Annotated in this window: 52 protein-coding genes and 2 pseudogenes (1 of these 54 only partly in view); 36 read left to right on the forward strand and 18 right to left on the reverse strand. The window is 68.4% G+C overall.

Annotated features, from left to right (window positions below; translation table 11 throughout):
- Positions 1–278: 278 nt before the first annotated feature.
- The 8 genes from VQ042_RS00005 (at position 279) to VQ042_RS00040 (ending at position 6,872) form a co-directional block, all read left to right on the forward strand.
- Positions 279–893 carry a 50S ribosomal protein L21 gene (locus VQ042_RS00005; RefSeq protein WP_331814273.1) on the forward strand — a complete coding sequence of 205 codons (615 nt, stop codon included), beginning with the start codon at positions 279–281 and terminating at the stop codon, positions 891–893.
- Positions 894–941: 48 nt separating this feature from the next.
- Positions 942–1,211, forward strand: coding sequence for a 50S ribosomal protein L27 (rpmA, locus tag VQ042_RS00010; RefSeq protein WP_331814275.1), 270 nt, complete (start codon positions 942–944; stop codon positions 1,209–1,211).
- Positions 1,212–1,339: 128 nt separating this feature from the next.
- The gene (locus VQ042_RS00015; RefSeq protein ID WP_331814277.1) at positions 1,340–1,906 is read left to right on the forward strand and encodes a GNAT family N-acetyltransferase; all 567 of its coding nucleotides are present in this window, start codon (positions 1,340–1,342) and stop codon (positions 1,904–1,906) included.
- Positions 1,903–2,496, forward strand: a complete 594-nt coding sequence (locus VQ042_RS00020; protein ID WP_331814278.1) for a DUF3833 family protein — start codon at positions 1,903–1,905, stop codon at positions 2,494–2,496. The genes VQ042_RS00015 and VQ042_RS00020 overlap by 4 nt, the downstream gene beginning before the upstream one ends.
- A 138-nt stretch (positions 2,497–2,634) precedes the next feature.
- Complete coding sequence (gene obgE / locus VQ042_RS00025; RefSeq protein WP_331814280.1) at positions 2,635–3,720, forward strand: GTPase ObgE; 1,086 nt, start codon at positions 2,635–2,637, stop codon at positions 3,718–3,720.
- The gene (gene proB, locus VQ042_RS00030) at positions 3,720–4,874 is read left to right on the forward strand and encodes a glutamate 5-kinase (RefSeq protein WP_331814281.1); all 1,155 of its coding nucleotides are present in this window, start codon (positions 3,720–3,722) and stop codon (positions 4,872–4,874) included. The genes obgE and proB overlap by 1 nt, the downstream gene beginning before the upstream one ends.
- A gap of 73 nt (positions 4,875–4,947) precedes the next feature.
- The gene (locus VQ042_RS00035) at positions 4,948–6,228 is read left to right on the forward strand and encodes a glutamate-5-semialdehyde dehydrogenase (protein WP_331814283.1); all 1,281 of its coding nucleotides are present in this window, start codon (positions 4,948–4,950) and stop codon (positions 6,226–6,228) included.
- 56 nt (positions 6,229–6,284) lie between these two features.
- Positions 6,285–6,872, forward strand: a complete 588-nt coding sequence (locus tag VQ042_RS00040; protein ID WP_331814534.1) for a nicotinate-nucleotide adenylyltransferase — start codon at positions 6,285–6,287, stop codon at positions 6,870–6,872.
- A gap of 39 nt (positions 6,873–6,911) precedes the next feature.
- Here VQ042_RS00040 and VQ042_RS00045 read toward each other — a convergent pair whose 3' ends face one another.
- Complete coding sequence (locus tag VQ042_RS00045; protein WP_331814284.1) at positions 6,912–8,339, reverse strand: MATE family efflux transporter; 1,428 nt, start codon at positions 8,337–8,339, stop codon at positions 6,912–6,914.
- A 275-nt stretch (positions 8,340–8,614) separates the two neighbouring features.
- On the opposite strand from VQ042_RS00045, the gene VQ042_RS00050 reads away from it, so the two are divergent.
- The 6 genes from VQ042_RS00050 to VQ042_RS00075 all read left to right on the forward strand — a co-directional run bounded on the left by VQ042_RS00050 (position 8,615) and on the right by VQ042_RS00075 (position 14,776).
- The gene (locus VQ042_RS00050) at positions 8,615–9,472 is read left to right on the forward strand and encodes a DMT family transporter (RefSeq protein WP_331814285.1); all 858 of its coding nucleotides are present in this window, start codon (positions 8,615–8,617) and stop codon (positions 9,470–9,472) included.
- Positions 9,473–9,554: 82 nt separating this feature from the next.
- On the forward strand, positions 9,555–10,256 hold the full coding sequence (locus VQ042_RS00055; protein WP_331814287.1) for a GntR family transcriptional regulator: 702 nt from the start codon (positions 9,555–9,557) through the stop codon (positions 10,254–10,256).
- Positions 10,257–10,433: 177 nt separating this feature from the next.
- The gene (locus tag VQ042_RS00060; protein WP_331814288.1) at positions 10,434–11,624 is read left to right on the forward strand and encodes a CaiB/BaiF CoA transferase family protein; all 1,191 of its coding nucleotides are present in this window, start codon (positions 10,434–10,436) and stop codon (positions 11,622–11,624) included.
- A 173-nt stretch (positions 11,625–11,797) separates the two neighbouring features.
- Positions 11,798–13,096, forward strand: a complete 1,299-nt coding sequence (locus VQ042_RS00065; RefSeq protein WP_331814289.1) for a TRAP transporter large permease — start codon at positions 11,798–11,800, stop codon at positions 13,094–13,096.
- A 22-nt stretch (positions 13,097–13,118) separates the two neighbouring features.
- The gene (locus VQ042_RS00070) at positions 13,119–14,156 is read left to right on the forward strand and encodes a TRAP transporter substrate-binding protein (RefSeq protein ID WP_331814290.1); all 1,038 of its coding nucleotides are present in this window, start codon (positions 13,119–13,121) and stop codon (positions 14,154–14,156) included.
- Between the two features lie 110 nt (positions 14,157–14,266).
- The gene (locus VQ042_RS00075; RefSeq protein WP_331814291.1) at positions 14,267–14,776 is read left to right on the forward strand and encodes a TRAP transporter small permease; all 510 of its coding nucleotides are present in this window, start codon (positions 14,267–14,269) and stop codon (positions 14,774–14,776) included.
- Between the two features lie 40 nt (positions 14,777–14,816).
- Here the strand turns inward: VQ042_RS00075 and VQ042_RS00080 are convergent, their stop codons facing one another.
- From VQ042_RS00080 to VQ042_RS00105, 6 genes and pseudogenes are all read right to left on the reverse strand, one after another.
- Positions 14,817–15,923 carry a DSD1 family PLP-dependent enzyme gene (locus tag VQ042_RS00080; protein ID WP_331814293.1) on the reverse strand — a complete coding sequence of 369 codons (1,107 nt, stop codon included), beginning with the start codon at positions 15,921–15,923 and terminating at the stop codon, positions 14,817–14,819.
- A gap of 70 nt (positions 15,924–15,993) precedes the next feature.
- The gene (locus VQ042_RS00085; protein WP_331814294.1) at positions 15,994–17,049 is read right to left on the reverse strand and encodes an L-idonate 5-dehydrogenase; all 1,056 of its coding nucleotides are present in this window, start codon (positions 17,047–17,049) and stop codon (positions 15,994–15,996) included.
- 22 nt (positions 17,050–17,071) lie between these two features.
- On the reverse strand, positions 17,072–17,842 hold the full coding sequence (locus VQ042_RS00090; protein WP_331814295.1) for an SDR family oxidoreductase: 771 nt from the start codon (positions 17,840–17,842) through the stop codon (positions 17,072–17,074).
- A 12-nt stretch (positions 17,843–17,854) separates the two neighbouring features.
- Entirely contained in the window at positions 17,855–19,054 is a 1,200-nt protein-coding gene (locus VQ042_RS00095) for a mandelate racemase/muconate lactonizing enzyme family protein (RefSeq protein WP_331814296.1), read from the reverse strand.
- Between the two features lie 98 nt (positions 19,055–19,152).
- The gene (locus tag VQ042_RS00100) at positions 19,153–19,575 is read right to left on the reverse strand and encodes an aconitase X swivel domain-containing protein (RefSeq protein ID WP_331814297.1); all 423 of its coding nucleotides are present in this window, start codon (positions 19,573–19,575) and stop codon (positions 19,153–19,155) included.
- Positions 19,572–20,827 (reverse strand): annotated as a pseudogene (locus VQ042_RS00105) (aconitase X). Before VQ042_RS00105 ends, VQ042_RS00100 begins: the two are co-directional and overlap by 4 nt.
- Before the next feature lie 179 nt (positions 20,828–21,006).
- Between VQ042_RS00105 and VQ042_RS00110 the strand changes: the two are divergent.
- Positions 21,007–21,270: a DUF2312 domain-containing protein gene (locus VQ042_RS00110; RefSeq protein ID WP_024350256.1), complete on the forward strand. Its 264-nt coding sequence runs from the start codon at positions 21,007–21,009 to the stop codon at positions 21,268–21,270.
- 87 nt (positions 21,271–21,357) lie between these two features.
- Here VQ042_RS00110 and VQ042_RS00115 read toward each other — a convergent pair whose 3' ends face one another.
- Positions 21,358–21,756 carry a (R)-mandelonitrile lyase gene (locus VQ042_RS00115; protein WP_331814300.1) on the reverse strand — a complete coding sequence of 133 codons (399 nt, stop codon included), beginning with the start codon at positions 21,754–21,756 and terminating at the stop codon, positions 21,358–21,360.
- Between the two features lie 351 nt (positions 21,757–22,107).
- On the opposite strand from VQ042_RS00115, the gene VQ042_RS00120 reads away from it, so the two are divergent.
- The gene (locus VQ042_RS00120) at positions 22,108–23,973 is read left to right on the forward strand and encodes a vWA domain-containing protein (RefSeq protein ID WP_331814301.1); all 1,866 of its coding nucleotides are present in this window, start codon (positions 22,108–22,110) and stop codon (positions 23,971–23,973) included.
- A gap of 98 nt (positions 23,974–24,071) precedes the next feature.
- Positions 24,072–24,605, forward strand: coding sequence for a hypothetical protein (locus VQ042_RS00125; protein ID WP_331814302.1), 534 nt, complete (start codon positions 24,072–24,074; stop codon positions 24,603–24,605).
- A 40-nt stretch (positions 24,606–24,645) separates the two neighbouring features.
- Here VQ042_RS00125 and mobB read toward each other — a convergent pair whose 3' ends face one another.
- Entirely contained in the window at positions 24,646–25,152 is a 507-nt protein-coding gene (gene mobB / locus VQ042_RS00130; protein WP_331814536.1) for a molybdopterin-guanine dinucleotide biosynthesis protein B, read from the reverse strand.
- A 164-nt stretch (positions 25,153–25,316) separates the two neighbouring features.
- On the opposite strand from mobB, the pseudogene VQ042_RS00135 reads away from it, so the two are divergent.
- Positions 25,317–26,157, forward strand: a pseudogene (locus VQ042_RS00135) (substrate-binding domain-containing protein).
- 47 nt (positions 26,158–26,204) lie between these two features.
- Here the strand turns inward: VQ042_RS00135 and VQ042_RS00140 are convergent.
- The 3 genes from VQ042_RS00140 to VQ042_RS00150 form a co-directional block, all read right to left on the reverse strand.
- A complete protein-coding gene (locus VQ042_RS00140; protein WP_331814539.1) occupies positions 26,205–26,990 on the reverse strand; it encodes a substrate-binding domain-containing protein in 786 nt (261 codons plus the stop codon).
- A gap of 65 nt (positions 26,991–27,055) precedes the next feature.
- Entirely contained in the window at positions 27,056–27,850 is a 795-nt protein-coding gene (locus VQ042_RS00145; protein ID WP_331814303.1) for an ATP-binding cassette domain-containing protein, read from the reverse strand.
- Positions 27,843–28,550, reverse strand: a complete 708-nt coding sequence (locus VQ042_RS00150; protein WP_331814304.1) for an ABC transporter permease — start codon at positions 28,548–28,550, stop codon at positions 27,843–27,845. The genes VQ042_RS00145 and VQ042_RS00150 overlap by 8 nt, the downstream gene beginning before the upstream one ends.
- Positions 28,551–28,818: 268 nt before the next feature.
- Between VQ042_RS00150 and VQ042_RS00155 the strand changes: the two genes are divergently transcribed.
- The 11 genes from VQ042_RS00155 (at position 28,819) to VQ042_RS00205 (ending at position 38,691) form a co-directional block, all read left to right on the forward strand.
- A complete protein-coding gene (locus VQ042_RS00155; RefSeq protein WP_331814305.1) occupies positions 28,819–29,424 on the forward strand; it encodes a TorD/DmsD family molecular chaperone in 606 nt (201 codons plus the stop codon).
- A gap of 78 nt (positions 29,425–29,502) precedes the next feature.
- A complete protein-coding gene (locus tag VQ042_RS00160; protein WP_331814306.1) occupies positions 29,503–29,712 on the forward strand; it encodes a twin-arginine translocation signal domain-containing protein in 210 nt (69 codons plus the stop codon).
- A gap of 57 nt (positions 29,713–29,769) precedes the next feature.
- Positions 29,770–32,760 carry a formate dehydrogenase subunit alpha gene (locus VQ042_RS00165; protein WP_331814307.1) on the forward strand — a complete coding sequence of 997 codons (2,991 nt, stop codon included), beginning with the start codon at positions 29,770–29,772 and terminating at the stop codon, positions 32,758–32,760.
- A 15-nt stretch (positions 32,761–32,775) separates the two neighbouring features.
- Entirely contained in the window at positions 32,776–33,372 is a 597-nt protein-coding gene (gene fdh3B, locus VQ042_RS00170; protein WP_009210417.1) for a formate dehydrogenase FDH3 subunit beta, read from the forward strand.
- A gap of 136 nt (positions 33,373–33,508) precedes the next feature.
- Positions 33,509–34,687, forward strand: coding sequence for a formate dehydrogenase subunit gamma (locus VQ042_RS00175; protein ID WP_331814310.1), 1,179 nt, complete (start codon positions 33,509–33,511; stop codon positions 34,685–34,687).
- A 22-nt stretch (positions 34,688–34,709) separates the two neighbouring features.
- Entirely contained in the window at positions 34,710–36,113 is a 1,404-nt protein-coding gene (locus VQ042_RS00180; RefSeq protein ID WP_331814311.1) for a cytochrome C, read from the forward strand.
- Positions 36,110–36,238 carry a hypothetical protein gene (locus tag VQ042_RS00185; protein WP_331814312.1) on the forward strand — a complete coding sequence of 43 codons (129 nt, stop codon included), beginning with the start codon at positions 36,110–36,112 and terminating at the stop codon, positions 36,236–36,238. Before VQ042_RS00180 ends, VQ042_RS00185 begins: the two co-directional genes overlap by 4 nt.
- A 135-nt stretch (positions 36,239–36,373) precedes the next feature.
- Positions 36,374–36,565: a DUF6494 family protein gene (locus VQ042_RS00190; protein WP_331814314.1), complete on the forward strand. Its 192-nt coding sequence runs from the start codon at positions 36,374–36,376 to the stop codon at positions 36,563–36,565.
- The gene (locus VQ042_RS00195; protein ID WP_331814316.1) at positions 36,562–37,329 is read left to right on the forward strand and encodes a biotin/lipoate--protein ligase family protein; all 768 of its coding nucleotides are present in this window, start codon (positions 36,562–36,564) and stop codon (positions 37,327–37,329) included. Before VQ042_RS00190 ends, VQ042_RS00195 begins: the two co-directional genes overlap by 4 nt.
- Positions 37,329–38,378: a DUF6352 family protein gene (locus VQ042_RS00200; RefSeq protein ID WP_331814318.1), complete on the forward strand. Its 1,050-nt coding sequence runs from the start codon at positions 37,329–37,331 to the stop codon at positions 38,376–38,378. The genes VQ042_RS00195 and VQ042_RS00200 overlap by 1 nt, the downstream gene beginning before the upstream one ends.
- Before the next feature lie 13 nt (positions 38,379–38,391).
- Complete coding sequence (locus VQ042_RS00205) at positions 38,392–38,691, forward strand: hypothetical protein (protein WP_331814320.1); 300 nt, start codon at positions 38,392–38,394, stop codon at positions 38,689–38,691.
- A 59-nt stretch (positions 38,692–38,750) separates the two neighbouring features.
- Here the strand turns inward: VQ042_RS00205 and VQ042_RS00210 are convergent, their stop codons facing one another.
- Positions 38,751–40,793: a 4Fe-4S binding protein gene (locus VQ042_RS00210; RefSeq protein WP_331814322.1), complete on the reverse strand. Its 2,043-nt coding sequence runs from the start codon at positions 40,791–40,793 to the stop codon at positions 38,751–38,753.
- Between the two features lie 89 nt (positions 40,794–40,882).
- On the opposite strand from VQ042_RS00210, the gene VQ042_RS00215 reads away from it, so the two are divergent.
- Positions 40,883–41,431, forward strand: coding sequence for a DUF3305 domain-containing protein (locus VQ042_RS00215; RefSeq protein ID WP_442879997.1), 549 nt, complete (start codon positions 40,883–40,885; stop codon positions 41,429–41,431).
- Positions 41,424–42,155 (forward strand): DUF3306 domain-containing protein, encoded by a 732-nt coding sequence (locus VQ042_RS00220; protein WP_331814326.1) that lies wholly within the window; start codon positions 41,424–41,426, stop codon positions 42,153–42,155. Before VQ042_RS00215 ends, VQ042_RS00220 begins: the two co-directional genes overlap by 8 nt.
- Positions 42,156–42,167: 12 nt before the next feature.
- Here the strand turns inward: VQ042_RS00220 and VQ042_RS00225 are convergent, their stop codons facing one another.
- Complete coding sequence (locus VQ042_RS00225; RefSeq protein WP_331814327.1) at positions 42,168–42,386, reverse strand: DUF3144 domain-containing protein; 219 nt, start codon at positions 42,384–42,386, stop codon at positions 42,168–42,170.
- A 193-nt stretch (positions 42,387–42,579) separates the two neighbouring features.
- Between VQ042_RS00225 and VQ042_RS00230 the strand changes: the two genes are divergently transcribed.
- Positions 42,580–43,743: an Mrp/NBP35 family ATP-binding protein gene (locus VQ042_RS00230; protein ID WP_331814329.1), complete on the forward strand. Its 1,164-nt coding sequence runs from the start codon at positions 42,580–42,582 to the stop codon at positions 43,741–43,743.
- A 49-nt stretch (positions 43,744–43,792) separates the two neighbouring features.
- Here VQ042_RS00230 and VQ042_RS00235 read toward each other — a convergent pair whose 3' ends face one another.
- Positions 43,793–45,049 carry a molybdopterin molybdotransferase MoeA gene (locus VQ042_RS00235; RefSeq protein WP_331814330.1) on the reverse strand — a complete coding sequence of 419 codons (1,257 nt, stop codon included), beginning with the start codon at positions 45,047–45,049 and terminating at the stop codon, positions 43,793–43,795.
- A gap of 157 nt (positions 45,050–45,206) precedes the next feature.
- On the opposite strand from VQ042_RS00235, the gene VQ042_RS00240 reads away from it, so the two are divergent.
- The gene (locus tag VQ042_RS00240) at positions 45,207–46,100 is read left to right on the forward strand and encodes a formate dehydrogenase accessory sulfurtransferase FdhD (RefSeq protein WP_331814331.1); all 894 of its coding nucleotides are present in this window, start codon (positions 45,207–45,209) and stop codon (positions 46,098–46,100) included.
- Positions 46,090–46,719 carry a molybdenum cofactor guanylyltransferase MobA gene (gene mobA, locus VQ042_RS00245; RefSeq protein WP_331814332.1) on the forward strand — a complete coding sequence of 210 codons (630 nt, stop codon included), beginning with the start codon at positions 46,090–46,092 and terminating at the stop codon, positions 46,717–46,719. The genes VQ042_RS00240 and mobA overlap by 11 nt, the downstream gene beginning before the upstream one ends.
- A 3-nt stretch (positions 46,720–46,722) precedes the next feature.
- Here mobA and VQ042_RS00250 read toward each other — a convergent pair whose 3' ends face one another.
- Positions 46,723–48,684, reverse strand: coding sequence for a molybdopterin biosynthesis protein (locus VQ042_RS00250; protein ID WP_331814333.1), 1,962 nt, complete (start codon positions 48,682–48,684; stop codon positions 46,723–46,725).
- Positions 48,681–49,805, reverse strand: coding sequence for a molybdopterin-binding protein (locus VQ042_RS00255; protein ID WP_331814334.1), 1,125 nt, complete (start codon positions 49,803–49,805; stop codon positions 48,681–48,683). The genes VQ042_RS00250 and VQ042_RS00255 overlap by 4 nt, the downstream gene beginning before the upstream one ends.
- Before the next feature lie 347 nt (positions 49,806–50,152).
- Between VQ042_RS00255 and putA the strand changes: the two genes are divergently transcribed.
- Positions 50,153–53,815: a bifunctional proline dehydrogenase/L-glutamate gamma-semialdehyde dehydrogenase PutA gene (putA, locus tag VQ042_RS00260; RefSeq protein WP_331814335.1), complete on the forward strand. Its 3,663-nt coding sequence runs from the start codon at positions 50,153–50,155 to the stop codon at positions 53,813–53,815.
- A 122-nt stretch (positions 53,816–53,937) separates the two neighbouring features.
- The gene (locus VQ042_RS00265) at positions 53,938–55,257 is read left to right on the forward strand and encodes an amidase (RefSeq protein ID WP_331814337.1); all 1,320 of its coding nucleotides are present in this window, start codon (positions 53,938–53,940) and stop codon (positions 55,255–55,257) included.
- Between the two features lie 39 nt (positions 55,258–55,296).
- On the opposite strand, the gene VQ042_RS00270 is transcribed toward VQ042_RS00265, so the two are convergent.
- Positions 55,297–56,301, reverse strand: the 3' portion of a protein-coding gene (locus VQ042_RS00270; protein ID WP_331814339.1) for an amidohydrolase. 162 nt of this gene lie beyond the right edge of the window; the window shows 1,005 of its 1,167 coding nt (coding positions 163–1,167); its start codon lies off the right edge, out of view — the gene reads right to left on this strand; its stop codon occupies positions 55,297–55,299.

Consider the following 56,301-nt stretch of genomic DNA (forward strand, 5'->3'; position numbering starts at 1 on the left):
ACCGCCTCGTCGGACACAGCCATTCCCGCAATCTCCCAATCGAATCAATTGGGAACCCACAGATTCAGTACTTGCACCAAATGTCACGCGCCAACTCACCCGATTGCCCTGCGGTGGTGAGACTTGACCTTGGCCGGCCTTGCCGCTAGTCACACAAACGCAATTCTGGGCGTGGCATGGCCGCGCCTGTTTGTTTTCGCCCTTATCAGTAACCGACTGACAAGAAGACGGCCCGGGTCCCGCGTGGCACGAGAGCCGATCGAACGAACGGAGATAAAATGTTCGCAGTCATCAAGACCGGTGGCAAGCAGTACCGCGTTGTCGCCAACGACAAGTTCACCATCGAGCGTCTCCCCGGCGAAGCCGGTGATCTCGTGACCTTCAACGAGGTGCTGATGGTCGGCTCGACCATCGGTGCACCCTTCGTCCAGGGCGCAGCCGTGACGGCCGAGATCGTCGAGCAGACCCGCGGCAAGAAGGTGATCTCCTTCAAGAAGCGTCGCCGCCAGAACTCCAAGCGCACGCGCGGCCATCGCCAGGACCTGACGATGATCCGCATCGCCGAGATCCTGACCGACGGCAAGGCACCGTCCGCGACGACGCCGAAGCCGGCCAAGGTCGCCGCGCCCAAGCCGGCCGCCGAAACGACCGACGCCACCCCGGACACGCCGATGTTCTCGGCACCGGCGGGCGGCGAGCAGGACAAGCTGACGAAGATCAAGGGCATCGGCCCGGTCGCCGAGAAGCAGCTCAACGAGCAGGGCATCACCACCTATGCCCAGATCGCGGCTCTCTCGGACGAGGACGTCGCCCGCATCGACGCGAACATGCCGTTCAGCGCCGCGCAGATCGAAGACTGGCGCGCCCAGGCCGGCGAACTGGCGAAGCAGTAATTCCGGGGCCATATCCCCCGCGAGCCCTGACAGGCAAGGAGACCTACGATGGCACATAAGAAAGCAGGCGGCTCTTCGCGCAACGGTCGCGATTCGGAGTCCAAGCGCCTCGGCGTGAAGAAGTTCGGCGGCGAGTCCGTCATTCCGGGCAACATCCTGATCCGTCAGCGCGGCACGCGCTGGCATCCGGGTGCCAATGTCGGCATGGGCAAGGACCATACCCTCTTCGCCAAGACCGAAGGCAACGTGGCTTTTCAGCACAAGGCGAACGGACGCACCTACGTGGCCGTGATGCCGAAGGCCGAAGCCGCCGAGTGACCGGAGCTTCAGAGCGCCGGCGTTCCACCGACCCGGCACTCTGAACCCTCCGAACGATCGGACCTTCAGAGCACGACAGGGGAGATGGACCGCCATCTCCCCTTTTCGCGTCTGGAAGGAACGATGCGATGTTTGAGGATATCACCGCCGAGCGGGACGGCGAGACGATCGAGACCCGCCGGCTGCATCTGGGGCCGCTGACCATGGGCGACGCCGGCGCGCTGGCAAAGCTGATCAACGACCGCGAGATCGCGCGGATGCTGGCCCGGGTGCCGCATCCCTACGCGCTGGCAGACGCCCGCGCCTACATCCGCGACCATGCACCCGAGACGGTCTTCGCCCTGTCCCTGAGGACCGAGCGGACGCTCATCGGCTGTTGCAGCCTGAAGCCCTTTGGTGCGCCGGGGCGGTTCAATCTCGGCTACTGGATCGGTCGCAGCTTCTGGGGACAGGGATTTGCCACAGAGGCGGCACAGACTGTCATCGACTACGGCTTCGTTGCGCTGAAGGCCGAGGCGATCGATGTGGACTGCCGGGTCGTCAACGAGGCGTCGCGGCGAGTGATCCGCAAATGCGGGTTCCATTTCATCGGCAGCGGCATGATCGACACGATCAGTTCCGGGCGAGTGGCCAGCGAGCACTTCGTCATGGACCGGCGCTGCTGGAACTCGCTGAAGGCGTGGGGACGCGCATGATGGGCATCGGGTTCCTCCACCGCAGGACCGCCGGTGCCGCGGCCGGCGCGATGCTGCTGGCGGGTCTTGCCGCCTGCGGCGAGGATCCTGCCGTCCCGTCGCCAGCATCCGTCGTGGACGGCCTGTCGCTGGAGGCATTCTTTGCGGGGCAGTCCTATTCGAAGGGCACCGTGACGACGGCGCTGTTCTTCACCGAGGACTTTTCCGCACGGTTCGAAGGCAAGCGCAAGGACGGCCGCCTGCTCCTCGACGAGCATTTCAGCTTCGCGGACGGCGACCGGCTGCAGCGCTGGAATCTCGGCGAAACCGGCCCCGGCCTCTACACCGGCGAGGTTCAGACCGAACTCGACGGGGGTGCGCTCTCGCCACCGGTCGCCGTCACGGGCCACATCACGCCGAATGGTGCGGTGCTTGCCTATGACGGTTTCGCCCCGGGTGGCGGCGAGACGCGGCTGCAGTTTCGCCACCGCATGACGCGGCAGTCCGACGGGACGGTCGCCAACCACGTGACGGTGTCCAAGTTCGGCGTGCCGCTGGCGACGTCGGACGTGGTCTTCGTCAAGGACAAGGCCGCCCTCGACAGGGACTGACACGGCGGCGGCATGGGCCGCGTGACCGTCGCAGCATCCGGATCGCCCGCCAACCGCGGCGGTCCGTTCACAACCATCGACCGGCCCGCTAGAAGGGGCGGTCCGCCATACCGACCGCATGCTCAGGAGAGCACACTCATGAAATTCCTCGATCAGGCCAAGGTCTATGTCCGATCCGGCGACGGCGGCGCCGGTTCGGTGTCGTTCCGGCGCGAGAAGTATATCGAGTTCGGTGGCCCGGACGGCGGCGACGGGGGACGCGGCGGCGACGTCTGGGTCGAGGCCGTCGCCGGTCTCAACACGCTGATCGACTATCGCTACCAGCAGCATTTCAAGGCCAAGACCGGCGGTCACGGCATGGGCCGCAACCGCAATGGCGGCAAGGGCGCGGACATCACGCTGAAGGTGCCTGCGGGTACCCAGATCTTCGCAGAGGACAACGAGACGCTGCTGTTCGACCTGACCGATGTGGGCGAGCGCCGCTGCATCGCCGCGGGTGGCAATGGCGGCTTCGGCAACGCCTATTTCAAGACCTCGGTGAACCAGGCGCCGCGCCGCGCCAATCCGGGCCTGGAGGGCGAGGAGCTGACCATCTGGCTGCGGCTGAAGCTGATTGCCGATGTCGGCCTCGTCGGCCTGCCCAATGCAGGCAAGTCGACCTTCCTCGCCTCGGTCACGCGGGCCCGGCCGAAGATCGCCGACTATCCCTTCACCACCCTGCATCCGGGCCTCGGCGTCGCCAAGGTCGACGAGGCGGAGTTCGTCATCGCCGACATTCCGGGCCTGATCGAAGGCGCCCATGAGGGCGTAGGCATCGGCGACCGGTTCCTCGGCCATGTCGAGCGCACCAGCGTCCTCCTGCATCTGGTCTCGGCCAGCGAGGAGGACGTGGCCGGCGTCTATCGCACCGTGCGGCGCGAGCTGGAGGCCTATGAACACGGGCTTGCCGAGAAGCCCGAGCTCGTGGCGCTGTCCAAGGTCGACACGCTGACGCCGGAGGAGCGCGAGGAAAAGCTGGCGGAACTGCAGGAAGCGATCGGATACCGCCCGCTCGCCCTGTCGGCGGTCAGCCGCGAGGGCATGACCGAGGCCCTGCGCGAGTTGAAGGCGCGCATCGGCCGCCTCTCGCCCACCGAGGAGCCCGAGCCCGACCGCTTTGCCGTGGCGGCGGCGGAGCGTGCCGAAGCGGAGGAAGCCGACGCGACGACGAGGGAGGCGGAGTGATGACCGATCTTCTCCACGGCTACCGGCGGATCGTCATCAAGATCGGTTCGTCGCTGCTCGTGGACCGCGAACGCGGACTGAAACGCACATGGCTGGAATCGCTGGGCGAGGACATCGCCCGGCTCGTCGGCGAGGGCCGCGAGATCCTCGTCGTGTCGTCGGGCGCCATCGCGCTCGGCCGCAAGATCCTGCGGATGGATCCGGGGCCGCTCCGGCTGGAAGAAAGCCAGGCGGCCGCCTCGGTCGGACAGATCGCTTTGTCGCGCACCTATCTGGAAATCCTCAGCCGCCACGGGATCGAGGTTGGCCAGGTTCTTCTGACCTTGGGCGACACCGAGGAGCGGCGCCGCTACCTCAACGCCCGCGCCACGATTTCCACACTGCTGGCCCTGAAGGCCGTGCCGGTGATCAACGAGAACGACACGGTCGCCACGTCGGAGATCCGCTATGGCGACAACGACCGGCTCGCCGCCCGCGTCGCCACGATGATCGACGCCGACCTGCTGATCCTCCTGTCGGACGTGGACGGGCTCTACACGGCGCCGCCCCTGCTCGACCCCAATGCCAGCCACATCCCGCTGGTCGAGCACATCACGCCCGAGATCGACAAGATGGCGGGCTCGGCCGGTTCCGAACTGTCGCGCGGCGGCATGAAGACCAAGATCGACGCCGCGCGCATCGCCACGAGCGCCGGCACCGACATGATCATCACCGCCGGCAACCGCCTCTATCCGATGGCGGCCATCGAGCGCGGCGAACGCGCCACGCTGTTCCGCGCCGTGGACAACCCGGTCGCGGCCCGCAAGCGCTGGATCGCCGGCCAGTTGCACGCCACCGGTCGGCTGTTCGTCGATGCGGGAGCCGTCAAGGCGCTGGTCGGGGGCATGAGCCTCCTGTCGGCGGGCGTCACCCGGGTCGAAGGCGACTTCCGCCGCGGCGACACGGTGACCGTCTTCGACGCGGCCCGGCGCGAGATCGCGCGCGGCCTCATTGCCTACGATTCGGACGAGGCGCGGCTGGTGGCCGGCCTGCGCTCGAGCGAGATCGGCGCGGTGCTCGGCTATGAGGGACGCGCGGCAATGATCCATCGCGACGACATGGCCGTCGACCCGGGCGCGGTGGACATGCCGGGAGCCCAACTGACCTCGGCCTGACAGACGAAGCCAGCGGGCAGCGCCGAAAACGGCGTGTCTGCAATGGTGCGAACCAGAATTCGGAGACCAACCCATGCTCGACAGCACCGAGACGGGATCGATCGACACGCTGATGAACGCCATTGGCCGGCGCGCGCGCGCTGCGGCCCGCCGGCTGGCGCTGGCGCCGACGCAGACCAAGAACGCCGCGCTTGAAGCGATGGCCGAGGCTCTGCTGGTGTCCAGCGACACGATCCTGGCCGAGAATGCCGCCGACCTCGAACGCGCCGCCGGCACGGGGATGGCTGCCTCCTTCGTCGATCGGCTGACGCTGACGGCCGATCGCATCGCCGCGATGGCCGACGGCCTGCGCGCCATCGCGGCCCTCCCCGATCCGGTCGGCGCGACGATCGCCGCCTGGGACCGGCCGAACGGCCTGAGCATCGAGCGCGTGCGCACGCCGCTCGGCGTCGTCGGCGTCATCTACGAGAGCCGGCCCAATGTCACCGCCGACGCCGGTGCCCTGTGCCTGAAGTCGGGCAATGCGGTGATCCTGCGCGGCGGATCGGATTCGACCCGCTCCTCGGCCGCGATCCACGCGGCGATGGTGGCCGGGCTGGCCCGGGCCGGCCTGCCGGAGGACGCGATCCAGATTGTGCCCTCGACCGACCGGGCGGCCGTCGGCGCCATGCTGCGCGGCCTCGATGGGGCGATCGACGTCATCGTGCCGCGCGGCGGCCGTTCGCTGGTCGCCCGCGTGCAGGACGAGGCGCGGGTGCCGGTCTTTGCGCATCTGGAAGGGCTCTGCCACGTCTATGTGGACCGGGCGGCGGATCTCGAGATGGCGAAGGCCATCGTCGTCAATTCCAAGATGCGCCGCACCGGAATCTGCGGCGCCGCCGAGACCTTGCTGATCGACCGGGCGGCCGCGGACACGCATCTCCTGCCGATCATGCAGGCGCTGCGCAAGGCCGGCTGCGAGATCCGCGCGACCGACGAGGTGCGCCAGCGCTATCCCACGGCCGAGCCCGCCAGCGACGCGGATTTCGTCACCGAATATCTCGACGCGATCATCTCCGTGGCACTGGTCGACGGCGTCGAAGGCGCCATCGACCATATCGAAAGCCATTCCTCGCACCACACCGAGGCGATCGTGACCGCCGACGAGGCGACCGCGGCGGCCTTCTTCGCCGGCGTCGATTCGGCGATCCTGCTCCACAACGCCTCGACCCAGTTCGCCGATGGCGGCGAATTCGGCATGGGCGCGGAGATCGGCATCGCGACCGGCAAGATGCATGCGCGCGGGCCGGTCGGCGTCGAGCAGCTGACCAGCTTCAACTACCGGGTCCGCGGCACCGGCCAGACGCGCCCGTGACGCAAGGCGAGGTGACGGCAGGTCCCTTGCAGGGCGTCGACGTGGCGGCGCTGGCGATGCCGCCGGCCGAGCCCGGCATGCGGATCGGACTGTTCGGCGGCTCGTTCAACCCGCCCCATGAGGGGCACCGGCTGGTCGCCGAGACGGCGCGCCGGCGGCTCGGGCTCGACCGCGTCTGGTGGATGGTCACGCCGGGCAACCCTCTGAAGGACCATGGGCGCCTTCGCCCGACGAAGGAACGCCTGGCCGCAGTCAGGGCGCTGGCGCCCGGCCCGCATGCGGTCGCGACGGCCTTCGAGGCGAGCCATCGCATCCGCTATTCGGCCGACACGGTCGCGCTGGTGCGGCGGCGCCATCCGGGCGTCCATTTCGTCTGGATCATGGGGGCCGACAGCCTCGCTAGCTTCCATCGCTGGCAGGACTGGCGCACCATCGCCATGACGATGCCGCTCGCGATCGTCGACCGCCCCGGCTCGACCCTGTCCGTCCTGTCGGCCGTCGCCCCGCAGGTGCTGGCCCGGTTCCGCCTGCCCGAAACGGCGGCGAAGGCGCTGCCGCTGCGCCGTCCGCCGGCCTGGGTCTTCCTGCACGGACCCCGCTCGACGGTGTCCTCGACGGCGCTGCGGCAGGACAGCGGCGGCTGAGCTCCTGCCCCTTGTCGCCAGACGCTCGGGATCGCCAGCCTAACTCCCGGTGGCAAGCAGGCCGTAGCGATCGCGCAGGAGGAAGCGGCCGTTGAGGAGCAGGGCCGCCGTCGACAGGCCGAAGGCAAGACCCCACCACAGGCCCTGGCCATCCCATCCTGCGACAAAGGTCAGGAGATAGGCGACCGGCATGCCCACGAGCCAGTAGCTGAACAGCGCGATCAGCATGGGCGTGCGGGTGTCCTTCACGCCGCGCAGGATGCCCGCCGCCACGACCTGCAGCGCGTCGGCGATCTGGAACACCGCCGCCACCAGGAGCAGCGGCACGCCATAGGCGAGGACCGCTTCGGCGTTGGCATTGCCGCGGTCGAGATAGAGCGAGATCAGCTCCTGCGGCCAGAACCAGAACAGGCAGGCCCCGCCCACGGCGATGAGCGTGCCGATGACCAGCGCCACCCCCGCCGCCCGGTCGAGATCGCGGTGGTCGCCGCGCCCGAAGGCGAGCCCCACCCGCACGGTCGCGGCGCTCGACAGGCCGAGCGGCACCATGAAGGCGATGGAGGCGATCTGCAGCGCGATGCCATGGGCCGCGAGCGGAATGGTGCCGAGCCAGCCCATCATGATCGAGGAGGCGGCGAACAGCCCGACCTCGGCGATGATCGTGGCGCCGATCGGCCAGCCGAGCCGCAGCACCTCGAAGAAATCCGCCCAATCCGGCCGCCAGAAGCGGGCATAGAGTTCGTAGCGCCGCAGGCTTGGCGCCATGGCCGTATAGGCCGCCAGAAGCGCCGCCATCAGGAGGTTGGAGACGAGGGTGGCGACGGCCGCCCCGACGATGCCGAGCGCCGGGGCGCCGTAATGGCCGAAGATCAGCACGTAATTGAGCCCGGCATTGCCGAACGCCCCGACGATGATCACCGCGAGGACCAGATAGGCGCGGTTGACCACCGTGAGATAGGAGCGCAGTCCCAGCACCAGCAGCGCCGGGAACATCGACCATTGCGCGACGCGCATGTATGCGCCCGCCAGGGCCGAGATCTCGGGTTCCTGGCCCAGCGCCACCAGGATCGCCTCGGTGTACCAGAGCGGCACCATGACGATGGCGCCGTAGAGCACCAGCACCCAAAGCCCCATTCGGATCGAGCGGCGCACGTCGCGCACGTCGCCGCGCCCTTCGGCGCCTGCCGCCAGCGGCAGCACCGCCTGGGCGAAGCCGGCTCCGAAGATGTAGACGATGAAGAAGGCCTGTGTGGCGAGAACGCCGGCGGCCAGTTCGGTCGCGCCGAGCCAGCCGATCATCACCGTATCGGTGACGTTCATGGTCATCTGCGCGAGCTGCGCGCCGATCAGCGGTACCGCCAGCACGATGGTCGCGCCGCCATGGCGAAGCCACGACTGCACCGGACCGAGACCGATGGCGTGCGAGGGCCCATCCTTGCCGGACCGTCCTGGAACATTCGTCTGCATGAGATCACCACCTGATGGCGGTGGCCTACAACATCGGCCCGACAATCGGAATCGCTTTTCGGCATGGGCGACATGTCGACACGACCTGCCAGATCGGCTCGGAGGTCCGAAACGTTTCGCCGGCTCACGGACAGCCTCGAGCGCGCCACCCGGCCTCGGCGGTCCTGCGACTCCCGCGATCGGCTTTGCGGTGCATCGTTCCGCGAACCCGGCCGCACCGTCTTTTCACCGGCGTGGCTTTCCAGTAAGCAACGCTTAGCAAAGGCGCCCATCCCGTGAAATCCTTCAGCTCCCTCCTGACCGGCATCCTGTTGACGGTCCTTGCCGGCAGCGTGTTCGCCGGCATGGATTCGCTCGGCAAGCACCTGACGACGCTGCTGCCGGTGCTGCAGGTGATCTGGGGGCGGTACTTCTTCCAGACGGTGATCCTGGGCGGCTATCTCGGCGCCACGACGGGCACGCGGTTCCTCAAGACCCGCCACCCCTACCTGCAGCTGGTGCGCGGCATGCTGCTGCTGGCGGCCACGATCTGCATGTACAATGCCCTTGCCCGCGTGCCCCTCGCCGATGCGACCGCCGTCCTGTTCTTCACGCCGATCGTCGTGACCATCCTGTCGGTCGTCGTCCTGAAGGAGGCGATCGGCATCCACCGCATCGGGGCGATCATCGCCGGCTTCTGCGGCATGCTGCTGATCCTGCGGCCGGGCTTTGCCGGCATCGAGCCGGCGCTGGGTTTCGCTCTGGCCGCCTCGGGCTTCAACGCCTGCTATCTCCTGATGACCCGCCGCCTTGCCGGCATGGAAGACGCGGCCTCGACCCAGTTCAACACGACCGCGGCCGGCGCCGTCATCCTGACCATCGTCATCATCCCGTTCTGGGAAACTCCCGACACCGGCACGCTGGCGATGCTCGTGCTCAGCGGCGTCGCCGGTTCGATCGGCCATTTCACGCTGGTCACGGCCTTCTCCCATGCGCCGGCCTCGCTGCTGTCGCCCTTCCTCTACTCCCAGGTCCTCGTCGCCAGCCTCCTCAGCGTCGTCCTGTTCGGAGACCCGCTGCAGACGCCAATGATCCTCGGGACGATCATCCTCGTCGCCAGCGGTCTGTACATCTGGTGGCGCGAGAATCGCTGACCGTGACCGCGCGGTTGGCAGTTGCTTTCGCCGACCCGGTTCGATTGTATCCAATGACGTGAGGGGAGGCTTGGGGCCGACCATGGCCGGTAAACGCAATCGCAACGCCAAGCAGCGAACGGTCGACCGCGTCTACGAGGACATCCGGGCCGACATCATTCGCGGCCGGCATCCGCCGGGCACCCGGCTGACCGAGGAGATGCTGGCCGAGCGCTACCAGGTCAGCCGCACCCCGGTGCGCGCTGCCCTGCACAAGCTGGCCAGCGACGGGTTCGTGGACATGATCCCGCGCATCGGGGCGGTGGTCAAAACCCGCTCCCAGGCCGAGATCGCCGAGATCTACGGTGTCCGCGCCCTGCTGGAGGGGACGGCGGCGGGGCTGGCGGCGACCCGGCGCAGCGACGCCGACCTCGCCGAACTGACGCGCCTTGCCGAGGACATGGAGCGAAACGTCGCCGAGGGCGGGCAGATCGAGATCCTGTCGCGGCTCAACCGGGAATTTCATCACGTCATCGCCGCCGCCAGCGGCAACAGGACCCTCGAGGAGGCCGTCCTCCGGCTGATGGGCATCGGCCTTCTCATCCACACCTATGGCAGCTTCCGCGGCCCCGACATCCGGCGCAGCCTTGCGGAACACCGCGTTCTCATCGACGCGCTGACGGCACGGGACGGCGAATGGGCTACCGCGGTCATGCGCTCGCACATGCTGGCGACGCGCACGGCCCTTTTGACGGTGATGGATCCGGACGATGCGTCACCGGACAAACGGCATCAGGACCCATAGCGGCCGGACACGCGGCCAGCCTCGACAGCGGCGCGCAAGCGCACGGCGAGATTCCCATTGTGCGGCGCAAGATTGACCCATTGGATACAATGGCGCTAGCTTGCCGCCGCGGTCTCCTGCTCGGAGCCGCAACGGCCTCGGTGGGACGAGGCTGCGGAGACGTGACCGGGAGGATCGATGAAAGCGCTGGACGGAATCCGCGTGCTCGAGATGGGCCAGCTGATCGCCGGCCCGTTCTGCGGGCAGCTCCTGGCGGATTTCGGCGCCGAGGTCGTGAAGATCGAGCCGCCGCGCGTCGGCGATGCCATGCGCCAGTGGGGCCGGACCGACGACAAGGGCCACCCGCTCTGGTGGCCGGTCATCGCCCGCAACAAGAAGTCCCTGACCCTCGATCTGCGCAAGGCCGAAGCCCAAGAACTGGTCCGCGAACTCGTCGCCTCGACCGACATCCTGGTGGAGAATTTCCGCGCCGGCCGCATGGAGGCCTGGGGCCTCGACTACCAGACGCTGAAAGCGATCAATCCGCGCCTGATCATGGTGCGCATCACCGGCTTCGGGCAGACCGGCCCCTACAGCAACCGAGCGGGCTTCGCCGCAGTGTGCGAGGCGATGGGCGGCATGCGCTATATCGGCGGCTATCCCGACCGCCCGCCGGTGCGCATCGGCCTGTCGATCGGCGACACGCTGGCCGGCCAGAGCGGCTTCCAGGGCGCGCTGCTGGCGCTGCAGCATCGCCATGCCACCGGCGAGGGCCAGATGGTCGACGCCTCGATCTACGAGGCCGTCCTGTCGGTTATGGAGAGCGTCGTGACCGAATATGATCGCGGCGGCCATGTACGCGAGCGCTCCGGCAGCTTCCTGCCGGGGATCGCGCCGTCCAATGCCTATCCCACGCGCGATGGCGACACGATCATCATCGGCGCCAATCAGGACAGCCTGTTCCGCCGGCTGACGGCCCTGATGGGGCAGCCGGAGCTGGCCAGCGACGAGCGCTTCGTCGACCATCAGGCGCGCGGCCGCAACCAGGCAGAGATCGACACCATCATTGGGGACTGGACGAAGACCCAGGACGCGCATCCGCTCGTCGACATGCTCGCCGAGGCGGGCGTGCCGGCCGGCCTGACCTATCGCGCCCGCGACATGCTGGAGGACCCGCATTTCATCGCGCGCGAATCCATCGTGCGCGTCGAGGACGAGACGCTCGGCGCCACGGCCATGCAGAACGTCTTTCCCCGGCTGTCGGCCTCGCCCGGCGCGGTGGAGCGGACGGGCCCCAAGCTCGGCGAGCATACGCGGACGGTGCTGCGCGACTGGCTGAACTACGACGACGGACGGATCGACGCGCTGGCGGCCGCCGACATCATCTGAGAACACCGGATGCACGGCCCGCGGACACGGTGGGCCGAGCGAACCGGCAAGGGAGGAATGCCATTGCCACTCGAACTGCGGATGCACGCGGCGACGCCTGATATGCGCCGGCGATCCGGCCGGATCGCCGGCGACGCGTTGTGCCTGGGCGCGCACGGCATGGCAGGTCCGCGATGATCGAGCCGGTCATTGTCGTCGTCATCCTCCTGGCGCTGATCGCCATCGGCGCACCGATCTTCCTCGCCCTGGGCGCGGCGGGCCTGACCGGCCTGTACATGGCGCGCGGGTCGATGGCCTTCTTCTTCGGCCCGACCTCGCTGTTCGGGCAGCTCAACAGCTTCGAGCTCCTGGCGCTGCCGCTGTTCGTCCTGATGGGCAATTTCCTCGCCGCCACGCCGGTCGGCAAGAACCTCTTCCACGCCGCGGTCGTCTGGCTGCAATGGCTGCGCGGCGGACTGGCGATCGCCACGGTGGGCGCGTCGGCGGTGTTCGGCGCCGTCAGCGGCGTGTCCATCGCCGGTGTCGCGGCGGTGGGCTCGATCGCCGTGCCGGAAATGCTGGCGCGGGGCTACAGCCGGTCGATCGCCGCGGGCAGCGTCGTCAGCGCCGGCGCACTGGCCATGCTGATCCCGCCCAGCGTGCCGCTGATCATCTATGGCGCGGTCTCCGGCGTCTCCGTCGCCGACCTGTTCATCGGCGGCATCGTGCCGGGCGTCGCCCTGGCGCTGGCGCTGTCGGTCTATCTCTACTTCCGGGTGCTCATCAATCCGCACGAAGCGCCCCGCCAAGCGCATGTGGAGTACAGCTGGGGCGACCGGATTCGCGCCATCGGCGGCATCTGGCATGCGATCCTTCTGGTCGTCGTCGTCCTCGGCACGATCTATACCGGCATCGCGACACCCAGCGAGGCCGCGGCCTTCGGCGCCGTCGGCGCCTTCCTGATTGCCGCGGGGATCTTCCGCAGCATCGGCGTGCGCGGCACGATGGAGGTGCTGGGGTCCAGCGCCCGCATCTCCGGCGCGATCCTGCTGATCATGGGCTGCGCCCGGATCTTCGGCGACTATCTCAATCTGGTGCGGGTGCCCGACGCCATCACCGGGCTGCTCATCGGCACCGAGTTGCCGCCGGAGGTCATCCTCGTCCTCATCATGCTCGCCCTGGTCGGCCTCGGCATGCTGGTCGATGCGGTGTCGCTGATCGTCGTTACCACGCCCATCCTGCTGCCGCTGATCACCACGCTCGGCTACGACCCGCTCTGGTTCGGCATCATCCTGGTGATGAACCTGGAGATCGCCGTCGTCACGCCGCCGGTCGGGCTCAACCTCTACACGCTCAAGGCGGTGGCCCCGATGCTGCGGATCGAAGAGATCGTGCGCAGCGTCGTACCCTTCGTCATGGTGCAGTTCGTGATGCTGATCATCTTCGTGCTGTTCCCGTCCATCAGCCTCTGGCTGCCCAATCTCATGCGCTAAGTTTCACCAAGGGAGGAAAGACATGACCATCGACAGACGCAGGCTCATCACCACCACGGGCGCCGTGGCGCTGGCTTCGGCTCTCGGCCTGAACAGCCGCCAGGCCCTGGCCGCGCAGAAGCTGACCGGCGTGACCTATCTGCCGCCGTCCTATGCCGATCTCGCCTATGGCTCGCAGGGACTGGTCGACCGGATCAACGAGCAGGCCGGTGACGTCGTCGCCATCGACTTCTACGATTCCGGCCGTCTTCTAGCCGCCGACGAGCAGCTGCCGGCGCTGCGGTCGGGCACGATCGACTTCATGTTCCACACCACGTCCTACATCACCCGCTCGCTGCCGATCCTCGGCATCACCGGACTGCCGGGCGTGGTCGGCGATCTCGCCCAGAATCCCGACCGGCTGAAGCGCGGCTCGCCGCTGTTCCAGCTGGTCCAGGACGAGCTGAAGAAGAACGGTCTCACCGTTCTCAGCCTCGGCGGCGGGATCATGGAGCCGGAATACATCTGGAGCACCGAGGCCGCACCAATCCGCAGCCTCGAGGACATCGACGGCAAGAAGATCCGCGTCGTCTCCTTCGAAGCCACCAAGGCGGTCGAGGATCTGGGCGGAGCGGCGGTGCGCATCCCCTCCTCCGAGCTCTATCTCGCCATGCAGCGCGGTACCGTCGATGCGGCGGTCGCCAACATCTCCACCATCAACGGCCGCAGCATCCAGGAGCAGGTCGGACAGGTCTATCGCCTGCCCCTCACCGCGTTCGCCATCGGCGTGTTCGTCCAGACCGATCGCTGGGAAGCCATGGACCAGGCGGTCCGCGACGCCTTCATGGATGGCATCGAATGGTTCGACGAGAACAGCGCCCGGGTCGCCAATGTCGACTATTTCGAGAACAAGTACTGGCCGGCCTTCCGCGAGCTCGGCATCGAGGAGATCAACCCGGACGAAGCAGCACTGGAACGCTTCAACGAGATCAGTACCAATGTGCGCGAGAGCTGGGTGCAGGAGGTCGGCGAAGAGGTCGGTCGCCGCGCCATCGCGCTGGCGCACGGCGAAGACGCCTAGAGACTTGTGCGCCCCAAAGGGCGCACAATCCACGCTCCAACTGTTGAACCACCGCATCGTGCCGTCCGCAGATCGATCGCGATCTTCGGGCCGATGCCGTCGAGAGGTCCATGATGCTCGCCGTTCCGGTCAAGCTGTTCGAACAGTTCGCCAGGCTCCTCCAGATCATAGGCCAGGCCGTTCTCGCCTTCATGGCGCTGACGATCACCTATGACGCGACGATGCGCTACATCTTCGCCGCCCCGACCTCCTGGAGCCTGGAGATCAACGCCTTCCTGGTCGTCTATCTGGCGGTCATGACGGCGGCGGACGTGCAGCGGCGCGGCGAGCATATCGGGATCACGCTCTTGCCCGACAACATGGGCGACCGCGGGCGGCGGATCCTGTCCGCCGTCGTCGGCATCGTCGGTGCCGTGTTCTGCGGGATCATCACGTGGCGCGGCGGCCTGATGGCGCATGACGCCTGGGCCTATGGCGAGCGCGTTTCCAGCGGCTTCGGCACGCCGATGTGGCTGCCCTACGGCATGCTGCCCGTCGGCTTCGGGGCGCTGTGCCTGCAGTTCCTGATCAACATCTTCCAGGGACCGCCGCCACGGTCGAACGTGATCCACCACGTCTGAGGGACAAGGCTCAACGGCAGCGGCCTGGCGCCTCTGCCGTTCACGCCATCATGCCGCGCGCGGCGACCGGCCAGACGGTCTCGACCCAGCCGGCGCGCACGCCCACATACCAGTCGTAGCGGTCCACCGTCGGGTCGCAATGTCCCGGCACCAGCCGCAGGCGTTCGCCGATCGACAGTTGCGTGCCATCGGCGCAAACCAGCTGGCCGTGCTCGTCCGAGGCGCTGGCATAGGTCACGCCGGGGCGCTCGTGGACCAGCGGCAGCCCGCTGTCGATCGCGATGCCCTTGTGGCCGCAATCCACCACCGCGACGCCCCCGCGCGCCGCACTCATCACCGTTGCGGCAACGAAAAGCGACTGGCGAAACTCCGGCGCCGGTCGGTTGCGGCCGTAATCGGCATCCATGAAGACGTAGGAGCCGGCCTGCAATTCGGTGAAGACGCCGCTCGCCGCTTCCCATTCGAAGGTGCCGGTGCCGGCTCCGGTGACGGCGGGGCATGCGATCCCCTTCGCCCTGAGATCGTCGACCACCCCTCGGGCGGCTTCGGCCACGTCATGGATGGCGGCGCGCCGCGCATCGCCATCGCGCAGATGCTGGGCGCCGCCATGATAGGCCTGGACGCCGCCGAAAACGAGCGCCCGGCTGCCGGCGATGCGCTGCGCCAGCGCCACGGCAGAAGCAGCGGAACCGACGCCGGCGCGATTGGTGCCGACATCCATCTCGACGAGGACGGTCAGGCGGCAGCTTGCCGCTTCGGCCGCCGCCTCGATCAGGTCGACCACGCCGGCATCGTCGGCACAAAGGGCGATGTTGGTCATCCGCGACAGGGCGGCGACCCGCGCCAGCTTGCGCGGCGAGACGATCTCGTTGGTGATGAGGATGTCGGGAACGCCGGCCCAGGCGAGGATCTCGGCCTCGCCGACCTTCTGGACGCATTGCCCCACGGCGCCGCGCCGCGCCTGCCAATGGGCGATGACCGGCGACTTGTGGGTCTTGGCATGGGGCCTGAGGCGGATGCCGGCCTTGGTGCAGAACGCGGCCATGCGGTCGAGATTGTGTTCCAGCGCGTCGAGGTCGACGAGGAGCGCCGGCGTGTCGACCTCCTCCTCGGCCATGCCCGGCTCGGCCGGCGGGTTCTGCAGCATGCGCGACGTTCCGATCCTGTCCCTGTCAGGCGCCGGAAGGGCCGGCGCGCCCTTCCGGCATCCTCGACCGTCAGGCCGCGGCGGTCCAGTCCGTCAGGTCGAGTTGCACCTTCATGGCCTGCTTGCGGTCGCTGGCCAGGTCGAAGGCCTCGACGGCCCGGCCGGCCGGCAGCCGGTGGGTGATGAGCGGCGACAGGTCGACCAGTTGCCGCGAGACGAGGTCGGCCGCCAGCGCGAATTCCGCGTCGAAACGGAAGGAGCCGACCATCTCGATCTCCTTGGCGACCAGAGAGGCCAGCGGAAACTCGACCGGGCCGCCATTGCCGACGGCAACCAGCCGTCCGCGCGGGCGCACGCATTCCACCGCCGTGGCGACCGCTGCCGGGTTCCCCGAGCATTCGAACACCACATCGATTCGGCCCTTGTCCGCCTTGAGAGCATCGAGGCCGGTGCGGTCGCTGCCGAGATCGACCACGACGTCGGCGCCGAGCTTGCGAGCGGTTTCCAACGGCTCGCCGACGACGTCGCAGGCGGTGATGTGCGCTGCCCCGGCGCGGCGGGCCGCCGCGACTGCGAGGCAGCCGATCGGGCCGCAGCCCGACACGAAGACGCGGGCGCCCAGAAGCGGGCCGGCCTGGCGCGCCGCATGCAGGCACACCGCGAAGGGCTCGGCCAGGGCGGCGAGGCCCGCATCCGTCGCCGCGCCCACCGGCACGGCCTGAGTGGCCGGCACCACCAGAACCTCGCGGAACGTGCCCTGGACATGCGGGAAGCGCATGGCGCTGCCGCTGAACACCATGTCGAGACAGTGATGGCGCATGCCGCGCAGGCAATATTCGCACGTCCCGCAGGGCCGCGACGGATTGATCGCCACCCGGTCGCCGACGGCAAGGCCGGACACGCCCGAACCCAGTTCCTCGACGAGGCCCGAGGCTTCGTGCCCCAGGATCATCGGCTCCCGGATACGGATCGTCCCGAAGCCGCCGTGATGGTAGTAGTGCAGGTCCGAGCCGCAGATGCCGCCCGACTGGACGCGCAGTCGCACCTCGCCGGCACCGGGCGCCCCGGGATCGGGACGCTCCTCGATGCGGAGGTCGTGGGGCGCGTGCGCAACGATCGCCTTCATGGTATCTCCCGCTCTTGCCGCGTCACAGGACCGACAGCATCCCGCCGTCGACATAGATGATCTGGCCGTTGACGTAGTCGGAGGCCGAGGAGGCGAGGAAGACGGCCGTGCCGACCAGTTCCTCGGGCTGGCCCCAGCGGCCGGCCGGCGTGCGGCTCTTGACCCAGTTGTCGAAGGCCTCGTTGGCGACCAGCGCCTCGTTCATGTCGGTCAGCATGTAGCCGGGTCCAATGGCATTGGCCTGGATGCCGGAGGCGGCCCATTCGGCGGCCATGCCCTGGGTCAGAAGCTTGATGCCGCCCTTGGCGACGGTATAGGGGATCACCGTCGCGCGGGCGAGCTGGCTGGTCAGCGAGCCGATGTTGATGATCTTGCCGCGACCGCGCGGGACCATGCGGCGGGCGGCCTCGCGGCCGATCAGGAAGGCGCTGGTCAGGTTGGTGTCGATCACCCGCTGCCAGTCGGCCAGCGCCAGTTCGAGCATCGGCTGGCGGTGCTGGATGCCGGCGTTGTTGATGACGATGTCGACTTCCAGCCCCTCGGCATCGAAGCGCTCGAAGGCGGCGACCACGTCGGCCTCCCCGGTCACGTCGAAGACCGCCTCGTGGACCGTGTGGCCGGCATCGCGCAGTTCCTTGGCGGCGGCGGCGACCGTCTCGGCGCTGCGTCCGTTCAGGATGACCACGGCGCCGGCTTCCGCCAGCCCCTGCGCCATCGCCTTGCCCAGTCCGCGCGAGGAGCCGGTGATCAGTGCCGTGCGGCCGGTCAGGTCGAATGATGCGGTTTTGGTCATGATGTCTTCCTTCTAGATTTCGCTGATGCGGCGAGAGAGGTCGGCGCGCTCGAAGACGTCCGATTTCAGTTCGACGCCGAGGCCCGGTCCGTCCATGGGATAGACGTAGCCGCCCTCGATCCGCGGCACCGCGGTCACGAGTTCCGTATACCAGCCGCGATAAAACGCCCTAACGGATTCCTGGATCAGCGTGTTGGGCTGGCTGAACGACATGTGGACGGCGGCCGCGAAGCCGACCGGGCCGATGCAGTCGTGCGGCGCGAAGGGCCGGTGCCAGGTCTCGGCAAGGGCGGCGATCTTGCGGCCCTCGGTCAGGCCGCCGGACCAGCACAGATCGACCATGGCCACCGACAGCGCATCGCGGTCGAGCATGTCCTTGTAGGGCCAGCGCGAGCCGAGCGTTTCGGAGGCGCAGACCCAGACATCGGTCGAACGGGCATATTCGGCGAGCGCCTGGGGCGAGTTCATGCGGATCGGATCCTCGAACCACATCGGCTTGTAGGGCTCGAGTTCCTTCGCGATCATCTTGGCGGCCGGCAGGTTCCACAGCGAGTGGAACTCCACCATGATGTCGATCCGGTCGCCGACGGCCTTGCGGATCTTCTCGAAGGGTTCGAGGCCGCGCCGCATCTGCTCGGCCGTCAGATAGAGGCCGCCCGTCTCGTTGGCGATCGGGTCGAAGGGCCAGATCTTCATGGCGTCGATGCCGTTGTCGAGGAGATCCTCGGCCAGCGCGCCGGCATCGGTCATGAAGGCGTCGAGATCCTCGTAGGGGCCAGTATTCTCGCCGAGGTTCCAGTTCGACACCGGCCGGATGTTGGACGAGCTGACATAGCGGGTACCGGCGCAGGTATTGTAGATGCGCAGCCGGTCGCGGCACAGGCCGCCCAGCATCTGGTGCACCGGCTGGTCGCAGAGCTTGCCGAAGATGTCCCACAGCGCGATGTCGATCGCCGAAGCCGCGCGATACTCGACGCCGGTGGAGGACTGCGCCATCGGCAGGTTCACCATCTCCTTTGACAGCGCCTCGATATGCAGCGGATTGCGGCCGAGCAGGCGGCCGGCCAGCGTGTCGTGGATGTGGGCGGACACTGCGCCGGCGCCGTAGAAGGTCTCGCCGAGCCCGATGATCCCGGCATCGGTGTGGACGCGCACCCACAGGACATTGGAGAATTCCTCGGTCCGCAGCGTCTCGATGGCGGTGATTTTCATGCAGGCAGGCTCCCTCCTGGGCGAATCCCCTTGCAATTCGCCGCCCTTCTTCGGCGCGATGGACGGCCGGGGTCAAGGCGGCCCACGCAACGCGGGCCTCAGGCCGCGCCGATCGTGACCGCACAGGACGCAGAATCCGCGGGCGCGTCGATCTCGATCAGGTCGCCCTCGCCGATGCCGTCGATGTCACAGAGGATGACGGGGCAATCGCGGCCGTAGAGCGCCCTGGCGACCATCGCACCGACGGTGAGGATCGGATCGGGCCGGGCCAGCAGGATGGCGAGCGGCCCGGTCTGCCGCCGGATCGACTCGGCCAGGACGGACGCCGACGACGACGAACCGCGGCCGCTCGGCATGACGAGGATGCGCCCGGTCACGCAGGCGCCGCGCGCGGCGTGCGAGGCGTCGATGATCCGGCCGGTTTCCACGTCGACGCCGCCCCAGAAGCTGAGGGCTTCGCCGAGGACGAGCGCCCGACCCTCCGCCCGCCCGGCGACGATTGCCCGGCCCTCGCGGCTCATGCGGGGCTCCTCACGACCCTGCCGGCCTCAGCGGACAGGACGCAGTCCTCCAGCGACCCGAAGGCCACGGAGACGCCGATATTGCCCGGCGCGTAATGCGCCCACTTGCCGGAATTGGTCATCACCGCCCCCTCCACGCCGTGCAGGATCGTGGTGACATAGGTGCAGGTATCGACGACCGGAACGAGGCCGCAATTTACCAGGCCTGCCAGCGCGCCGTCCTGGTGAAGCCCGGCCAGGGTCTCGCGACTGGTATTGACGTAGATCGGGACGCCCCGGTCCGGCCGCACGCCCCGCAGCAGCGGCAGCAACAGATCCCATTCGCCACGCGAAAAATGCGGCGTGCCCAGGCAAACCGCATCGATGGGCGCCCCCACCGGGACGGTGGACAGACGGCTCAGCACGTCTTCGACGGCCGCCGGGGTGATCGGGATGATCCGGTCGGGTTGCGCGCTGGCGAAAGCCGCCGCCAGCGTCGGGGCTTCCGGCGTGATGCCGACCGCGTGGAACAGGCCGACCGCGCCGGCGGAAGCGGCCGCCGCGCCCAGCGCCTTGAGCTGGTCCTCGTCGCGGGGCGGCGGCAGGCCCTCGATGACCGGCACGGACTCGGCCGATGCTTCGCCGATGATCAGACCGACCGCGACATAGAGCGCGTCGCTCGGCTCGATCGACGGCGCGAAGCCCTGGAGACGATACAGCAGGCGGCCGCGGCGGTTCTCGTCGAGATGCAGGCCGAAAGCGGGCGCGCGGCCGGTGATCGCGCAGCACAGGTCGATGAAGTCGCCATAGCGGTCGGTGCGCGCGCCGATCACCGAATTGGCGAAGACGATGGCATTGGATTCGCCCCACGCGACCTGTTCGCCGAAGCGGGGCCGGAACAGCGTCTGATAGGGCGCGCAGGTAAAGGAGGCCTGGCAGCCGAGGGCCTCGTGGGCCTGCATCAGCCGTCGCCGCGGCTGTTGCTCGCCGGCGTCGAGACGCACGAGATCGGGGTGGATGAGGTCGAGGGAGCCGACATTCAGGGTCGTCGGCACGCGGACGCGGCCGCCCTCTGTCAGCAACCGCTCGACGAAATCGAGGCTGACGGCGCCGTGATAGAGGCAACCGTCCACGTGCGCCCCGACAATGTCGAGAAGGGCCCGGCGCCCACCGAGCGCGCGAAGGCGGCCAGGATCTGCATGGCGAACGCGGCGGCCTTGCCCTCCTCGCCATTCAGCAACGCGCGATCCTGGTCGGTCAGGTGCAGGGACATCGATCACCCGTGGGAAGAGCGCCAGCCGCGGTCAGCCGGCAGCCCGTTGGCCGCGACAATGACCGGGAATTGCGGTGACTGGCAATCATCCACAGGCAATTGGCACGGCGCCCGCGAGGTTAAGAGTCCGGTTACCTACCCCGTCGATATTGCGGCTCCGGATTCGCGAAGGAGAAACCATGAGTGACACGGCCATGATTGCGGGCGGACAGATCCGTTCGTTCGTCGAGCGCATCGAGCAGATCGAGAGCGAGATCCAGGACCTCAACGACGGCAAGAAGGAAGTCTTCGCCGAGGCCAAGGGCGAAGGGTTCGACGTCAAGGTGATCCGCGAGATCATCAAGTTGCGCAAGCAGGACAAGGACGAGCGGGACGAGCACGAGACGCTGCTCGACCTCTACATGCGCGCGATGGAAGAGGCTCCGTCCGCCGTCGCCGCCTGAGACGACGGACCGTGCGGCGTCAGGGAAGGCGCCCGGGATGCCCGGCGCCTTCCCGTTTGCAGCGGACGCGCAGAACCGTTTGCGCCCTCAGGCGGCGGCATATTCCATGTCGCTGACATGCTCCAGCCAGTCGATGGCGATGCCGTCCAGGGCCTCCTGGATGGAGACATGCGTCATCATCGTGTCCGGGCCGGCGCCGTGCCAGTGCTTCTCGCCCGGCGAGATCCAGATCACGTCGCCCGCCCGGATCACCTCGATCGGGCCGCCCTCGCTCTGGAACCGCCCTGCCCCCGCCGTGACATAGAGCGTCTGGCCCAGCGGATGGGTGTGCCATGCGGTGCGGGCACCGGGCTCGAAGGTCACCAGGTTCGAGCGCACCCGCGCCGGCTCGGGCGCCTCGACGATCGGGTCCTGCCACACGGTGCCGGTGAAATAGCTGGCCGGCCCGCGCCGTGTCGGGACGGATCCCCCGCGTCTGATGTCCATGATGACTCTCCTCCTCGCAGGGATTGTCGGGCGGTCTGCCGGCCCCTGCATTCCCGTTTGTCTCTCGACGCGACCCGATCACATGCCGAAGTCGCGATGGGTCCCTGCGCGACCATCGCACCGGCTGCGACCGGATGCCAGCGAACAGGCGGGACGCCGCGCCCCGACCGCATCAGGCCGGCTCGGAACCACTTTTGCGTGCAATTCCAGGCCGCGCCCGCGGCGGTCGGGGCCCTGTCGTCTACGGCAAGGATCTTGCGAGAACCGCCGCATGCGAGCGATGGCTGCAACCTTATCGCAACCGTCTGCCTGTATCTTCCACTCTGGATATCGCAGCGCATTGGAGTTTGAGTGCTGAAACTTGCGGGAATCGTTCGGTTTGTCGAAGCACGGGCCGGCAATGTTGCGGTCGTCTTCGGCCTGGCGCTGCCGATGCTCGTCATGTGCATGGCGACCGCCGTCGATCTTTCCGGGATCTATGGCGCCAATCGCAGCCTGCAGCAGGCCGCCGACGTCGCCGCGCTGGCCGCCGGGCGGGAATACGGCCGGACGCAGGACCCGGAATACCTGAAGAGCGTGTCGGAAGCCTACTTCTTCCACAATGCCGGCGAGGAGACCCGCGGCACGACGCAATTCAGCTATGACGGCGTCGCACGCGAAGATGGCATGACGATCCTCAAGGTGACCGCACGGCGGCAATTGCCGACCTTCTTCGGTGACGCGCTGATGTGGGTCACGGGCGGAACCCTCGACTGGCGTCAGTTCCCGCTCTACGCCAAGAGCGAGATCGTCGTGCAGAACCGCTCGATCGAACTGGCTCTGGTGCTCGACAATTCCGGCTCGATGCAGGACAGGCCGAATTCCGGCGGCACCAAGAGCAAGATCGACATCGTGAAGGATGCGGCGACCGATCTTGCGGAACAGTTCCTGTCCGCGGACAAGGGCTCGACCGAAGAGTTTCCCGTACAATTCGCCGTCGTCCCCTTTTCCAGCTCGGTGAATGTCGGCCCGCAATACAAAAACGCGGCCTGGATGGACACGCAGGGCCGCTCGCCGATCCACCACGAGAATCTCGACTGGGGAAACTGGCTGTCCGGAGCCACAAGCGGCGGCTGGAACTGGGTCGGGGGCCGGGGCTGGGTCTACACCGCCCCCTCGAGCGGCACGCCCCAGGCCAAGTTCAACGGCTCCTACTGGACCAAGATCTCGTCCGGCGAGCCGCTGACGCGGTTCTACGTCTATGACAACGCGCATCTCAAGGGCGACTTCGGCAGCTGGCGCGGCTGCGTGGAGGCACGGCCGAACGGACTGTCGACCACCGACACGGTTCCCGATTCCACCAAGCCGGAGACGTTGTTCGTGCCGACCTTCGCGCCAGACGAATATGACGACGTCCAGGTCGGCTGGAACGACTATCTGGAGAGCACCAGCGGCTCCACCAATTCGGCCAAGGACGCGATGGCCGAGCAGGCCAAGGTCGCGAAATATTTCGACAGCAGCTACCGGCTGACGAAACCGAGCATCAACCGTGGGGACTGGGGGCCGAACTCCAATTGCGTGACGACGCCGCTCACGCCGCTGACCAAGACGCTGAAGACGGTCACCGACGCCATCGACGTCATGGAGGCGCAAGGCTCGACGAACATCCCCCATGGTCTGGCATGGGGCTGGCGCCTGCTGACGTCGCGCGAGCCGTTCACGGAAGGCAGGAGCCACGAGACACCCGACAACATGAAGGTGCTGGTGCTGATGACCGACGGCAACAACACCTACAACCTCAACTCCGGCGGCCGGCCACTGGAAATCCGCGACCACAACCGCTCGACCTACGGCTCCTACGGCTATGGCGCGACCTACGCCCATGGCAGCAGCACGCGCAAAGCCGGCCGGATCTATGACGGCACCACCGGCGTCTCGAAGGACTACAGCGTCGACAGCTATGTTGCGGCCATGGACCAGAACGTCGCCAAGATCTGCCAGAACGTGAAGGCGGACGGTCGCAAGCCGGGCAGCGATATGGACGGTATCCTGATCTTCACCATCGCCTTCGACCTTCGCGACGGAGAGCCGGTGAAGAAGCTGATGGAGGATTGCGCCTCGGATGGTCTGATCGACCCGAGCCAGAAGCTCTATTACGACGCCCAGAGCCAGGACGAGTTGGCGGCCGCCTTCCAGGCGATCACCGAACAGATCTCGAGCCTGCGCATCGCCCGCTAGGGATTATCGCGCCGGATCCGACGCACCCGGCGCTGCTGACATCCCGCTGCTCCGCACCATGTGCCGGAGACAAATCCCAGGCCCAGGAGGCATCCGTCATGCTTGCAGCCACACTCTTCTTCCTGAGCCTCGGGCTCTCCCAGCCCCTCGCCACCATGACCGCGAGCGCGGATGCCGCCGTGGTGTCTGACGCCGCGACGACTGCCCACTCCCGCAGCGTGCCGGACGGCGCCTATCGTCTGGCACAGCATCGCCCGGGCGGCGGAACGGTGGGGCGCGGCGACCACCGCGGATACCGCGACCGTCGCCGCTCTCTCGACGCCGATCGCTATCTCTACGACTTCCGGGGTTCGCCGCGCTGGCGCGCCGAGGACCGTCTGCGCGACCGGCACCGGGATCGCCGCTGGGGCCGTGATCGCCATCGCGACTGGGACCGTCGTCATGACCGCCGCGACCGCGACTGGGATCGCGACCACCGCGACCGGGACAGGGACTGGCGGCGCGACCGCCGAGACAGCGACTGGGATTTTGGCCGGGGCTTCGACCGTCACCGCGATCGTGACCGCCGGCGAGGCGATGACCGCTTCCGCGACAGGCGCGACCGCTTCGAGGACCGGCGCAAGCGCTGGTAGGGCGGCGTCCGCGACCGCGACGGACTCCCGCCGTCAACGATCAGGCAGGCCCGGTCTCGGCCATGACGAAATCGGCGATCGCGGCGATATCGTCGAGGGCGAAGACCGGCAGCTGCGTTCCCGTCACATCATGATCGGCCGCAATCGCCGCGATCGCCGGGACGCTCTCCTGCATCGGCCGGCGGTCGAGCGCCCCGATCCGCCGGCACTCGATCTTGCGATGCGCCTCCCGCTTGAACCCCTCGACCAGGATGAGGTCACACGGCGACAGGCGGGCGACAATCTCCTGCAGGCTCGGCTCGGACTCGCCGCGCAGCTCGTGCATCAGCGCCCAGCGCTGCCCGGAAACGATCGCCACCTCACCAGCTCCGGCGATCCGATGGCGGAAGGAATCGGTCCCCTCCCTGTCGATCTCGAAGGCATGATGGGCGTGCTTGACCGTGGAGACCCGCAGGCCCCGTGCCGTGAGTTCCGTCACCAGCCGTTCGGTGAGGGTCGTCTTGCCGGAATTCTTCCAGCCCGTGATGCCGAATATGCGCTGTGTCACCGTGGCAATCGCCTTCTCGAACTCGTCTTGTCCCGCCACCGGGGATCGCGCCCATCTAGGCGAAGGTGGCAGGCCGGGTCGAGATGCGACGGCGTGCATGCCCGGCGGCCGGCGCTGCGCGATCAAGCGTTGCTGCAAACCGGGGGCTAAGGCTAGATGCCGCCATGTCCGAAACCGTGCCCACCTATCTGACCACCCGTGAACTGGCCGATCTCCTGCGGATCAAGGAGCGCAAGGTCTACGATCTGGCCGCCAGCGGCGACGTGCCCTGCATCCGCGTCGTCGGCAAGCTGCTGTTCCCGCGCGCGGAGGTCGACGCCTGGATGGCCGCGTCCCGCTCCGGCCCGATCGCCGGCGAGCGCGAATTGCCGATGATACTCGCCGGCAGCCACGATCCGTTGCTGGAATGGGCGCTGCGCCAGTCGGGGAGCGGGCTGGCGGCGTTCTTTGATGGCAGCCTCGACGGGATAGGCCGGGTGTCGCGGCGCGAGGCGGCGGCCTGCGCCACCCATGTCAGGGAAGCCGGCGGTGACTGGAACGTCGTCACGGTCCGCGACATGCTGGGCGACGCCCCGGTGGTACTGATCGAATTTGCCCGACGCCAATGCGGCCTGATCGTCGCGCCCGGCAATCCGCATGGGATCGCCTCTGTGAGCGACCTGGCGCCGCTGCGCTTTGCCCGGCGCCGGTCTCGACACGGATGCGCTGGCCGGACCGCCGGTGCCCGCCAAGACCGAGGACGACGTGGCCCGGCTGGTCCTGGACGGCAAGGCCGATGCGGGCTTCGGGCTCGCCGCGATGGCCGCCCAGTACCGGCTCGGTTTCGTCCCCCTTGCCGACGACCGATACGACCTGCTGGTCTGGCGGCGCGCGTGGTTCGAGCCGCCGCTGCAGTCGCTGGCGCGGTTCCTGCATTCGGGCGAGTTCGCCGAGCGCGCCGCCGAGATGACCGGATACGACGTCGGCGGCGCGGGCACCGTTCACTACAACGCTCCCGGCGCCTGAGCCGAAACGCGCCCTGGCGCGCCGGCCCCCTTGGACCGACGCCGGCGCTATTTGGCGTTCGGGAAGAACAGCTGCTGGCCGTCGGTCCTGAAGTTCGCAATGGCGGTCTGGCCTTCTGCGCCAGTCAGCCAGTCGATGAAGGCCTGGCCCGCTTCGGCCTTCACCGCAGGGTGCTTCTCCGGGTTCACGAGGATGACGCCATACTGGTTGAAGAGTTTGGGGTCGCCTTCGACGAGGATCTCGTGATCGCCCTTGTTGCCGAAGGAGATCCAGGTCGCGCGATCGGTCAGGGCGTAGGCGCCCATGCCGACACCGGTATTGAGGGTGGCGCCCATGCCCGATCCCGTCTCTCGGTACCAGCCGCCCGACGCCGCGCCAAGATCGACGCCTGCTCCCTGCCACAGACGCTGCTCCGCCTTGTGCGTGCCGCTGTCGTCGCCGCGCGAGGCGAAGGGCGCCTTCGCCGCGGCGATCGTGTCGAGCGCCGCTCCGGCATCCTTCATGCCCGCCACACCGGCCGGATCATCCTTCGGGCCGACGATGACGAAGTCGTTGTACATCACGTCGAAGCGCTCGACGCCGCCGCCATCGGCGACGAATTGCTCCTCGGCGGGTTTGGCATGGACCAGCAGCACGTCGCCGTCGCCGTTCTCGGCGTTCTTGATCGCCTGGCCGGTGCCGACCGCGACGATGCGGACCTCGATGCCGGACGTTTCGGTGAAGCCCGGCAGGATCGCATCCAGCAGGCCGGAATTCTGGGTCGACGTCGTCGACTGGACGACGATGAAGTCCGCCTGTGCCGCAGCCGGAGCGACCATCGCCCCCAGCGTCATCGAGATGATGGCGACAGCCCCGATCAGTTGCGTCTTCACGCGTTCCTCCTTGCCCGCAAGCGGCGCTACAGAACGAGCCCGCCGGCGAGAAACTCTCGCGCCGGCTGAGACAAGGGCTCGTCGAAAAATCGCCCGCCCGGTGTCTGCTCGGTGATCCGGCCGCGATGGACGAAGACGATCTCGGCGCCCAGGCGGCGGGCCTGGCCGATGTCGTGGGTCACCATCACGATCTTGGTTCCGGCGTCGGCAACGCGGCGCAGCAGGATCTCGATCGCCTGGGTGGCGCCGGGATCGAGGCTCGAGGTCGGCTCGTCCATGAACAGGATGTCCGGCGAGGTCGAGATCGCACGGACCACCGCCAGCCGCTGCTGCTCGCCGCCCGACAGGGTTCGCGCGGGCTGGTTGCCTCGGTCGGCGAGGTCGCCGATGGCGAGCAATTGCGCGACCCGCTCCCTGCGCGCGGCGCGCGCCAGGCCATGCACCTTCAGGGCGTAGTCGATATTGGCGGCGACGGACCGGCGCAGCAGGACCGGGCGCTGGAAGACCATCGCCTGCCGGCGGCGCACCCTGGGGCCGATGGCCTGGCCGTTGAAGCTCATCCGCCCGGATGCGGGCGCGATCAGCCCGTGCAGCAGCCGCAGAAGCAGGCTCTTGCCTGCCCCGTTCGGGCCGAGGATCAGGGTCGGCGCGCCGGGCGCGATGGTCAGGCCCGCCACATCCAGCAAGGTTCGACCACCGGCGCGGAACACGAGGTTCTCGGCGCGGATCGGCAGGACCGATGCGCGATACGCGTCATCAGTTAGGCTGGCCTGCGCCGGTGCGATGCCGGCATAGCTGTGGATGGCGAGGTCCTCACGCATGGGCGACCTGCGGCCGGCTCGCGCTCAACAGCCCCACCGAGGCGTTGATCGCGATCGCGATGATCAGGAGGATCGCGCCCAGGGCGAGCGCCAGGGACAGGTTGCCCTTCGAGGTCTCCAGGGCCACCGCCGTCGTCATCACCCGGGTGACGTGGTTGATGTTGCCCCCGACGATGATGACGGCGCCGACTTCCGCGATGGCACGGCCGAATCCCGCCAGCAGCGCCGTGACGAGACTGTGCCGTCCGTCCCAGAGCAGCGTCGGGACGGCCGCGATGCGGGAGACGCCGAAGGAACGGAGCTGTTCGGAATATTCGGCGTCGAGGTCCTCGACAACCTGCCGCGTCAGCGCTGCGACGATGGGCACCACCAGCACCACCTGCGCGACGATCATCGCGGCCGGCGTGTAGAGCATCTGCAGGACCCCGAGCGGGCCGGCATTCGACAGCATCAGATAGACCAGCAGGCCGACCACGACGGGTGGCAGCCCCATCAGCGCGTTGAGCAGCACGATGGCCACGCGGCGGAACGGAAACCGTCCGACGGCCAGAAGGGCGCCCAGCGGCATGCCGATCGCCGCGGCGATCACCACAGCGGTGACGGAAACCCGGAGCGACAGGAGGACGATGGACCACAGCTCCGGGTCGCCCGAAAGGATCAAGCCCGCAGCCAGCGAGAACGATTCTGCAATTTCCTGCATTTTTGAGTTTTTGCTTCGCTCCCTGGTTCGTCTGACAGCAATATGACAGGGAACGCAGGATAATTCCAGATTAAGGAACTGTTACCGCCTGTGGCTCGCGGCGGACCATAGCGTCGAGGTCAAACAAGCCTCCCGCACTGCAACACCCAGTATTTAAAGTTGAGTAGTATCATCTAGTTTAAGTAAGCGACCGGGAGACATTGCCGCATCTTGAGAAAAGCGTTGTCGGACCGCTGATTTGTTGCTCTAATGAGGTGGGAGAAAAGCCTTGCAGACCAACAATCTCGCTGTAACGACGGAACCGGCCGAAGCCGAGGCCTTGCGCGCCAACCTCTACAGGTTGCTGGCCCGCATCCTTGCGCAGCCGATGGACGAATCGCTGCTGCTCACGCTGCGGGGCCTGTCCGGCGACAGCAGCCTGTTGGGCCAGGGCATCGGTGAACTGGCGGCACAGGCCGCCGCTACATCGCTTGCCGAGGCGCACGCGGAATATCAGGAGCTGTTCATCGGGGTCGGGCGCGGCGAACTCGTGCCCTACGGCTCCTATTATCTCACCGGATTTCTCCACGAGAAGCCGCTGGCGCGCCTGCGCAGCGACATGGTGCCGCTCGGCATCGCCCGCTCCGACGACAGCCGCGATCCGGAAGACCATGCCGGCGCCCTGATGGAGATGATGGCGGGGCTGATCGACGGCGCCTTCGGCCAGGTCCAGCCGCTGGCGGTCCAGAAGGATTTCTTCCGCAAGCACGTGGGCTCGTGGGCCGGGCACTTCTTCGCCGATCTCGAGACCAGCCGGTCGGCGCTTCTGTATCGCCCGGTCGGCACGGTCGGCCGTCATTTCATGGCCATCGAGGAATCGGGCTTCGACATGTAGCCGCAGAACCGGCGGGGAGCACGGCGCCCCGCAGCAGTAAGGAACCAGGGCCAGGCCCTGCGACGACGGAGAAGCAGGATGAGCGACAAGGACACGGGAATGAAGGACGCAATCAAGGCCGACCGCCGGGCTTTCCTGAAATTCGCGGGGCTGGGCAGCGTCGCCGGTGGCGCGGCGCTGGTCACCGGCGCTCCCGCCGAAGCGGAGATGACCGATCAGGACACGGCCGGCGCGGGCTACCGCGAAACCGACCATGTGAAGACATTCTACAAGACGGCACGGTTCTAACCCTCTCGACAGGCAATCGGACTGCGGGCGGCCGCACATCAGGGATCGGAGACAGCAATGCTCAGGAAAAAGGCAAATGGCGCGGCGCGGAGCAACCGGATGGTCTCGGCGCTGTCGGAGCTGGGAACGGCCGCGGTTGATCGCCGGACATTCCTGAAGCGCTCGGGCCTCACCATCGGTGGCGCGGCCGCCGTCGCGACCCTGTCCGGCGGCATGGTGCGCCGGGCCGAGGCGGCCGGCGAGACGGCCACCGGCGAGATGGAGATCCGCAAGTCGGTCTGCACCCATTGCTCGGTCGGCTGCACGGTCATCGCCGAGGTGTCCAACGGCGTCTGGGTCGGCCAAGAGCCCGGCTTCGATTCACCGTTCAACCTGGGCGCCCATTGCGCCAAGGGCGCCTCGGTGCGCGAGCACGCCCATGGCGAACGCCGCCTGAAATACCCGATGAAGCTCGTCGGCGGCAAATGGCAGCGCATCAGCTGGGACGAGGCGATCAACGAGATCGGCGACAAGATGCTGGAGGTCCGCGAGGCCGCCGGTCCCGATTCCGTCTACTGGCTCGGCTCGGCCAAGCATTCCAACGAGCAGTCCTACCTGATCCGAAAGTTCGCCGCCTATTGGGGCACGAACAACATCGACCACCAGGCGCGGATCTGCCACTCCACCACGGTCGCAGGTGTCGCCAACACCTGGGGCTACGGTGCGATGACGAATTCCTACAACGACATCCACAATTCTCGGGCGATCTTCCTGATCGGCGGCAACCCGGCCGAGGCGCATCCGGTCTCGCTGCTGCATCTGTTGAAGGCCAAGGAAGAGAACAACGCGCCGCTGATCGTCTGCGACCCGCGCTTCACGCGCACCGCGGCCCATGCCGACGAATTCGTCCGGTTCCGGCCGGGCACCGACGTCGCGCTGATATGGGGCGTTCTCTACCACATCTTCGAGAATGGCTGGGAGGACAAGGAGTTCATCAACAGCCGCGTCTGGGGGATGGACCAGATCCGCACCGAGGTCGCGCGCTGGACGCCCGACGAGGTCGAGCGGGTCACCGGCGTTCCGGGCTCGCAGCTCCAGCGCGTGGCGCGCACCCTGGCGGAAAGCCGCCCGGCGACGCTGATCTGGTGCATGGGCGGCACCCAGCACACCAACGGCAACAACAACACCCGCGCCTACTGCATCCTGCAGCTGGCACTCGGCAACATGGGCAAGGCCGGCGGCGGCACCAACATCTTCCGCGGCCATGACAACGTGCAGGGCGCGACGGACCTGGGTGTCCTGGCCGACACGCTGCCGGGCTATTACGGCCTGACCCCCGGCTCCTGGGCCCATTGGGCGCGGGTCTGGGACGAGGAACTCGACTGGCTGAAAGGCCGCTTCGCCGTCATGCCGGGGGCCGGCGACGAGGGCAAGGACCGCCTGATGATGAACGAGACCGGCATTCCGGTCTCGCGCTGGATCGACGGCGTTCTGGAGGCGCGGGAAAACCTCGAGCAGCCCGACAACACCAAGGTGATGGTGTTCTGGGGCCATGCGCCGAACTCGCAGACCCGCCTGCCGGAAATGCAGAAGGCGATGGGCATGCTGGAGATGCTGGTCGTCATCGACCCGTATCCGACGATGACCGCCGTCCTGCAGGACCGCACCGATGGCGTCTACCTGCTGCCGGCCTCGACGCAGTTCGAGACGTCCGGCTCGGTCACCGCGTCGAACCGGTCGCTGCAGTGGCGCGAGAAGGTGGTCGAGCCGCTGTTCGAGTCCCTGCCCGACCATGTGATCATGCACAAATTCGCGGAGAAGTTCGGCTTCGCCGACCGCATGTTCCGCCACATCGAGGTCAAAGACGGCGAGCCGGTCATCGAGGACATCACCCGCGAATTCAACCGCGGCATGTGGACGATCGGCTACACCGGCCAGTCGCCGGAGCGCATGAAGTCGCACATGCAGAATCAGCAGACCTTCGACCGGACGACGCTGCGCGGCGTCGGCGGTCCGCATGACGGCGAGTTCTACGGCATGCCCTGGCCGTGCTGGGGCACCGCGGAGATGAAGCACAGCGGCTCGGCCAATCTCTACGACACCTCCATTCCGGTGGCGCAGGGCGGCATGGGCTTCAGGGCTCGCTTCGGCGTCGAGCGCGACGGCGACAATCTTCTGGCCGAAGGCTCCTGGCCGGTCGGCTCCGAGATCGAGGACGGCTATCCGGAATTCACCTTCGCCATGCTCAAGGAGCTCGGCTGGGACAAGGATCTGACGCCGTACGAGCGCCGTTATATCGACTATGTGGCCGGCTACGCCGACCAGCGGCCGAACCAGGGCGACGATGTCGGCGAGCAGTCGCAGACGGGTCCGATCCCGTCGGACTACGACGAGAAGATCGGCGGCGTGAACTGGAAGACCGACCTGTCGGGCGGCATCCAGCGCGTGGCGATCGCCCATGGCTGCGCCCCTTACGGCAACGCCAAGGCCCGCGCCGTGGTCTGGACCTTCCCCGATCCGGTCCCGATCCATCGCGAGCCGCTCTACACGCCGCGCCGCGACCTGGTGACGGACTATCCGACCTATGAGGACAAGACCTTCTGGCGCGTGCCGACGGCCTTTGCCTCGATCCAGAAGAACGACTATTCCCAGGATTTCCCGATGATCATGACGTCGGGGCGTCTGGTGGAATACGAGGGCGGCGGCGACGAGTCCCGCTCCAATCCGTGGCTTGCCGAACTGCAGCAGGACATGTTCGTCGAGATCAATCCGTCGGACGCCAACGATCTCGGCCTTCGCGACCGCGACACGGTATGGCTGCACAGCCCTGAGGGCGGCAAGATCCGCATCATGGCGATGGTGACCGAGCGCGTGGGCCGCGGCGTGGTGTTCACGCCCTTCCACTTCGGCGGCTACTTCCAGGGCAACGACCAGCGCGGAAAATATCCGGACGGCGCCGACCCCTACGTGCTCGGCGAAGCCTGCAACACGGCACAGACCTACGGCTACGATTCCGTGACGCAGATGCAGGAAACCAAGACCACGCTCTGCCGGATCGAACGGGCGTAAGGGAGGATCAGACCAATGGCACGAATGAAGTTCCTCTGCGACGCCGAGCGCTGCATCGAATGCAACGCCTGCGTAACCGCCTGCAAGAACGAGCATGAGGTTCCGTGGGGCGTGAACCGCCGGCGCGTCGTCACCATCAATGACGGCAAGCCGGGCGAGCGGTCGATCTCGGTCGCCTGCATGCACTGCTCCGACGCACCCTGCATGGCGGTCTGCCCGGTGGACTGCTTCTACCAGACCTCCGATGGCGTGGTCCTGCACTCCAAGGACCTGTGCATCGGCTGCGGCTACTGCTTCTACGCCTGCCCGTTCGGCGCGCCGCAATATCCGCAGGCGTCGAACTTCGGCTCGCGCGGCAAGATGGACAAGTGCACCTTCTGTGCCGGCGGTCCGGAAGAGGACAATTCGGCGGTGGAGTTCCAGAAATACGGGCGCAACCGCCTGGCCGAGGGCAAGCTGCCGCTCTGTGCGGAGATGTGCTCGACCAAGGCGCTGCTGGCCGGCGACGGCGACACCGTGTCGTCGATCTATCGCGAGCGCGTCGTGGCCCGCGGCTTCGGCGCCGGCGCCTGGGGCTGGGGCACCGCCTACGACCAGAAGCTGGGCGGCTGACGCGGCCTTTGCCGAGAGGCATGGCGGATGGCTCCGGTCGTCCGCCGCGCCACGACCGGCGGCGTGGGACGTCACCGCTTTCGCCGCTGCCGGGTCCTGAAACCCGCATCTTTCCACCCGTACGGGGATAGAGGACATGCCTAGCCTCAGAGCGCTTTTCGCCGTCTTGTCGCGCCTTGCCCCGGTCCGGGGTCTTGCGGCTCTGGCGCCGGCATTCGCCATCGCCGTCCTGATGATGGTCGCCACGTCGAGTGCCGGCCATGCCCAGAGTTCCGTCCGGCCGCCGGACAACGCATCCTCGCCGGTCGGCGGCGCGGTGCCGGGCGAGGCGCTCGGCACGACCTCCGACACCGAGATCTGGCGCGCGGTGCGCCAGGGCATTTCGGGCAGCGTCTCGATCCCCGACAAGAACGCCGCCGTGCTGGTGCAGTCGGAGGGCGAGTCCTGGCGCCTGCTGCGCAATGGCCCGATGTTCGACTATCTCGGGCTGGCGATGATCGGCATGCTGGTCCTGCTTGCCCTGTTCTTCGCCATTCGCGGGCGTATCCGCGTCCAGCATGGCCTCGCCGGCGTCACCATCAAGCGCTTCGGCCTGGTCGAGCGGACCGCCCACTGGGTGATGGCCCTGTCCTTCATCGTCCTGGCGATCAGCGGGCTGAACATCTCCTTCGGCCGCGAGCTGATCCTGCCGCTGATGGGCAAGGAAGCCTTCGGGGCGATGTCCGGCTTCCTGAAGCTGTCGCACAATTATGTCGCCTTCGCCTTCATGGGCGCCCTCGTCGTGGCCTTCGTCCTGTGGATCGCCCACAACATCCCCTCGCGCACCGATTTCGTGTGGCTGATGAAGGGCGGCGGCTTCTTCTCCAGGGGCGAGCATCCGCCGGCCCGCAAGTTCAATGCCGGCCAGAAGATCATCTTCTGGCTGGTGATGATTGGCGGCCTGTCGCTCAGCGTCTCGGGTTGGGCGCTGCTGTTCCCCTACGAGCACGCCTTCTTCAGCGACACCTTCGTCGCCCTCGCCGCCATCGGCCTCGACGTGCCCGCATGGCTCGGCCTGCCCGGACCGCCCTATTCGGCCATCCAGGAGCAGCAGTTCAATGCGATCTGGCACGCCATCATGGCGGTGTTCATGGTCTGCGTGATCTTCGGCCACATCTATATCGGCACGATCGGCATGCAGGGCGCCTTCGCGGCCATGGGCAGCGGCGACGTCGACCTCAACTGGGCCCGGGAGCATCATGCATTGTGGGTCGACGAGGTGCTGGAGAAGGACGGGCGGCCCCAGGCAGGCGCGCATCCCGCACCCGCGGAATAGCGGCCGGACCGATGCCATCAGCATGGGCCCGGCGTTGAGACCGGCGGCGCTCGCCGCGATCCTCTTCCTGTCGTTGGCGGCGGATCCCGCCGGCGCCGCAGACCTGCCGGACCGGCTCGTCGGCCATGGCGGACCGGTCAAATCCGTCACCCTCTCGCAGGACGGCACCCGTGCGCTCACGGCCTCCTTCGACTATTCCATCATCCTGTGGGACATGTCCGGTGTGGACGGCACCGTTTCGGCGCGCCTCGCCGGTCACGAGGCAGCGGTCAACGACGTCGCCTTCGTCCCCGGCACGGACCAGGCGGTCTCGGTCTCCGACGACGGATCCTTCGTGATCTGGAACCTGGCCACCGGCAACCTCGAACAGCGGATCACGGATACGCCGGTCAAGGTTCTCGACGTCGCCGTCAGCCTCGACGGCCGTTTCGCCGCCGCGGCACGCTGGGACGGAACGGCCCGGATCTTCGACATCGCGGACGCGACGGAGATCGCCCGCGCCGACGGCCACCAGGGCAACGTCAACGCCGTCGCCTTCTCGCTCGATGGCCGGCAGCTCTTCACGGCCGGCAATGACGGCACGATCCGCGAATGGCCACTGGATGAGGGTCGCATCGCCGGCACGTCGCGGCTGCTCTACAGCCATGGCTGGGGCATCACCGTGCTCGCCCCCCTGCCCGGCGGCTCGCTGCTGGCCTTCGGAACCCAGAACGGCGTGACCGGCCTCGTCGATCTGCCGACACTGGAGACGGTCGAACTCGCCGCGAAGGAGAACCCGGTCCTGTCGATCGCGGCCTCGCCCCGCGCCGGCTGGTTCGCCACCGGCAGCGCGGACGGACGCATCCGCGTGTTCGACACCGATACGGGCGCGCTGGTCGAGGAATATGGCGACATCTACGGCCCGGTCTGGGGCCTCGCCTTCACGCCGGATGGCAGCCAGCTCTATCGCGTCGGGCTCGACGATTTCGCCATCCGCTGGCAGGTGGAGCCGCGCCAGCGCATGGAAGCCATCCAGTCGGTCTATCCCCGGCGGTTCCAGGCGCACGATCTGGACGATCCCGGCGAGAGCGAATTCCTGCGCAAATGCTCGGTCTGCCACACGCTGACGCCCGACGACGGCAACCGCGCCGGGCCGACGCTTTACCGGCTGTTCGGTCGCAAGGCCGGCACCGTGCCGGGCTATGCCTATTCCCGGGCGCTGACGGAATCCGATATCGTCTGGACCGCGGAAACGGTATCACGCCTGTTCGACCATGGGCCCGACGTCGTGACGCCGGGGACGAAAATGCCGGTGCAGCGCCTCAAGAGCGTGGAACGGCGCGACGCGCTGATCGCCTATCTGCAACGGGCGACCGCAGCCGACGCCGACAATCTGCCGCCGAGCGAGCGGCCTGCACCACAACCGGGGGAGACGATACCGCAATGAAGGCATTTCTGCTGAGCGTGGCCATCGTGCTGATCATCGCGCTGGGGGTCGGCTTGCTGCTGGACAGCGAGCTGGAGCAATCGGCCAGCGAGGCCTATTCGACCGAAAACGTCCGGTTGGAATAGGCGCGACCGACCGGCGCCGTCCGACTCCCCATTGGCCACCACGGCCAGCCCGGGAGGGCGGATTCGGTGCTGCCGCACGCGATACCAGCGGATCGCTTCGGGCGGATCCGCGAAACACAATCAAGGAACAGATCAATGAGCGAAGACGCCTTCAACATGTCACTGCGCAAGTTCCTCAAGCAGGTCGGCGTGACCTCGCAGCGCGAGATCGAGGAACTGGTGCGCACGGGCAAGGCCGGCTCGGGTCCCCTGAAGGTGCGCATGCATCTGACCGCCGAGGGCGAGCCGCTGGACCATGTGGTCGAGGGTGAAATCCAGCTGCCGTGACGCTGCGCCAACACGCTTCTGTTCCCCTGGCCGACCCGCAATTCCCGCCGGCCTTCACCGGCCATCCGGTGGCCGCCGGACACGATCCGTTCGGCGCGGCCGTTCAGGCGGCGATGACGGGAACCCACGGGGCGGGCGACCTCTTCTGGAGCTGCGACACCGATCGCGCCGCCGCCGCCATCGTGCTGGAGCCGGATGTCGCACTGTCGCAGGCCGCGCAGATGCTGCCGTTACTGATGGTGGCGATCGCCGACGCGCTGGGTGGGATCGGGCCGCCCAATCTCGCGCTGACCTTTCGCTGGCCGGGCACCATCCTGGCCAATGGGGCCGTCATCGGCGGCGTGCGCCTGCATGCCTGCGGCGCCCGCGATCCTGCATCGATCCGGGAGCGCTTGGTCGCGGGCTTCGCGCTGACCATTGCGGCGTCGCGGAACGGGCCAGCCGAGCCCGGCCACGATCTCGCCGCGACGGCGCTGATGGAGGAAGGCTGCGGCGAGATGGACCGGACCCTGATCATCGAGGCTGTGGCCCGGCACTTCCTGTCGTGGATCGACGACTGGACCCATGACGGGTTCGGGTCCGCCCACCAGAGCTGGACGGCCCGCACCGACGCACGCGGCGAGCCTGTCGAGATCGTGCTCGGCGACACGATCCATCGCGGCACGATGATCGGCCTCGACGAGAGCGGCGGGGCCCTTCTGACCATCGGGGAGCACACGATGCTGCTGCCCCTGACCGACGCCGTGACCGGAGCCGACGCCTGATGCAGAGGGACGCAAACCCCACGAAGCCCCAGGGGCGTGTCGTCTGGAAATCGGCCGGCCTGCACCTGACCCACCGGCTGAACAATGGCTGGCTCGCGGTCACGCCGGCCTTCCTGCGCGCCTATTATACCCGGCCTGAAATCCACCCCATCGAGGAAAGCTGCGACAACGAGCATCGCCTGTTCGAGCGGCTGATGGAAACGCCCGACGCGGCGGTTGCGGAATCCGATCTCGCGGCGCTGGCCGATGCCGATACGGCGGACAATTACCGCATGCTGCTCGCCTATCGCGACCATCTGTTGCGGCACGGCTCGATCGAGGCGGGCTATCTCGCCCTGTTCCGCCCGGACGCACCGCGCGTGCCGCCGGTCTTCATCGAGCAGTTGGTCCATCTGATCCTCGGCGGCCTGCTGGCCGAGGAGACCGATCCCTTCGTGCTGCGCGCCGCCGAACTGTTCTTCCGTGACCAGATGGCGACGACCGGCGACGGACAGCTGACCCTGGCCGACGCGGAAGTGGTCGAGATGTATTCGGAATCCGGCGGCCTGGGTGGGCTCGGCTCGCTCCTGGCCGAGGCCGGCACCCCGATGCGGGAAGTCTCGCTCGACGTGATGAGCGAGGAGAACCGCGAGGCCTATTGGGGCCGCGCCGACCAGTTCAATTTCGCCCTCGATTTCCGCTTCACCCAGCCCGGACAGGACGCGCTGGCGCGCGTGATCGAACGCTGGGTCGAGCATTTCCTGCGCCTGCCGGTGCGGGTCCAGGCGATGCAGTCGATCACCGACCAGCACTGGTCCTGGCATGTGGGCCTCGACGCCGAGTCCACGCAGATCCTCAACGCCCTCTATGACGGCCAGAGCGTCGACGAAGAGCGTCTCGCCCGGATCGCGGCGCTCTTCCGCATGGAGTTCAAGGAGGACGGCCGTATCCTGGAGACCATGCGCGGCAAGCCGGCCTATCTCGGCGTGTCGGTGACGCCGGCCGGTCTCATCCGGATGAAACCCCAGAACCTCCTGACCAACCTTCCCCTGAGATCCGGCGTCCAATGAGCAAGGAATCGACATGACGACATCATCGCACAACGTCGCGAATTCGCCCTGGATGCGCCTTGTCGCGCTGGTCATCGCCATCGCGCTCGGTGTCCTCGCCTTCCTCATCTGGACGAACACCGGGGAGTGGGTCCCCGGCGTCCAGGAACGCGGGGAAGCGCTCGGCGACCTGCGGGTCGATGCCGACGTCGCGGCCTGCCTGGACAAGCGCTTCGCCGACATCGCCGTGATGGTCGAGCAGGATCTGATCACCGCGGAGGCGGCCGAGAAGTCGCGCACCGACGCCCGGTCCCTCTGCTACCAGCGCAATTAGGGCCGCTGTGCATCCAACAGGACGCACGAGCTTCCGGATCACGCCATCGGCTGTGACCCTCAGTCGACGCTGAGGAAGTCGTCGATCGTCAGGCCCCGCTTGCCGGCTTCCAGATAGTCGTCCGTGGTGCGGACCTTGGGACGCTGGGCGATGGCGAAGGGATCGCCACCGTCGGCGGCCAGCGATTCCAGGCGGCAGCTCTCGCACATGTGCAGCAGTGCAACGCGCTCCTCGGTCTGGAACATCCAGTGCTTGCCGCCGAGCGTCTCCCGGACCCGGTCGAGCATGCCGCGGGCGGCGAAGGGCTCGCCGCAGCGGGTGCATTCGGCCGGCTCGTCCTCGTTCAGCGTGACCGGCTGCATCACGGTCGGTGCCAGATTGTAGCGCGGGTCGAGGGCGATCGCCGTCTCCGGGCAGGTCGCGGCGCAGATGCCGCATTGCACGCAGGCCGATTCGACGAAGCGCAGCTGCGGCTTCTCGGGCGTGTCGCGCAGCGCGTCGGCCGGACAGGCCGAGACGCAGGCCATGCAGAGGGTGCAGCGCTCCTTGTCGACGAGGATGTTGCCGTAGGGCGCGGACGCCGGCAGGCGGATCAGCTCGTCCGCCGGGGCCCGGCCGGCCCCCGCGACGATCGCGATCGCGGCGCGGGCCACCTCGCGCTTGCCGCCAACCGGCGAGAAGGCGGTGCGGGCGATTTCCGGTACGGCCTGATGGTCGTACAGCATCGCCTCGACGATCTCCGGGTCGCGCTCGCAGATGATCCGCACGCGACCGGGCGCATGGCCGAGGCCGGAAAGCAGCGCGTCCGTCAGCGCGATTTCCTCCTCGAGTGCATGCAGCTCGCCCGATTTGCGCGGATCGACCAGGACGACGAGGGAGCGGATGCCGGCCGCCAACGCCGCGGCAATCAGATCGTGGCCGAGGGCCGTGGTCGAATGCATTTCCAGCGGAATGACGTTCGCAGGCAGGCCGCGGCCGAACCGCGCCATGGCGTTGATCAGCGCCGAACCGTGCTCGCGCTCGTGGACCATCAGCACCGGCGCTTCGCCGCCCGCCGCCAGATAGGTCCGGGCAAGGGTCTGCACGCGCTCGATCGACTGGGCGCGGGCCGGATAATCGTAGGAGACCGCGCCGGTTGGACAGTGGGCGGCGCAATTGCCGCAGCCGCCGCAGATGGCCGTGTCGATCAGGATGTTGTCGCCATCGGGCGTGATCGCGCCCGGCGGGCAATTGTCGATGCACTTGGTGCAGCCGGTCTTCCGGGACCGCTCATGGGCGCAGATCGAGGCGTCGTAGCTGACATAGATCGGCTTCTCGAACTCGCCCTCATAACCGCTCGCATCGAAGACGGCGCGCATGACGGCTGCGGGATCGGCCGGATCGGCCCGGAAATAGCCGTCGCGTCCGGTCGGCCGCGGGAACAGCGGCGGTCCGCCGGCCATGTCGAACAGGACGCTGCAGGTCGACTTGGCACCGTTGCGCGGCAGCGCGAATTGCGGCTCCCCGCGCGACGACGGCAGCATGGCGGCGTAGTCGTCCACCACGATCTCGAAGCCGCCGAGCGTGCCGGTCGCCGAGACGACCCTGCCGCGGAACACCGGGAAATCGAGCACCTCCGGCAGGAGAACGTCCTCGGCATCGGTCAGGAGCAGCGTGACCGAGAGCGTCCGGTTGAGCAGCGCCGCGGCGTCGAAGGCCCTTTGGCCGCGTCCGGTCACCAGGCAGAGCCCGTCGCTGTCGATCGCGCGCAGGCGCGCCGGCGCCACCGGCAGCGAGGCGGCGCCGATCAGCGCGGCCATCTTCGGCGCGATCGATCCGCTGTCGGCCGTCCACCCGGCCATTTCGCGGATATTGACGAAAGCGGTGACGTCCCGCCCCTTCTCCTCGGCAATCTCGGCGAAGAGCGGGCTCTCCTGGGTACAGGCGACGATCACGGGACCGCCATCCTCCATCGCGCCCTCGAAGGCGCCAATCTGGCTCCGGCACAGATGGGTGTGAACCGGCAGTTCTCCTCCGCCCAGGGCACGGCCGATCGCCTTGCCGTCCACCTGCATGGTCTTCTCGCAGTTGCAGACCAGAATCCGTTGGCTCGTCGCGCTCATGACTTCTCCCCTTTGTCGATGAGGAATAACACGTTACGCTGTTTCCGGCGGGTGAAAAGCGAACTCGCAGGCAGCGAAAGGTGCGCCATTTGGCCCGTGAACTGACGATCATGCTGGGTGTTCTCGCCGAACGGCGCCGATCCGTCTCGCGATGGGCGAAGGACTACTGGATTCCGGTGGGAATCGCGCCCGGCGCCGGTGGCCCGTCGGAAGGCGACGTGATGCTCAGCGACGACGAGCGGACCCGCTACTTCATGGGCGTGCACGCCCTCACCTGCCATGCCGCCGACACCGAAGCCTATGTGCACAATTTCAACAGCCAAGTCCCGGCGCTGTTCATCGTGCTGCGCCGTTCGCCGTCGGACGGCACACGGCCCCTGCCCTGGTTCGTCCACAGCGTGACCGCCTCGCCCTATCTGGCCCAGGATTACGACGACAGCGGCGAGGACATCGTCGAGCGCGTGCCCATGCCGCCGGACATCACCGCGACGATCAAGGATTTCGTGAACCGCTACCACCAGGAAGAGGAGTTCAAGAAACGCCGGCGCGACCGGCTGGATCTCGAGGATCACAAATTCGGCAAGGAGCCGATCTTCCTGCAGCGCGAGAAGCCGGCCGGAGGCAATCTGGATGGCTGACGGACCGGAGGACGGCGACAACTTCCTGTCGCGCTGGTCACGGCGCAAGCGCGACGTCGAGGCGGCCGAAGCCGCAGAAACCCAGCTACCTGAGGCCGCCGAGATCGACCCGGAGGCCCTCGCCCGCGAGGCGGAAGAGCTGGAGCAGAACCGGATCGCGGCGGAAGCCGTCGACATCGATTCGATGAAGGCGGGGGACGATTTCGGCCTGTTCCTCAAGCGCGGCGTTCCCGATCTCCTGCGCCGCAAGGCCCTGCGCAAGCTGTGGCGCTCCAATCCGGTCTTCGCCAATCTCGACGGGCTCAACGACTACGACGAGGATTTCCGCAATCCCGCCCACAATCGCTACACCTCGCTCTGGCAGCTCGGGCGCGGCTTTCTCAGCATCGAGGAACAGGACACCCAGCGGGCGACCGGCCGGCTGACCCGTCCGGAGCCCGATGCCGACGAACTGGCCGCCGGGACCGACGATCAGATCGCAGCGGACGAGATGGCAGACACGGAGGAAAGCGGCACCGAAGGCGTCTTGCGGGAAGAACCGCAGACCGACCAGGCCGGCGCCGATACTGGCTCGGTGCCAGCCACGGACGACGCGTTCACCCCGCCTGCCAAAACGGGCGAGCCACCCGCGGCCACGCCCGAGCCCATACCTGTCGCGCGTGCCGAAACACCAGCACCGTCGCCCGCGCGCCGTGTGTCAATCCGCCAGCGTCTGCAGGGATAGGTCGGCGGCGAATCAGAGATCCGGATCGGCCAGATGGTTGCGGAGCATCTCCTTGTAGACGGCCGCCATCTCCTCGATGAAGACCTCGTGGTCCTCCACTTCCTGGACCTTGTTGCCGACGAAGGCGTTGTAGCGGGCCGCGGCGTAGAGAAACGCCATGTGGATGTCCGTCGCCAGGACCTTCTGGTTGGCGCGGTTGGCGACGTCGATGAAGCGGTCGGCGAGCTTCACGAAGGCGTCCGGATCGAGCGTCGCGGGCGTGCCTGCGGCCCGTCGCTGCTTTCGGTTTCCCTGGGCTTCCAAATCGTCGGGCCTTTTCGTTCGCGCGATGTGATCCGCGCCGGCCCGCCCCAGGATCGCGATTGGCCAGGAGCGGCATTTGCCCTAAGAGACGCGGACCCAAGTCATAGCAGCGAGAGACCCTTTGGCAATCAGCAAGACAGACATTCTGGAGCAGCTCAAGCGGGTCAAGGGCCCCGATCTCACCGGCAATATCGTCGATCTGGGCCTGGTCTCCGACATCTTCATCGCCGACGGCAAGGTCTTCTTTTCCCTGACCATCCCGGCCGAGCGGGCAGAAGAGCTCGAGCCGCTGCGCGCCGCCGCCGAGAAGGCCGCGTCCAGCGTGGCCGGCGTGGACAAGGCGACCGTCGCCCTGACCGCCGAGGCCAGCGCATCCACGGCCCGGGCCGTACGTCCCGCGCCGAGCCCGGCCCAGGCTGCGGCCGTGCCGCCGCCAATGGCCGCACGCGCGCGTCCGCAGACACCCCAGCCGCCGCAGAAGGCGGGCGTGCCCGGCATCGGCGCGATCATCGCGGTCGCCTCGGGCAAGGGGGGCGTCGGCAAGTCGACCACCTCTGTCAATCTCGCCCTCGGCCTCCAGGCGAACGGCCTGAAGGTCGGGATCATGGACGCCGACATCTACGGCCCCTCCATGCCGCGGCTCCTGCACATCTCGGGTCGTCCGCAGAACGTGTCGGGCCGGATCATCAAGCCGATGGAGGGCTACGGGCTGAAGGTCATGTCGATGGGCTTCCTCGTCGACGAGGAAACCCCGATGATCTGGCGCGGGCCGATGGTCATCTCGGCCCTGACCCAGATGCTGCGCGAGGTGGAATGGGGCGAACTCGACGTGCTCGTCGTCGACATGCCGCCGGGCACGGGCGATGCCCAGCTGACCATGGCGCAGAACGTGCCGCTGGCCGGCGCCGTCATCGTCTCGACGCCGCAGGATCTGGCACTGATCGATGCGCGCAAGGGCCTAGCCATGTTCCGGAAGGTCGACGTGCCGATTCTCGGCATCGTCGAGAACATGAGCTATTTCATCTGCCCCGATTGCGGCGGCCGGCACGACATCTTCGGCCATGGCGGCGCCCGCAAGGAAGCCGAGCGCATCGGCGTGCCCTTCCTGGGAGAGGTGCCGCTGGACATGCAGATCCGGTCGACCTCCGACGGCGGCACGCCCATCGTCATGTCCGAGCCCGACAGCGTGCATGCCAGGACCTATCGCGAGATCGCCCGGATCGCGTGGGAGCGGGTCGGCGAGGAACGCCGGATGGTCAGCGCGCCGTCGATCGTCTTCGAATAGGCCGTTAGCAAAACAGGCCGGAGCCCCGCGCTCCGGCCGTGCCACCGGTTCAGAACAGGCTGGCCCACGGGAGGAAGCCGACGGTCTCGCCCGGCGCCACGGTGACCACCTCCTCGCCGAGCTCGACGAGACCGTCCGTATCGACCAGGGACGACAGGAGGCCGGCGCCCTCGCGCGGGAATTTCACGACCTCCAGCGCGCCGTCCGCCGTGCGGCGCAGGCTGGCGCGGACATATTCCCGCCGGCCCAGCTTCTTCTTGTAGGCGAAGCCGGCCCGCACCGGCGTCGCCATCGCCGCTTCGGGCTGGGCGCCCGCCAGCGCCAGGATCGCCGGGCGCGCCACATGGGTGAAGGTCACGAAGCTCGCCACCGGATTGCCCGGCAGGCCGATCAGCGGCACGCCGCCGATCACCCCCATCGCCACCGGACGGCCCGGCTTGATGGCGATGCGCCAGAAGACCATCGCCCCCGCGCCTTCGACCGCATCCTTGACGAAATCGGCCTCGCCCGTCGACACGCCGCCCGAGGTCAGGATCAGGTCGTGCTCCGTCGAGACCGCCCGCAGGCTCGCGCCGATGGCGTCGCGGTCGTCCGGCAGGATGTTCAGGTCCGAGACCTCGCATCCCAGACGCTTCAGCATGGCGATCAGCATGAAGCGGTTGGAATCGAAGAGCTGCGAAGCCGCCCGCGGCGCTCCCGGCGCGACGATCTCATTGCCGGTGGAGAAGATCGCCACCCGCACGCGGCGGCGGACGGTGAGGTCCACCCGGCCCAGCGCCGCGGCCATGGCGATATCCTGGGGCCGTAGCCGGCGGCCGGCCTGCAGCACAATGGCGCCCTCGGCGACATCCTCGCCGGCTGGCCGCATGTTGGCGCCCGCCTTCAGTCCCGCCGGCAGGACCACCGCCCCGTCCGCCTCGATCTTCACGTCCTCCTGCATGAAGACGGTATCGGTGCCGCCGGGCATCGGCGCGCCGGTGAAGATGCGGGCCGCCTCGCCGGGCCGCACGACGACATCGGATCGCGAGCCCGCTTCCACGCGGCCGCGGACGGAAAAGCGGCGCTCGCCATCCTGCGGCAGATCGGCGCTGGCGATGGCGTAGCCGTCGACGGCGGAATTGGCGAAGGGGGGCAGCGCGATCGGCGCGGCGACATCGGCCGCGAGGATGCGGCCGTCGGCCTCGGCGAGCGGCACCGTCTCGACCTCGGCCAGTGGCTGCAGCCGGGCCGCGATCAGGGCCACGGTCTCGTCGACGGTCATCATCGGCCCGCCGAATGCGAAGCAATCGTCCGAAAGTTGCGCCATCCCCGCACCCGTTCATCGCATCGGCCGCCACGGTGACCGGGCGCCGGTCCGGTCCCTATATGAGGGACCGACGACATTCTACCCTTGCGCGGTTCGCCCGCCCCCTGCACCCAGAGGGCACGGCATATGCCGGCAACAGCCTATCGACGGGAAGCGCATGTCAGACACCGACGAGCGGCCACGGGCCGCCACCATCATGCCGGAGCCCGGCAATCCCCGCCTGACGGAAACCGTCGCGGGCATCGACCATACCGGCGCGCAGGTTGCGGTCTCGGTGCCCGTGGAGCGGGCGCTAACGCTGTATCTCAACGCCCAGGAGATCGTCACGATGATGACGATCAACGACTATCCCGAATATCTGGCGCTCGGCTATCTCCTGAACCAGAACATGCTGAAGCCCGACGACGTGGTCACCGGCGTGGATTACGACGACGACCTTCAGGTCGTGGTCGTGCGGACCGAGCGCGGCACCAATTACGAGGAGAAGCTGAAGAAGCGCACGCTGACCTCGGGCTGCGCACAGGGCACGGCCTTCGGCGACCTGATGGAAGCGCTGGACGAGATCGCGCTGCCGGCCGCCAGCCTGCACACCTCCTGGCTCTACGAGCTGGCGAAGACGATCAACACCACCCCCTCGCTCTACCTGGAGGCAGGGGCGATCCATGGCTGCGTCCTGTGCGTGAAGGGGCAGCCGCTCTGCTACATGGAGGATGTCGGGCGCCACAACGCCGTCGACAAGATCGCCGGCTGGATGTTCCGCCACGCGGTCGATCCGGCCGACAAGATCCTCTACACGACCGGGCGGCTGACCTCCGAGATGACGATCAAGACCGTGCGGATGGGCATTCCCATCCTCGTCTCGCGGTCGGGCTTCACCGCCTGGGGCGTGGCGCTGGCGCGGCAGGTCGGCCTGACGCTGGTAGGCCGGGCGAAGGGCAAGCGCTTCGTGGCGCTGTCGGGGGCGGAGCGGATCGTTTTCGACCAGGATCCGGCGATGGTGGACGAGGAACACGGACGCAGCAGACGGAAGGGTGCAGACCATGACAACTGACGATGCGGCGCCGGTCGGCGTGATCCTGGCGGGGGGCCTCGCCCGGCGCATGGGCGGCGGCGACAAGCCGATGCGCATGATCGCCGGCCGGCCGATCCTCGCCCATGTGGTCGATCGCTTCGCGCCCCAGTGCGCCGACACGATCCTCAACGCCAACGGCGATCCGGCGCGGTTTGCCGGCTTCGGCCTGCCGGTCGTTCCGGACAATGTCGCGGGGCATCCCGGCCCCCTCGCCGGCATCCTCGCGGCGCTCGACTGGGCGGCGGAACATCGGCCCGAGGCGGACTGGGTCGTCAGCGTCGCCGGCGACTGCCCGTTCCTGCCGCGTGACCTGGTTGCGCGGCTGTGCGCTGCGCGCGACGCCGAATCCGCGGACCTTGCGGTCGCGTCGTCGGGCGGGCGCACCCATCCGGTGATCGGCCTATGGAAGGTCGCGCTGCGCGGTGCTTTGCGCGCGGCACTGGTCGAGGAGGAGCTGCGCAAGATCGACCGCTGGACCGCACGCCATCCTCTCGCGACGGTGGCCTGGGAAGCGGAGCCGGTCGATCCCTTCTTCAACGCCAATACGATCGAGGATCTCGAAGACGCCGAGGCTCTGGCGCGGCAGGCCGCCGACTGATCGTCAGGCCGGTCGGAAGCCGGCCTCTTCCAGCGCGGCCCGCACGGAAGGCGAGGCAAGCGCGGCCAGGAAGTCCTGCACGGCGGGGCGGTCCCGGCGCGCCGTGACCAGCGCGAAATCGTAGGATTCCTCGGCCAGCGGCAGGAAATCGAGACCGGCCGCCTTCGCGACCGGCGCGATCGTAACGCCCCAGTCGGCACGCTTCTGCACCACCGCCGTGGCGACCGCATTGTGGGATTTCGGCTGGTTCCAGTAGCCGTCGGGACGCGACGTGCCGAGCAGCCGGTCGATCAGGATGCGGGTGCCTGCACCCTGGTTGCGGTTGACCATCAGGCAATCCGGGTCGGCCAGTGCCGCCGCGACGGCCGCCTCGGCGGAGCGGCTGGCAAAGCGGGGATCGCCGCGCCGGAAGACGATGCCCTGCATGCGCCGCCAGCCGGGAAAGAGCTCCAGCCCCTCGGCCAGGAACGGCCGGTTGTAGCTGCCGGTCCGCGGGTCGAAGAGATGGATCGGCGCCAGGTCGCACTCGCCGCGTTTGGCCGCGGCGAGCCCGCCGAGGCTGCCGACCGTCAGGGTGCGCACCGCCCGTCCCCGTTCGGCGAGCGGCTTGAGCACACGGTCGAGACCGGTGCAGTGGCTGCCGATGATGACGAGATCGGGGATTCGCAGCGACGGCGTGAAGAGGGTGACGGGGGCCTGCGTTCCGGCGGGCAGATGGTCGGCCAGCGCCGCGATGCGCAGGAAGCCGTCGGCCTGGGTGAAGGAAGTGATCGCGCCCGATCCCTTGCCGGTCGGATAGGCGATCAGTTCGCCCTCGCCCTGGACCAGCGAGACCATGGCGAATTCCGTGCGGCCGAGCTCGGAGGCGACGCGGACGGGGACGCGCGCGGTCACCTGCGTCTCGGCCCGCGGCGGCAGGCCGCCCATGCGGCGCAGGACCGGCGCGACCATGTCGTGGAAGGTGAACATGGCCGAGGTTGGAAAGCCCGGCAGGATGACCACCGGCTTGCCGTCGCACACCGCGAGGCACAGCGGCTTGCCGGGCTTCAGCGCGACCCCATGGGCCAGGATGCCGGGTGCGCCGAGCCGGTCGACGATGCGGTGGCTGACGTCGCCCGCGCCCTTCGACGTGCCGCCCGACAGCACCACCATGTCGCTGCCGGCAAGCGCGTCCCGCAGCACGGCTTCCAGATTGGCCTCGTCGTCGGGACAGGCACCCAGACGCTGCGCCTCGCCGCCATTCTCGACCACGGCGGCCGCGACGATCGCTCCGTTGGTGTCGTAGACCGACGCCGGTCCGAGGGGCTGGCCGGGCTGCACCAGCTCGTCGCCCGTCGACAGCACCGCCACCCTGACCCTTCGCGTGACCGGAATCTCGGCGATGCCGCAGGCAGCCAGCATGCCGACTTCGCGCGAGCCCATGACGGTGCCGGCGCGCAGCAGCAATTCGCCCGCCGCCATGTCGGAGCCGGCATGGGCCACGAACTGTCCCGGCGAGGCGGCTCGCCGGACCTCCAGGCCGCCATCGCCGGTCGGCTCGGTGTGTTCGACCATGACGACGGCATCGGCCCCGCGCGGCAGCACCCCGCCGGTGGCGATCGGCGTCGCCGTGCCCGATGCGACCTGCAGCGTGGGCGTGACGCCGCAGGCGAGCGTCTCGCCATTGAGCGCCAGGCGCACCGGGCGGCCCTGCCCGCTCCGGGCGACGTCGGCGGCGCGCAGGGCGAAGCCGTCGACATTCGACCGGTCGAAGGGGGGCACGTCGATGGGCGACAGAACGTCCTCCGCGAGCACCCGGCCCAGCGCCTCGGCCAGGGCACATCGCTCGGTCGGCAGGGCACGCGGAAACAGCGCCGCCTCGAAGCGCTGCATCGCGTCTTCGCGGGACAGGATCGACAGGAATTGCTGCTGGTCGAGGCCGGCATTCGACGCGCCGGCGGGCGCATCGCGGGAATCGGTCGTCATGGCGCCTCGTCGAGGAGTGATCCGGACAGTATGGTGCCGGCGGCGTCGCCTTCGCTGGCCGCGGCGACAAGGCACCATGCATTGGCGGCGGCCAGCTGGCCGAGCGGCAGCTCGCCGCAGGACAGCGGCGTCCAGGCGTCGGCCGCCTGCTGGAGAAGGACGAGTTCCGCCATGCCGATGGCCGAGGATATCTTGTGCGCCAGCGGCCGCGCAACCGCCGGCCGCGCACGGGCTCCGGAAAGGCGCGCCAGCAGCGGCTCGGCCAGCGCGAGCCACGCGGCCATGGCCTGGTCCGGCTGGCCGGGCAGCGCGATGACCGGCGTGTCGCCGATCCGGCCGATGGCCGCCGTGCGTCCGGGCCGCAGCGCAAGGCCATGTGCAAACAGGGTGCCGGCACGGGCCAGGGCGGCGGCGGTCTGGTCGTGACCTCCCGCGCCCGTGCCCCCCACGACGACGACCAGATCGGCAAAATCGCCTGCCATGGCTGCGGCAATCGACGCGGCATCGCGCTCGGTCGAGACCTGCACCGTCTCGGCCCCCGCTTTTACCGCCCGCGTCGAGACCAGCCCGGTCGTCAGCCCCAGGCTGCCATCGCAGGCCAGATCGACGAGGCGCAGCCGCGGCCGGCGGATCGGCAGGGTTACCAGGCCCAGTGCGCGGGCGCAGGCGATATCGACGGCCGAGACGCGCCGGCCCGGCTCGAGCACACGGGCACCTTCCGCGATGTCGTCACCGGCGCGCCGGACGCCCTCGCCGGGGATGGCCTCGCAGGTGACCTCTGCGAATGGCCCGTCGGCGCCGACCCACTCGGCTTCCACGACGCAGTCGCAGCCCTCCGGCATCGGCTCCCCGACTTCGATCCGCACCGGTGACGGGGCCAACATGGCTGGCGCATAGGCGGAGGCGCCGACGAGATCGCCGGATGCCAGCGCCCAGCCATCGAGCGCCGCCAGGTCGCGGGCCGGAACCGCGCGCGCCGCAAAGACCGCGTCTCCCGCGACCATGCCGACGGCATCCGCCAGCGGCAGATCGACGGGCGCCACGGCCGCCACACCCTCGAGAATCCAGGCCTTCGCCGCCTCGAAGCCGGCGAGCGATCCCGCCGGACCCTGATCGCTCATGCCATCCGGCCGAACGGCCCGGCGCGATAGCTCGCATGAAGACCCCGCCCCCCCATCGAGCGGTCGCGGTCCCTGGGCACGGTCATTGAGCGGAGGCAGGTCATCACGATACGAAACGTCTCTTCGATTCGGCGTCACGAGCCGCCTGCGGACAAGGGTAACGGCCTTTGCGGAACCGGGCAAACCGCCGAGCCGCACCCTCCAGCCGCGCCATCGCGACGCGCGTGGGACGGCAGGCGCCGCCCTTGTCTCCGCTATGCCGCTCGTGCAGTCTTGCCGAAATCCCATTCAGGCCGCTGTCCAACGTCCCGTTGCGAAGCGCAGTGCCGGCCGAGCCAGGTGAACGCATGATTGCAGAGACGATATCCGGCCGCGACGGCACGGGCGACCGTGAGGCCGTGCGGCGCCGCTACGACGCGGACGAAGCGGTCGTCGTGAAGGCTCTGGCGGAGCGCATCCGCCTGAGCGCCGACGACCGCGCCGCCGTCAGCGCAGCCGGCGCCGACATCGTCCGGCGCGTGCGCCGCGAGACGTCGCCCAGCATGATGGAGAGCTTCCTCACCGAATACGGCCTGTCGACCGAGGAAGGCGTCGGCCTGATGTGCCTTGCCGAGGCGCTGCTGCGGGTTCCCGATGCCGAGACGGTCGACGAACTGATCCAGGACAAGATCGAGCCCTCGGACTGGGGGGCGCATCTGGGCCATTCCTCATCCTCGCTGGTCAATGCGTCGACCTGGGCGCTGATGCTGACGGGCCGGATTCTCGACGACGATCCGGGCCGTCCAGCCGCCGCGCTTCGTGGTCTCGTGCGCCGGGTCGGCGAGCCGGTCGTGCGCCGCGCCGTCGCCCAGTCCATGCGGCTGCTCGGGCGCCAGTTCGTGCTCGGCCAGACCATCGACGAGGGCATGCGCAACGCCCGCGAACGCGAGCGGCAGGGCTATACCTATTCCTACGACATGCTCGGCGAAGCAGCGCGGACCGAAGCCGACGCGCTGCGCTACCTGCAGTCCTATTCCGACGCGATCGCGTCCATCGCGAAAGCAGCCAAGGGCGACGTGCGGTCCAATCCCGGCATTTCCGTCAAGCTGTCGGCGCTGCATCCGCGCTACGAATACACCCATCGCGACACGGTGATGGAGACGCTGGTGCCGCGGGCACTGGAGCTCGCCCGGCAGGCGGCCAGGGCCAATATCGGCTTCAACATCGATGCCGAGGAACAGGACCGGTTGGACCTGTCGCTCGACATCATCGAGGCGGTGCTGTCGGACGAGAGCCTTGCCGGCTGGGACGGATTCGGCGTCGTCGTGCAGGCCTACGGACGGCGGGCCGTGCCGGTGATCGAGTACCTCGACGCGCTGGCGCGGCGACTGGACCGGCGGATCATGGTGCGGCTGGTCAAGGGCGCCTACTGGGACACCGAGATCAAGCTCGCCCAGGAGATGGGCACGCAGACCTTCCCGGTCTTCACCCGCAAGGTGAACACCGATCTCAGCTACATGGCCTGCGCGCAGATGCTGCTCGACCGGCGCGACCGGATCTACCCGCAATTCGCCACCCACAACGCCCATACCTGCGCCGCCGTGCTGAAGATGGCCGGCAACGATCGCGGCAGCTTCGAATTCCAGCGCCTGCACGGCATGGGCGAGTCGCTGCACGAGATCGTCCACCAGCAGAACGGCACACGCTGCCGCATCTATGCACCGGTCGGGGCGCATCGCGACCTGCTGGCCTATCTGGTGCGGCGCCTCCTGGAAAACGGCGCCAACAGCTCCTTCGTCAACCAGATCGTCAACGAGGCCATCGCGCCCGAAGACATCGCCTGCGACCCGCTGTCGGAGGTCGAGGCGCTGGGCAGTGCGATCGCCAACCCGACGATCCGCACCCCGGCCGAGCTGTTCGCGCCGGAGCGGCGCAATTCCAGGGGGTACCGGATCAACGAACCGGCCTCCATCACCCCGCTGATCGAAGCGCGGCAGGCCTTCGCCGAGACGAACTGGGTCGCCCGGCCGATGCTGGCGGACGACATCCCGCTGTCCGGCGAAGGCCGGGCGGCATTCTCGCCGGCCGATCCGACGCGCCGGGTCGGCACCGTGCACGAGGCGAGCGTCGAGGACGTGCACCGGGCACTGGCCGCAGCCGAGGCGGGCTTTGCCGAATGGTCCGGCACCGCGGTCGCCGAGCGCGCAACGATCCTGCGGGCCGTCGCCGACCTCTACGAGACCCATATCGCCGAACTCACGGTGATCGCGACCCGCGAGGCTGGCAAGACGCTCGGCGACGGCATCGCGGAAATCCGCGAGGCGGTCGACTTCCTGCGCTTCTACGCCGACGAGGCCGAGCGCCTGGAAACCGAGGAGCCTGGCGGACCGCGCGGCATCTTCGTCTGCATCAGCCCATGGAACTTCCCGCTGGCGATCTTCACCGGCCAGATCGCCGCAGCGCTTGCCGCTGGCAACGCGGTGATCGCCAAGCCGGCCGAGCAGACCCCGTTGATCGCCGCCCGCGCCGTCGAACTGATGCGCGAGGCCGGCCTGCCAGCCGCGGCGCTACAGTTGCTGCCCGGCGACGGCCCCACCGTCGGCGGCCCCCTCACCTGCGACAGGCGGATCGCCGGCGTCTGCTTCACCGGCTCGACGGAGGTCGCCCAGATCATCCACCGGGCCCTGGCCGCCAATGCCGGTCCCGACGCGGTGCTGATCGCCGAGACCGGCGGGCTGAACGCCATGATCGTCGATTCCACAGCCCTGACCGAGCAGGCAGTGCGCGACATCCTGATCGCCTCGTTCCAGAGCGCCGGCCAGCGCTGCTCCGCCTTGCGGATGCTCTATGTGCAGAAAGACGCCCGCGACCGGCTTCTGGACATGCTCGGGGGCGCGATGGACTCGCTGGTGGTCGGCGATCCCTGGCAGCTCGACACGGACGTATCTCCGGTCATCGACGCCGAGGCGCGGGACGACATCGCCGGCTATGTCGACAGCCGCCGGAAGGCAGGCAGGCTCCTCAAGACGCTGCCGGTTCCGCAGGATGGCCTCTATGCCGCGCCCTCGGTGGTCACCGTCGACGGGATCGACGGCCTCGAACGCGAGGTGTTCGGCCCGGTACTGCATGTCGCGACCTTCAAGGCCCGCGAGATCGACGGGGTCGTCGACGCCATCAATGCGCGCGGCTACGGCCTGACTTTCGGCCTGCACACACGGATCGACGACCGGGTCCAGCAGATCGTCGAGCGCATCCGGGTCGGCAACACCTATGTGAACCGCAACCAGATCGGCGCCATCGTCGGCTCGCAGCCCTTCGGCGGCGAAGGCCTGTCGGGCACCGGGCCGAAGGCCGGCGGGCCGTTCTACGTCGCCCGCTTCCGCCGCACCGAGCCCGCCGAGGACCTGCCGGCGCCCGACGCGCCGGTCATCCCCGCCGCGACGATCGCCAAGGCAACCGCCGGGCTCGATGCCCGCAACTGGGCGGCGCGCGGCGACCGGGTCGCGGTGCTGCGCCGGGCACTGTCGGGCAAGGGCGGCGTCATCCGCCGGGCCTGCTCGGCGGTCGGTGCCTTCGATCCGGGCCCCTTCACGCTGCCGGGGCCGACGGGCGAGAGCAACCGGCTGAGCCTCTATCCCAAGGGCCAAGTCCTCTGCCTCGGGCCGACCGCCGAGATCGCCATCGCCCAGGCCGTGCAGGCACTGGCCGCGGGTTGCGCGGCAGTGGTCGTCGCGCCCGACGTGACAGCGCTCGCCAAGCCGCTGATCACCGCCGGGGCGCCCGTTGCGGTCTTCGACGGGACGCTCGCGCCGGCCGATCTCGAACGGATCGGCGATGTCGACGTCGTGGCCGCCGCCGGCCGGTCGGACTGGACCCGCGCGCTCCGCAATGCGCTCGCGGCCCGCAAGGGCGCGATCGTCGCGCTGGAAACCGGGATCATCGGCCCGAGCCGCTATTTCGTCGAACGGCATCTGTGCATCGACACGACGGCGGCGGGCGGCAATGCCAGCCTCCTGGCCGCCGCCGAATAGGGCGGTCGGGAGGACTTCGGGCCCGATCGACACCGATAACCCGGCCCATGCGATCCGCGTCCTTGGCGGTACGGCCGGACCGGCGTAGGAGGGGCTCTGCCAGTGGACACAAAGGACATGTCGTGAACCAGTCTTCGCCTTTGCGGCGCGCCAGCGGGCGCCTGACCTTCCGAGCCGCCGACCGCGCGGCCCAGGCCATCGGCCGCGTCCTCGATCTCGACGAGGATGTCGCCGGCCGGATCTTCACCCGCTTCGACGCCGGCCGGATCGTCGCCGAGGCCGAGTCGCTGGACCGCGATCCGGCGCGCCTTGCCGGCCCCCTCGCCGGGCTCCTGGTCGCGATCAAGGATCTGTTCGACGAGGCCGGCGAGGTGACCACCGCGGGCTCGATCCAGTTTGCGGGGAACGCACCGGCCGCGCGCGACGCCGAGGCAGTGGCGCGGCTGCGCGCGGCCGGCGCCATCGGCTGCGGGCGCACCAACATGTCGGAATTCGCCTATTCGGGCGTCGGGCTCAATCCGCATTTCGGCACGCCGGGCAACAGCCACGACCCGGCCCGCATTCCCGGCGGCTCGACCTCCGGCGGCGCGATCGCGGTCGCCTTCGGCATCGCCGATTTCGCGCTGGGATCGGATACCGGCGGCTCGGTGCGCATTCCCGCCGCCTTCAACGCGCTGGCGGGCTTCAAGCCGACCCAGTCCGCGGTTCCGCTGGACGGCGCCTTCCCGCTCTCGGGCACCTATGACAGCGTCGGCCCCCTGGCCCTCGACATCGCCACCTGCGCGGCGGTCCACGCTGTCCTGTCCGGCGAAACCCGGCCAGACCCGGCGGCCGGCGACAAGCCCCTGCGGCTGGGCGTGATGCGAACCCTCCTGACCGACGACATGGACGACCAGGTGAGTGCCGACTTCGACGCGGCGCTGGAGGCGCTTCGCGAGGCAGGCGTCGAACTGGTCGATGTCGAGATGCCGGACCTCGCCCAGGCACCGGGCGTGAACCGCATCCTGGTTTCCAGCGACGCGCACGCCGTCCATTCGGGCTATCTCGATGCGCTGGAAACCTCCGGCGATCCCCACGTCCTGAAGCGGATCCGCGCAGCCGAGACCTTCGGCGCAGACGAAAGGAGCGCGGCCCGGCAGACCCGGACGGACGCCATCGCGGCCTTCGCGGCACTGGCAGACGGATTCGACGCAATGATCGCGCCGACGGTGCCGATCGTGCCGCCCCTGATCGCGGAGGTCGAGGCGGATTTCGACCGGCTCAACGCGCTCATCCTGCGCAACCCGTCGACGATCAATTTCCTCGACGGCTGCGCCGCCACCGTTCCGATGCATCAATCCGGTGAATTGCCGACCGGGTTGATGCTGTTTGCCCCGGGGGGCCGGGACTGGGCCGTTCTCGACGTTGCGGAAACGATCGAGGACGTCGTCGGCGGCCGCTGACATTGGCGCGGTGCCGGTCGACCGATCGGTGCCGCAATGTCAGCCGAGGACGTTCCGGATGGCGCGTGTGAAAACCCGGGCGCCGAGGACGATCAGCTCATCGGGAAAATCGTAGTCGGGCGTGTGCAGGCCGGGATGGGTCTCGCCGGCTCCCAAGAGGAACATCGCCGAGCGGGCCCGGGTGCCGAAGCGGCCGAAATCCTCCGACGCGCGCATGGGCAGCAGGCTGTCGTCATGGGGCACGCCCTCGTCATCGAGCGCCTGCCTGAGGATGGCGGCCGCCCGCGGATCGTTGACGCAATGGGCGAAGACCGCGTCGTAGCGGATCTCGACACCGAGGCCGGTGCGGGCGGCGACCGCGCGGACGAGCACTTCGGCGCGGCTGACCAGTTCGCCCATGCGGGCATCGGTCAAGGTGCGCAAGGTCGCCCAGAGCTCCGCCGATCCCGGCGCGATGCCCGCCTCGCGCTCGCCCATCGCGGCATGGGTGACGGTCACCAGGGAGAAATCCTCGTCCAGCGTCCCGCCGGACCCCAGCCCCGTCAGCCCCGGCATGAGCTCGCAGAGGGCCGCCATCGGCGAGAGCCCCTGATCCGGCGACGAAGCGTGGGCCGTGGTTCCGCTGAGCCCGATCTGCATGCTGCGCGAGGCGCAATTGCTGGGGCCCTCGACGAGCGCCGCCCGGCCGCGGGCGATCCCCGGCATGTTGTGGAGGGCGATGGCAATATCCGGTGCGATGGAATCGAAGGCCGGATCGGCGAGCACCGCCGCGGCGCCGCTCCCGTCTTCCTCGGCCGGCTGGAACAGGAGGATGGCGCGGCCCCGTGCCGGACGCTGTCGTCCGAGACCCAGCGCAACGCCGGCAAGCGTCGCCATGTGGCCGTCATGGCCGCAGAGATGCGCCTTTCCGGGATGCATCGAGCGATAGGGTCGGTCGGAGACCTGGGCGATGGGCAGCGCGTCGAGTTCGGCGCGTACCATCAGTGCCGGCCCGGCGAGTCCGCTGTCGTAGATGGCCGCCACGCCGTGGCCGCCCAGGCCGGT

This window comes from Aurantimonas sp. A2-1-M11, assembly GCF_036549475.1.
Taxonomy (GTDB): domain Bacteria; phylum Pseudomonadota; class Alphaproteobacteria; order Rhizobiales; family Rhizobiaceae; genus Aurantimonas.

What these genes read in the sequence shown, in the direction of transcription:
- VQ042_RS00005 (WP_331814273.1), top strand. Translation starts at nt 279, where the DNA reads ATGTTCGCAGTCATCAAGACCGGTGGCAAGCAGTACCGCGTTGTCGCC.
- rpmA (WP_331814275.1), top strand. Translation starts at nt 942, where the DNA reads ATGGCACATAAGAAAGCAGGCGGCTCTTCGCGCAACGGTCGCGATTCG.
- VQ042_RS00015 (WP_331814277.1), top strand. Translation starts at nt 1,340, where the DNA reads ATGTTTGAGGATATCACCGCCGAGCGGGACGGCGAGACGATCGAGACC.
- VQ042_RS00020 (WP_331814278.1), top strand. Translation starts at nt 1,903, where the DNA reads ATGATGGGCATCGGGTTCCTCCACCGCAGGACCGCCGGTGCCGCGGCC.
- obgE (WP_331814280.1), top strand. Translation starts at nt 2,635, where the DNA reads ATGAAATTCCTCGATCAGGCCAAGGTCTATGTCCGATCCGGCGACGGC.
- proB (WP_331814281.1), top strand. Translation starts at nt 3,720, where the DNA reads ATGACCGATCTTCTCCACGGCTACCGGCGGATCGTCATCAAGATCGGT.
- VQ042_RS00035 (WP_331814283.1), top strand. Translation starts at nt 4,948, where the DNA reads ATGCTCGACAGCACCGAGACGGGATCGATCGACACGCTGATGAACGCC.
- VQ042_RS00040 (WP_331814534.1), top strand. Translation starts at nt 6,285, where the DNA reads ATGCCGCCGGCCGAGCCCGGCATGCGGATCGGACTGTTCGGCGGCTCG.
- VQ042_RS00045 (WP_331814284.1), bottom strand. Translation starts at nt 8,339, where the DNA reads ATGCAGACGAATGTTCCAGGACGGTCCGGCAAGGATGGGCCCTCGCAC.
- VQ042_RS00055 (WP_331814287.1), top strand. Translation starts at nt 9,555, where the DNA reads ATGGCCGGTAAACGCAATCGCAACGCCAAGCAGCGAACGGTCGACCGC.
- VQ042_RS00060 (WP_331814288.1), top strand. Translation starts at nt 10,434, where the DNA reads ATGAAAGCGCTGGACGGAATCCGCGTGCTCGAGATGGGCCAGCTGATC.
- VQ042_RS00065 (WP_331814289.1), top strand. Translation starts at nt 11,798, where the DNA reads ATGATCGAGCCGGTCATTGTCGTCGTCATCCTCCTGGCGCTGATCGCC.
- VQ042_RS00070 (WP_331814290.1), top strand. Translation starts at nt 13,119, where the DNA reads ATGACCATCGACAGACGCAGGCTCATCACCACCACGGGCGCCGTGGCG.
- VQ042_RS00075 (WP_331814291.1), top strand. Translation starts at nt 14,267, where the DNA reads ATGATGCTCGCCGTTCCGGTCAAGCTGTTCGAACAGTTCGCCAGGCTC.
- VQ042_RS00080 (WP_331814293.1), bottom strand. Translation starts at nt 15,923, where the DNA reads ATGCTGCAGAACCCGCCGGCCGAGCCGGGCATGGCCGAGGAGGAGGTC.
- VQ042_RS00085 (WP_331814294.1), bottom strand. Translation starts at nt 17,049, where the DNA reads ATGAAGGCGATCGTTGCGCACGCGCCCCACGACCTCCGCATCGAGGAG.
- VQ042_RS00090 (WP_331814295.1), bottom strand. Translation starts at nt 17,842, where the DNA reads ATGACCAAAACCGCATCATTCGACCTGACCGGCCGCACGGCACTGATC.
- VQ042_RS00095 (WP_331814296.1), bottom strand. Translation starts at nt 19,054, where the DNA reads ATGAAAATCACCGCCATCGAGACGCTGCGGACCGAGGAATTCTCCAAT.
- VQ042_RS00100 (WP_331814297.1), bottom strand. Translation starts at nt 19,575, where the DNA reads ATGAGCCGCGAGGGCCGGGCAATCGTCGCCGGGCGGGCGGAGGGTCGG.
- VQ042_RS00110 (WP_024350256.1), top strand. Translation starts at nt 21,007, where the DNA reads ATGAGTGACACGGCCATGATTGCGGGCGGACAGATCCGTTCGTTCGTC.
- VQ042_RS00115 (WP_331814300.1), bottom strand. Translation starts at nt 21,756, where the DNA reads ATGGACATCAGACGCGGGGGATCCGTCCCGACACGGCGCGGGCCGGCC.
- VQ042_RS00125 (WP_331814302.1), top strand. Translation starts at nt 24,072, where the DNA reads ATGCTTGCAGCCACACTCTTCTTCCTGAGCCTCGGGCTCTCCCAGCCC.
- VQ042_RS00140 (WP_331814539.1), bottom strand. Translation starts at nt 26,990, where the DNA reads ATGACGCTGGGGGCGATGGTCGCTCCGGCTGCGGCACAGGCGGACTTC.
- VQ042_RS00145 (WP_331814303.1), bottom strand. Translation starts at nt 27,850, where the DNA reads ATGCGTGAGGACCTCGCCATCCACAGCTATGCCGGCATCGCACCGGCG.
- VQ042_RS00150 (WP_331814304.1), bottom strand. Translation starts at nt 28,550, where the DNA reads ATGCAGGAAATTGCAGAATCGTTCTCGCTGGCTGCGGGCTTGATCCTT.
- VQ042_RS00160 (WP_331814306.1), top strand. Translation starts at nt 29,503, where the DNA reads ATGAGCGACAAGGACACGGGAATGAAGGACGCAATCAAGGCCGACCGC.
- VQ042_RS00165 (WP_331814307.1), top strand. Translation starts at nt 29,770, where the DNA reads ATGCTCAGGAAAAAGGCAAATGGCGCGGCGCGGAGCAACCGGATGGTC.
- fdh3B (WP_009210417.1), top strand. Translation starts at nt 32,776, where the DNA reads ATGGCACGAATGAAGTTCCTCTGCGACGCCGAGCGCTGCATCGAATGC.
- VQ042_RS00175 (WP_331814310.1), top strand. Translation starts at nt 33,509, where the DNA reads ATGCCTAGCCTCAGAGCGCTTTTCGCCGTCTTGTCGCGCCTTGCCCCG.
- VQ042_RS00180 (WP_331814311.1), top strand. Translation starts at nt 34,710, where the DNA reads ATGGGCCCGGCGTTGAGACCGGCGGCGCTCGCCGCGATCCTCTTCCTG.
- VQ042_RS00185 (WP_331814312.1), top strand. Translation starts at nt 36,110, where the DNA reads ATGAAGGCATTTCTGCTGAGCGTGGCCATCGTGCTGATCATCGCGCTG.
- VQ042_RS00190 (WP_331814314.1), top strand. Translation starts at nt 36,374, where the DNA reads ATGAGCGAAGACGCCTTCAACATGTCACTGCGCAAGTTCCTCAAGCAG.
- VQ042_RS00200 (WP_331814318.1), top strand. Translation starts at nt 37,329, where the DNA reads ATGCAGAGGGACGCAAACCCCACGAAGCCCCAGGGGCGTGTCGTCTGG.
- VQ042_RS00205 (WP_331814320.1), top strand. Translation starts at nt 38,392, where the DNA reads ATGACGACATCATCGCACAACGTCGCGAATTCGCCCTGGATGCGCCTT.
- VQ042_RS00210 (WP_331814322.1), bottom strand. Translation starts at nt 40,793, where the DNA reads ATGAGCGCGACGAGCCAACGGATTCTGGTCTGCAACTGCGAGAAGACC.
- VQ042_RS00220 (WP_331814326.1), top strand. Translation starts at nt 41,424, where the DNA reads ATGGCTGACGGACCGGAGGACGGCGACAACTTCCTGTCGCGCTGGTCA.
- VQ042_RS00235 (WP_331814330.1), bottom strand. Translation starts at nt 45,049, where the DNA reads ATGGCGCAACTTTCGGACGATTGCTTCGCATTCGGCGGGCCGATGATG.
- VQ042_RS00240 (WP_331814331.1), top strand. Translation starts at nt 45,207, where the DNA reads ATGTCAGACACCGACGAGCGGCCACGGGCCGCCACCATCATGCCGGAG.
- mobA (WP_331814332.1), top strand. Translation starts at nt 46,090, where the DNA reads ATGACAACTGACGATGCGGCGCCGGTCGGCGTGATCCTGGCGGGGGGC.
- VQ042_RS00250 (WP_331814333.1), bottom strand. Translation starts at nt 48,684, where the DNA reads ATGACGACCGATTCCCGCGATGCGCCCGCCGGCGCGTCGAATGCCGGC.
- VQ042_RS00255 (WP_331814334.1), bottom strand. Translation starts at nt 49,805, where the DNA reads ATGAGCGATCAGGGTCCGGCGGGATCGCTCGCCGGCTTCGAGGCGGCG.
- putA (WP_331814335.1), top strand. Translation starts at nt 50,153, where the DNA reads ATGATTGCAGAGACGATATCCGGCCGCGACGGCACGGGCGACCGTGAG.